This window comes from Achromobacter agilis (assembly GCF_900496965.1).
GTDB classification, from domain to species: Bacteria; Pseudomonadota; Gammaproteobacteria; order Burkholderiales; family Burkholderiaceae_B; genus Achromobacter; species Achromobacter agilis.
The window spans coordinates 111,035-152,600 of record NZ_UFQB01000016.1; the positions used below are offsets into that span (position 1 = coordinate 111,035).

Below are 41,566 nucleotides of genomic sequence, written 5' to 3' on the forward strand. Positions count from 1 at the left end.
GTGTCCGGCACGATCGCGCTTGCCAATACCGTCCTGGGACGCCAGCGCTGGCTGAATATCGCCGCCTTCGTGCTGGTGTGCGGAGCGGTGGCCGCGGGCGGCAGCGACGTTGTGGTGACCACGTCCAATAAGGGCAACCACCCTTACCTGGGCCTGGACTGGTTCATCCTGGACCTGCTGGCTTCCAGCACCGTATTCATCATTTTCGAGAAGCTGTTTCCGCTGTACCCCGGCCAGCCGGTGTTCCGCGCGGGTTGGCAGGTGGATATGAAGCACTTCCTCTTCAACCACCTGTCGGTGGGGGCGGTGCTGCTGTGCATCAATTTCTTCGTGCACCGGCTGTTTTCCTGGGCCGCCTACGAGCCGCTGCAGCAGGCGATCGTGTCGCTGCCCTACCTGGTGGAATTGTTCCTGGCGGTGCTGGTGGCGGACCTGGTGCAATATGCTGCGCACCGCGCCTATCACGAGGTGCCGTTCCTGTGGCGGATACACGCCGTGCACCACAGCACGCGCACGCTGGACTGGCTGGCCGGCTCGCGCCTGCACATCGTGGAATTGCTGATCACCCGGGTGGCGGTGCTGGGCGTGCTGTTCGCGCTGGGCTTCTCGAAAGCGGTGCTCGACGCCTACATCATCATCGTCGGCTTCCAGGCGGTGCTGATCCATTCCAACGTGAAGCTGCCCTGGGGCTGGCTGCGCTACGTGATCGTGACCCCGGATTTCCACCACTGGCACCATTCGTCGGATACCGAGGCGATCGACAGGAACTACGCTGCCCACCTGTCGTTCATCGACTACCTGTTCGGCACCGCGGTGCGCGGCGTGGGCAACCGCCTGCCCGAGAACTACGGCATCCTGGACAACGACATGCCGGGCACCTTCCTCGCGCAGCAGGCCTATCCGTTCGCCCGCAAGAAATAGCGGGCTGGGGGCGGCGCATGCCGCCCCCGGTTTCGAGGCCTACCGGTTCGACGTCAGGGTCGAATAGGCCGCCATCAGGTTGCGGTAGTCGGGGATGTGGTTGGAGAACAGCGTCCCCAGGCCTTCGATGTCATTGCGCCAGTCGCGGTGCAGTTCGCAGGCGACTCCGAACCAGCTCATCATCTGCGCGCCGGCCTGCTCCATGCGGCGCCATGCCGCATCGCGGGTCACCTCGTTGAAGGTGCCCGAAGCGTCGGTGACGACGAACACGTCGAAGCCTTCCTCAAGCGCCGATAGCGCAGGGAAGGCCACGCACACTTCCGTGACGACCCCAGCGATGATCAGTTGCTTCTTGCCCGTGGCCTTGACGGCCTTGACGAAGTCCTCGTTGTCCCAGGCGTTGATGTTGCCCGGGCGGGCGATATAGGGCGCTTTCGGGAATTTGTCTTTCAGTTCCTGCACCAGCGGGCCGTTGGGACCGTCTTCGAAACTGGTGGTCAGGATGGTGGGCAGCTTGAAATAGTCGGCCAGGTCGGCCAGGGCCAGGACATTGTTCTTGAACTGGTCGGGCTGGAAGTCCCGGACCAGCGACAGCAGACCTACCTGGTGGTCGACCAGCAGCACCGCAGCCTGGGTCTTGTCGAGTTTCACATACGGCTTGGTCATAGCGTTCTCCAGAGGAGGGGGGGCGCGCCTGGAGGCGCGCTGGGGAGGATGGCCAAGCCTCAACGTTGGGAGTCGAGCACCTCGCCATTCTTGATGACGTCCTGGGCCTTGCCGTAGCTTTCGATCAGCAGTTGGTAGGCCGGGAATATCTTCGTGTAGACCTCGGCCCATTTGGCGGCGTCTTCACGGTGCCAGGTCCGTTGCAGTTCGGATGCGACGGCGCCGGTGTCCATCGGTACGACGCCGGCCTGGACGACGCGCGCCAGGGTGATCTCCTGGGCCATCTTGCTATAGGTGCCCGAGGCGTCGACCACGGCAAAAACCTTGTAGCCGTCCGCGACCGCGCTGATGGCGGGAAACGCCATGCACACACTGGTGATGGTACCCGCAATGATCAGGGTTTTGCGGCCGGTTGCCTTCACCGCCGCCACGAATTCGGGGTTGTCCCAGGCATTGATTTCTCCCTTGCGGGCGACGTATTTCGCGTGCGGGGCATTCTCGTGGATTTCGGGAATCAGCGGCCCGTTCGGGCCCTGAGGCACCGATGCCGTGGTGATGACGGGCAGCTTCGAAAGCGTGGCCATGGCGGCCAGCGCGGCGGCGCGTGAGCGCAGCTCGGTCATCGGCATGTCGCCGATGGTCTGGAACAGTCCGCTCTGGTGGTCGATCAGCACCATGGCGGCGTCGTCCGGATCGATGACGGGACGCTGGCCATTGAAGTTGGCAGGGACGCTCATTAGGGGCTCCTAGTGTGGGATGGTGTGCCCGCGCTTCTGCGGATGAGGAGGGTGGGCCCACCATCCTAGGGTCAACGCATCCTGCTGAATAGGCGCGAAAAATAGGTTTCTGCGTCCCGCTCGTCGGACGATGCGTGAGGCGCTACGGGACCAGGCGCCCGTGGCTTTTTTGCGCGTCGTGTTCGCGCCTGGCGACCTCCTGGTATTCCGTCCTCATGAAGTCCAGCAGGTCCCGCACCCCGGGCAGCAGGCCCCGGCGGGAGGGAAAGACCGCATGGACGCTGCCGGGCTCGGGCTGCCAGGGGGCGCCCACGTCCACCAGCGTGCCGGCCTCCAGTTCGTCGCGGATCATCAGGAGTGGCAGGGCGACCACGCCCACGCCCCGCAGCGCCGCCTGCTTCAAGGCAAGCATGTCGTCCGTCACCAGGCGCGGGGTGAACGGCACAATCTGGCGCGAGCCGTCGGGCCCTTCCAGGTGCCAGTGCGATTCGCGTTGTTCGGTGCCCAGCGCCAGCGTCGGCTCCTGGCTCAGCGTGTGCGGGTCGGCCGGCAGGGCAATGCTGCGCGCCAGCGCCGGGCTGGCCACGAGGCTCTGGCAGCTCATGCCCAGGGGCTTCATGACGAGGTCGCTGCTTTCGATGGGCCGAACCTCACCCGCACGGCGATGTCGAACCCTTCGCGCAGCACATCCACCGGGCGGCTGAAGCTCTTCAGGTATACGTGGACCTTGGGACACTGGACCATGAACCGGGCGACCAGGTCGCCCAGGAAGTAATAGATCAGCGCGGGCGGCGCGCTCATGCGGATCGTGCCTTGCGGTTCGGCGCGGGTGCGGTCGATGACTTCCTGGGCGGCCTCCGCGCCCGCCAGCATCGACAGGCATTGCTCGAAGTACTCCTGGAGTAGTAGAGGTCATTCAAGTCATGCATGCGAGGCTCCGGTCGTTCCGAAAATAGGGCGTCAGAAGGAGCACATAACGGCCGGGGCCCGACAGGGCGGCTCCTGTCCCAGCGTGCCGGGCGGGCATTTTTCCCTTTACATTTGAGTACCTTCCCAGGAGCCGCCATGCCCGCTTCCGCCCCCGCAGCGCTCGCCCGCGATATCAAGGCGGCGCAGGATCACGCCGCTTCCATTGCCCCGATCTCCGCGAGATACCCGCGTTTCGGCCTGGACGCGGCCTATGAGGTGGCCGCGCGCGTCCACCAGGCGCGGCTGGCGGAAGGCGCGCGGGCGGTCGGCCGCAAGATCGGGTTCACCAATCCCGCGATGTGGGCGGCGCTGGGTGTGGACTTCCCGGTCTGGGGCCGGGTCTATGCGCATACGGTCGTCCTGGAAGACGGCGGCGAGGTCCGCTGCCGGCTGGACCGCTACGTCGAGCCGCGCATCGAGCCGGAAATCGTGCTGCATTTCGGCGCCGAGCCGCCGCAGACGAGCGATCCGGCCCGCATCCTGGACTGCGTGGATTGGATTGCACATGGCTTCGAACTGGTGCAATCGCACTACCCGGCCTGGCAGTTCCAGGCGGCAGATACCGTGGCGGACAACGCCTTGCATGGGGCGCTGTTCGTCGGCCCCCGGAAAGAACCCACCAGCTTGGGCCCCGGGCTGGCCGATAGGCTGGCGCGTTTCCAGATCGACCTGTCATGTAACGGCACGCTCCGCGAAACCGGCTGCGGCGCCAACGTGCTGGGCAGTCCGTTGGCGGCCCTGGCCCATTTGCTGACGGCGTTGGCCGAGCGTCCGGCGGACGAGGCGATCCAGGCGGGTGAACTGGTTACCACCGGCACGCTGACCCGGGCCTACCCCGTGCACGCGGGCGAGACGTGGAGTACCACGCTGGACGGCATCGACCTGCCGGGAATGCGGATCGTGTTCGAGGCGTAAGGGACGGGGGCGCCTCAGGCGGCCGCCAGCGCCGTTTCGTCTTTCCAGCGCTGCTTGTCGCGCAGGGGCGGGGCGCCGAACAGGCGGCTGTATTCCCGGCTGAACTGGGACGAGCTTTCGTAGCCGACGGCATGCGCGGCCAGGGCCACCCCGGCATCGTCGGTCAGCATGAGCCGCCGCGCTTCCTGCAGGCGCAGATGCTTTTGGTATTGCAGCGGGCTCATGGCGGTGGCCTGTTTGAAGTGATGGTGCAACGACGACACGCTCATATGCACGTCGCGGGCGATCTCCTCGACCCGCAACGGCTGGGCGTAATTGTCCCGCAGGATACGGATGGCCTTGGCCACCCGGTTGAGCTGGCTGTCCTGCAGCACGGACTGGCGCAGCACCACCCCCTGGCCGTTCATCAGCAGGCGGTACAGGAGCTCGCGCTTGACCATGGGCGCAAGAATGGGGATGTCTCGAGGCGTGTCCAGCAGGCGCAGCAGGCGCAACACCGCGTCCAGCAGGGCGCCGCCCAGCGGGTTCACGCTGAGGGCGCGCGAGGCTTCGGTATCGGCCAGCGCAGGCAGGTTCTCGTCGCTGATCAGTTCCGTGATTTCCTCGGGGTTCAGGTCCAGCCGCAGCCCCAGGTAAGGCAGTTCCGGACTGGCGACCGATACCTTGGCCACCACCGGCAGGTCGACCGATGAAATCAGGTAGTGGAAGGGGTCGTACTCGAATGCCTCGTCCCCGATGAGCAAGCGCTTGGATCCCTGTGCAATGACCGCCAGCGCCGCCCGCTGCAGCCCGGGTTTTGCGCCGGTGGGCTGGGAGAGGCGGTGCAGGTACAGCCCTTCGATGGGCGTATCCAGCGATCCCTCCAGGCTGCCGGTCATGCGCTCCAGCGTGCAGAGCAGTTCGCGCCGCGCCGGCTCGTATTCGGCTGCGGCCGGCGGGCCGGCGCGATCGACGGCAAGGGCGGTGGTCAGTGGCATGGGGGGCTCCGGGAGGTGAGCCGCCAGGCGCGCGGGCGCCGGCTGGGCAACAGAGGATCAGGCGAATGCCAGTGTAGGCCCAACCTTGGCGTCAAAGCAGGGGTTGGCCTCGGGCGTAGAGAAATGGGCAAAAAAACCGGAGGAATGGGCTTTCTCCCGGGGCTGGCGGGGTATCGCCGGAGAATCAGGCAAAAAGCGGGCAGTATCGAGCAGCGCACAGGCCCGCGCCGGGAAGCATACTGTTCCGATCCCGGCTGGCAGACCGCCCGCCGCGTCCCTGAAAGGAGCCCATTATGCGGTACAAGAAATTCGGAAGCACAGGCCTGTTCGTGTCGGAACTGTGCCTGGGAACCATGACCTTCGGCGGCGAAGGCGAGTTGTGGAGCAAGATCGGCAGCCTGCAGCAGGAAGACGCCAACCGGCTGGTCGGCCGGGCGCTGGACGCGGGCGTCAATTTCATCGATACGGCCGACGTCTATTCCGAAGGCCGCTCCGAACGCATCACCGGTCAGGCGCTGCGCGACCTGAAAGTGGCGCGCGACGACGTCGTCGTCGCGACCAAGGTCTTCGGCCAGACCGGCGCCGGCGTCAATGCCCGCGGCAATTCGCGCGCGCATATCATGGACGGCATCAAGAAAAGCCTGTCGCGCCTGCAGCTGGACCACATCGATCTCTACCAGATCCACGGCTTCGATCCCGCCACGCCGGTCGAGGAAACGGTCAGGGCGCTGGACAATCTGGTGCAGCAGGGCCACGTCCGCTACGTCGGCGTATCCAACTGGGCGGCGTGGCAGATCATGAAGGCGCTGGGCATCGCCGAGCGCCTGGGGCTGGCGCGCTTCGAGTCGCTGCAGGCGTACTACACCATCGCGGGCCGCGACCTCGAGCGCGAGATCGCGCCGATGCTGCAAAGCGAGGGCGTCGGCCTGATGGTGTGGAGCCCGCTCGCCGGCGGCTTGCTCAGCGGCAAATACGGGCGCGATGGAACGGCCGAGGCCGGCAGCCGCCGGGCCCAGTTCGACTTCCCGCCGGTGGACCAGGACCGCGCCTACGACAGCATCGATGTCCTGCGGCGCATCGCGGACGCGCGCGGCGTGTCGGTGGCGCAGGTGGCGCTCGCCTGGCTGCTGCACCAGCGGGTCGTGACCAGCGTCATCATCGGCGCCAAGCGGGTAGAGCAGCTGGACGACAACCTGGCTGCCACCGGCATCCGGCTGACGGAAGAGGAGCTGGCCGCGCTGGATACGGTCAGCGCCTTGCCGCCAGAGTATCCGGGCTGGATGCATGTGCGCCAGGGCGAATTTCGGCGCCAGCAGTTGCGCGAATCGGACGCCGCGTAGCCGCTTTCCGGGGAACAAGCCCTAGAATGTCACGCTCGCTCTGAGTGTGTTCTTATATTCAAGGGACCCGCGTGGCTATCCTCTATCTGCGCAGGCTGACGGCAGTCAGCCGCAGCCCACAGGCCAACCGGCACTTGGCCTACTTCCTGACCTTCACCGCCGGCGCGGTCAACGCCGGCGGCTTCCTGGCCGTACAGCAATACACGTCGCACATGTCCGGCATCGTCTCGATGATGGCCGACAACATGGTGCTGGGCGGGGTGGTGGTGGTTTTGCAGGGGCTGGCGGCGCTGCTGTCCTTCCTGGCGGGCGCGGCAAGCTCGGCGTTCCTGATCAACTTCGGCCGCCGCTCGCGCCTGGCCAGCGAGTACGCGCTGCCCTTGTTGTATGAAGCGGTACTGCTGCTGGGGTTCGGCCTGCTGGGCGCGAACCTGGAAACGCTGCGCTGGTTCTACGTGCCGGGCACCGTCATGCTGCTTTGCTACATCATGGGCCTGCAGAACGCGATGATCACCAAAGTCTCGCGCTCCGAGATCCGCACCACGCACATCACGGGCATGGTGACGGACATCGGGATCGAGCTGGGCAAGCTGTTCTACTGGAATGCGGCCCGCGCCGATGCGCAAGCCACGCCGGCCGTGCGGGCCGACCGCGGCAAGCTCATCGTGCTCAGCCTGCTGGTCTCGCTGTTTTTCGTAGGGGGCGTGGCGGGCGCCTATTCCTTCTTCCATTTCGGCTTCGGCTCGACCCTGCCGCTGGCGTTGATGCTGATGCTGCTGGCGGTGGTGCCCATCGTGGACGATATCGGCAGCTTCCTGCAGCGCATCTAGGCGCCTCGATGGCCCCCGCGAACTACAATGCCCAACACCCATAGGAGGAGCTGACTAGGTATGGACGCGGAATTCTGGTTGGAACGGTGGCGCGAAGGCCGCACGCACTTTCATCAATCGCGGGTAACGCCGCTGCTTCAGAAGTACTGGCCGACGCTGGGCGTGCCCAAAGAGGGCCGGGTGCTGGTGCCGCTTTGCGGCAAGTCGCTCGACATGATCTGGCTCGCCGCGCAGGGCAACCCCGTGCTGGGCGTCGAACTCTCGCAGCTCGCCGTGGAGCAGTTCTTCGAGGAAAACGAGCTCAAGCCGCTCACGCACCAATCCATCTACGGCCAGCATTACGTGGCCGGCAACATCGAGATCATCTGCGGCGACATCTTCAAGCTGGATGCGCAGATCCTGTCGCATTGCGTCGGCGCCTACGACCGCGCGGCGCTCGTGGCCCTGCCGGAGGCGATGCGCGCCGACTACGTACGCCATGTCTATGGCCAGTTGTCGCCCGCCCACCAGGGGCTGCTGATCACGCTGGACTACCCGCAGGAAGAGATGTCCGGGCCGCCGTTTTCGGTCGTCGATGCCGAGGTGCAGGCGATTTTCGCGGGCGCGTCGCCCGCGAAAATCATCGATCGCCGCGACATCCTGGAAAAGGAACCCAAATTCCTGGCCGCGGGCGTCAGCCGGCTGGACACGGTCGTGTACCACCTGGGCACACAACCCTGATCCCCCTTAGGTCATCAGCCAGCCGCCGGCCACGTCCAGCACCTGGCCGGTGACGAAGCGGGCCTGATCCGAGGCGAAAAACAGGCAGGCGTCCGCCACTTCTTCCGGCGTACCCAGGCGCCGCAGGGCGGTCACCTGCGCCACGGCGTCGTTGATTTCCTTGGGCACGGTCTTCAGCAGGGGCGTGCTGATGCGGCCCGGCGCCAGGGCGTTCACCGTCACCTGGTGTTCGCCCAGCTCGGCGGCCCAATGGCGCGTGAGGCCGATCAGCCCGGCCTTCGTCGCCGCGTAATGCGCGGCCACGATATCGCAATACGCCCGTCCGGCCACCGAAGACATATTGATCACCCGGCCCTGGCGCTGCTTGACCATGTGCGGCGTGGCCAGATGCGTCATGTAGAACACGCTGTTCAGGTTTACCGAGACGACGTTTTCCCATTCCTTCGGCGGCATCTCCCACACTTTCAGCGCGCGGCCGTCCGTCTTCGGAGAAATGCCGACGTTGTTTACCAGGATGGTGGCCGCGCCGAGGTCGCGGGTGATGCGGTCGTAGGCGGCCTGGCATTCCTCGAAGCGCGCGACGTCCGCATGCACGAAGCAGACCTCATGGCCGCGCTTGCGCAGTTCCTGTTCGTAGGCTTGCCCGCCTTGGGAATTGAAGTCGACGAGCCCGACGCGGCCGCCTTCGGCCAGGAATCCCTCGACGATAGCCGAGCCGATGCCGCCAACCGCGCCGGTCACGATGGCGACCTGATCCTTGAAGCGCGCGCTGGCGGGATTCTCTCCCTGCTGCGCATTCCGGTATTCGCCCTTGGGATGGCCCGGCGCGCTCATGCGGCCACCTTCAGCATGATCTTGCCGATGTGCTTGCTGCTTTCCATCAGCGCGTGCGCCCGCGCCGCCTCGGCCAGCGGGAACACCTCGTGTATCAGCGGCAGGCATTGCCCCTTTTCCATCAGCGGCAGCACCTTGTCGGCCAGCGACCGAGCGATCGCGCCCTTGTCTTCGTCAGATCTCGGCCGCAGCGTCGATCCCGTGAATTGCAGACGCTTGGTCATGATGGGCATGGCGTCGATCTCGGCCTTGCTGCCCTCCAGGAAGGCGATCTGCACCAGCCGCCCATTGACCGCGAGCAGCCGCAGGTTCTTGTTGATGTAGGACCCGCCCACCATGTCCAGGATGACATCCACGCCGTGGCCGCCGCTGCCCTGGCGCACCTCGGCCTCGAAATCGGCGTCGCGGTACAGCACGGCGTGGTGCGCGCCGGCGGCCGCGCAGGCTTTCGCCTTGTCCTGGTTGCCGACGGTGGTCCAGACCTCGGCGCCGAAGGCGCGCGCCAGCTGGATCGCGGTCAGGCCGATGCCGCTGGAACCGCCGTGCACGAGAAACCGTTCGCCGGCCGCGAGGCGGGCGCGGTCGAACACATTGGTCCAGACAGTGAAATAGTTCTCGGGGATGGCGGCGGCGGACAGCAGGTCCAGGCCGCGCGGCACCGGCAGGCAATGGCGTTCATCGGCCAGGCAGTACTGGGCATAGCCGCCGCCCGGCGTCAGCGCGCAAACCTGGTCGCCTACTTTCCAGGCGCTGGCCTCGGGGCCCGTGGCGATAACGGTGCCGGACACCTCCAGCCCCAGGTAGGGCGAGGCGCCGGGAGGAGGGGGGTAGGCGCCCGAGCGTTGCAGCACGTCGGGGCGGTTGACCCCGGCGTAGGCAACCTCGATCAGCACCTGGCGGCCGACAGGCGACTCCATGTCGCGTTCGGCGACGCGCATGCAGTCGGGCGCGCCGCCCTTGCCATGATCGATGAATGTGCAGCGTAAAGACATAACAGGTCGTTCCTTGGAATCAATGGCCCAGATAGGCCTTCTTCACGTGAGGGTCGCTGAGCAGTTCCGCGCCGGTGCCCGTGCGCACGATGGCGCCGTTCTCCAGCACGTAGCCGCGGTCGGCCAGCCGCAGCGTGCGGAACACGTTCTGCTCCACCAGCAGCACGGTCACGCCGTGCGAGGTGACATTGCGGATGACGTCGAACATCTGCTGCACCAGCAGCGGCGATAGGCCGAGCGAGGGTTCGTCGAACACCAGCAGCTTGGGATCGGCCATCATGCCGCGCGCGATCGCCACCATCTGCTGTTCGCCGCCGGAGAGCGATCCGGCGTATTGATTCAACCGTTCCTTGACGCGCGGGAAAATGTCCAGCACCTCGTCCAGCTTGCGCTGCACGATAGGGCGGGCGGCACGCTTGTACGACCCCATCAGCAGGTTGTCGCGAACGGTGAAGTGCGGAAACAGCTGGCGCCCTTCCGGAATCATGGTGATGCCGGCGTCCACGATGTCGTAGGGCTTGCGGTTGGTGAGGTCCTGGCCTTCGAATTCGACCTTGCCCCCCATGGCGCCGATGACGCCGCAAAGGGCCTTGAGCGTGGTGGTCTTGCCGGCGCCGTTGGCGCCGATCAACGTGACGATTTCGCCGGCATTGACCTCGAAGTTCAGGCCGTTCAACACCTGGCTCTTGCCATAGCCGGCGGACAGGTTCGAAACCTTAAGCATCCTGGAACTCCTTGCCCAAATAGGCTTCGATGACGGCGGGGTTCTCCACCACGTCCTTGGGCGCGCCGCTGACCAGCACCGCGCCTTCGTTCAGCACGATGATGCGGTCGGACAGCGCCATGGTGGCCTGCATCATGTGTTCGATGAGCAGCACCGACACGCCCGAGTCGCGGATACGCCGGATCATCTGGATGGATTTCTCGATGTCGGTCGGGTTCAGGCCCGCCATCACCTCGTCCAGCAGCAGGATGCGTGGTTTGATCGCCAGCGCGCGGGCGACCTCCAGGCGTTTCATCCCACCCACCGTCAGGCTGCGCGCTTCGGTGTTCAGGTACTTCACCAGGTCGGTCTGCTCGGCGACCTTGAGCGCGATCTGCTCGGCCTCGTCGCGGTCCGAGGTGCGGATGAAGGCGCCCAGCATGATGTTTTCGAGCACCGTCAGGCCGGTGAACGGCTTGGCGATCTGGAACGTGCGGCCCAGGCCCTGGTGCGCAAATTCGTCCGGCGTTTTGCAGGTGACCCAGTTGCCCTGGGCGTCCAGCATCGAAATGCCGCCCTTGTCCGGCGAAAGGAAGCCCGACAGCAGGTTGAACACCGTGGTCTTGCCCGCGCCGTTCGGCCCGATCATGCCCAGGATTTCATTCTGGTTCAGCGTCAGCGACACGTCGTTGGTTGCGCGCAGGCCGCCGAAACTCTTGAACAGCTTGTCGGCTTTCAGCACTGGCTTTTCGGCGCGGACGGCGTTGTGCAGGCGCACTTCGTCGGCCAGCTTGCGCTTGGCGCGGGGCGTGCCCAGGTAGGGCAGCTTGGACAGCCAGCGCTCGATGACGGGGCCGAAAGCGCCGGCCAGGCCGCGCGGGATGGTCAGCACCACGCCCACCAGGATCAGACCGTAGATCAGACCATGCATGCCGTTGCCCACGCTGCTGAGCCAGCCCCGCGCCAGTTCGGCGATGGGCAGGACCAGGAAGGTGCCGGCGATGGGGCCGCTTACGGTGCCCAGGCCGCCGATCAGCGCGAACATGGCGACCTGGATCGACAGTTCCAGCGAAAACGCCGAGCTGGGATCCACGAAGGTCAGGTAGGTGATATGGAAGGTGCCGATGATGCTGGTCAGCATGGCCGACACGACGGCGGCGATGATCTTCATGCGCACGGTATGGATGCCGACGGCCAGCGCGGCGTCTTCCCGTTCCCGGATGGCGATCAGGTAATGGCCGATGCGCGACTTGCGGATGTACCAGGACGCCCAGGTCACCAGCAGGAACAGGCCGAACGCGATGATCACGTAGTTGATCTTTTCGCGGAACACGATCCAGGTCCAGCCGATGTTCAGCGGCAGACTGATGCCGCTGGAGCCGCCCGTCCAGCTTTCTTCGTGGATGACCAGCAGGCGCACCACTTCAAGGATGGCGATGGTGGCCAGCGCGAAGAAGGGGCCGCGCAGGCGCATGGTCGGGTAGCTGATCAGGATGGCGACCGCCGCCGAGATCGCCGCGCCCACCAGCATGCCGAACCACGGGGAAATGCCGAAATTCTGCGTCATTAAGGTGGCCGTATAGCCGCCGATGCCATAGAAAACCGCATGGCCCAGGGACAGCTGGCCGGCGTAGCCGCCGACGATGTTCCATGCCACCGACAGGGCAGAGAACACGAACAGCAGGACGAAAAGGTTGGTCCAGAAAGGCGTGCCCATGACGACGGGCACGAGGAACATCACGATCAGCAAAATGACGCTGACGTAGGATTTGGGATGTCGAAAATCGGGAAACACGGCTCGCTCCTTGTTGCTCTGATCACTCGGTGCCGACGCCGAACAGTCCGTTCGGACGCATGACAAGGATCAAGAGGAAGATCCCGAAATACACGACCTCTTTCAGGTCGGGGGCGATATAGAAGCCGGCCAGCGTGTCGACGATGCCGATGATCATCGATCCGGCCACGGCACCGTACAGGCTGCCGAGGCCGCCCAGCACAACGATGACGAACGCCGTCAGCACGAAGTACGTGCCCACCGTGGGGAACACCGGATACTGCGGCGCCAGCAGGCCCGCGGCGATGCCGACGAAGGCCGTGCCCAGGCCGAAGGCGATGGCGTAGACGTTGTTGACGTTCACGCCCATCAGCGTGGCGGCGTAGCGGTGCTGCGCCACGGCCCGCAGCGCGCGGCCCAGGTAGGTGCGGTGCATGAAAATGTGCAGCAGCACCGCCAGGCTCAGGCCGACCACGAAAGTGATGAGCTGCCCAGTGACCATGGAGAACGGGCCGACGTCGATGGCGGTGGTTCCCAGTTCCACCGGCGCGCGGTAGACGTTGGCGCCGAATATGACCAGGGCGAGATTCAGGAGAATGGTGGAGACGCCCACCGTGGCGAAAATCTGGATGTGCTGATCGGCGTTGAGCAGCGGCTGGATGATGCCCTTCTGCGTCAGCGCGCCCAGCGCGAACAGGATGATGGCGACCGGCACGAGCCCCGCATACGGATGGACGCCGAGTTGCGCCGCGATCAGATAGACCAGGTACATGCCTATCATCAGGAATTCGCCGTGGGCGAAGTTCACGACGCGCACCACGCCGAAGATCAGCGTCAGCCCCAGGCTGATGATCGTGTACGCGCCGCCCAGCAACAGGCCGTTGATGACCAGTTGAATGAATAGTTCCATGTTGCAACCTCTTAGAGCGGCCCCGGCCCCGCCATGCCGCTGGCGAGGCCGGGGCGCGCGGACCCCGGGATACGTCGGGCGCCCCCGGAGCGCCCGAGCACTGGCTTACTTCTTGAAGACGGGTTTGCCGAGTGCGAGGTTGCTGGGCGCGATGGTGACGAGCTTGCCGTCCTGCCATTGCATGACGTAGAACGTGGAGGCGTTGTTCTGGCCGTCTTCGCCGAAGTCGAAGGCCCAACCGTTGGCCGTCTGGCCGGCCGGCTTCTTATAGGCCAGGACCGCTTCCCGGATCTTGTCCTTGTCCGTGGACTTGGCGTTGCCGATGGCTTCGAAGAAGGCCTTGGCGCCGACGTAGTTGGTCAGGCTGTGGCCCGATTGCGGGTCGCTCTTGTAGGCGGCCTTGTAGGCATCCAGGAATTTGTCCAGACCGGGCGCGCCCGCCGGGTTGATGGAGGCCTGGGGGAAGTCCAGGTCGAACACGCCGTTCATGTCGGCGCCGACGGCCTTGGCCGTGTCGGCCAGCGAATAGCCACCGCCCGCGCCGATGATGACTTTGGGCTTGAAGCCCGCGGCGCGCGCCTGGCTGAAGAACAGGATGGCGTCGTTCTGGTAGGCCGTCTGCAGCACCACGTCGACCTTCGCGCCCTTCAGGCGCAGGATCAGCGAGGACAGGTCGACCGCCTTGGCCGAGTAGGGCAGTACTTCCGCCACTGTGTAGCCCAGTTCCTGCGCGCGCTTTTTCTCGGTCGCCGCCACGTCGGTGCCGTAGGGGCCGTCTTCGTGGATGATGCCGATCTTGATGTCCTTGGGGTTCAGCCCCATGCCCGGCGCGATGCTGTCGTGCAGCGCGTTGACCACCGAGACGCCGTACAGCGCCGTATTCGGGTTGCTGCGGAACAGGTACTTGTAGCCGCGCGTGGTGATCTTGTGCGCGGTGGCGCCCAGCTCGAAGTACGGCACGCCGGCCAGTTCGGTGACGGGCGAGGCCGCATACGAGATGCCGGACGCATAACTGCCGAAGACACCGACCACGTTGGAGGAGATCAGGCGCTTGGTTTCCGACACGGCCTGCGTCGGGTCGACAGCGTCGGCCTTGATGATTTCGATCTTCTCGCCGTTGACGCCGCCCGCGGCGTTGATCTCATTGACGGCCAGTTCCAGGCCGCGATAGCTCTCCTGCCCCAGAAGCGCGAGCGCGCCGCTGAACGGGAAGAGGGCGCCCACTTTCATGTCTGCCGCCGCGTTGCCGGCCGCCAGCGCGCTGCACACGCCCAGCGCCAAAACAATTTTGTTGAACTTGAACACTATCTACGCTCCTTTGTCGGTATGGGATGCGGGCTTTTGTCTTGTCCGTCTTTTTTTGAATATATGATATATCTGCCGGCCGGGTAAGAAACCCCGCCTTGGATTCTAGTTGGGGTCGTAACCAGCCGAATCGGGGAATTCCCTAAAGCCGCATGAATAAAGACTTAGCGGGCAATAATTAGGGTTAACTATTAGCCCTGCGCCTGCATCGGAAGGCACCATCGGGTGATCGGAATCATTGTCGAAAGTACTGGAAAGTGCTTGGTTTTTTCATATATCGTATATCGTCAAACGCACGCTTTTCATAAGAATCTAGGAGACAGACGCATGTTCGAGGAAGTGGATTTCGCCGGGAAGAAGGTGCTGATCACCGCCGGCGCGGATGGGCTGGGCCTGGAAATGGCCAAGGTGTTCCGTCACGCGGGCGCCACGGTGTTCGTGTGCGACGTGAACGAAGCCCGTCTGGCCGCCTTGCCGTCGGAACTGCCCGGCGTGCATACCGCCGTGGCCGACGTGTCGGACGAGGGCAGTGTCGCTGCGCTGTTCGCCGCGGTGCGGCAGAAGCTGGGCGGGCTGGACATCCTTATCAACAATGCGGGCGTGGCCGGTCCCACCGGATATGTGGAAACCCTGTCCAAGGCCGATTGGGACCGCACGCTGGCCGTCAACATCACGGGGCAGTTCCTGTGCGCGCGGCAGGCGATCGGCCTGCTCAAAGAATCCAAGGCGGGCGTGATGATCAACCTGTCCTCGGCCGCGGGCCATCTGGGCTTCGCCGGGCGTTCGGTCTATTCGGCGTCGAAGTGGGCGGTGATCGGGTTCACCAAGTCGTTGGCGATTGAACTGGGTGCCCATGGCATCCGCGTCAACGCGATTCTTCCGGGCGCCGTGGAAGGCCCGCGCATCCGCGCCGTCATTGCCGCCAAGGCGGAAACGCTGGGCCGCCCGGTGGAAGAGATCGCCGGGCAGTACGAGAACCAGGCCGTGCTCGGCCGCATGGTCACTGCGCGCGATATCGCCAATATGGTGCTGTTCAACGCCAGCGAGGCCGCCCGCAGCGTGACGGGGCAGGCCATCGTGGTGGACGGCTTCACGCAGAAGCTCTACTGATGGGCGCCGGCGAACCGGCGCGCTGCGCCGCCATAGTTGGAACGGGCCTGATCGGCCAGGGCTGGGCCATTGTGTTCGCGCGCATGGGCTGGGACGTGCGGCTGTACGACGTCAACGCCGCCATGCTGGCCGAGGCCCGGGGCTTGATACAGCAGCAGCTGAACGAACTCGAACGCCACGGGCTGCTGACGGGCGCGGACGCCATCGCTGGTCGCGTCCACGTCGCAAGCAGCTTACCGGACGCGCTCAAGGGCGCCAGCTATATCCAGGAAAATTCGCCCGAGAACCTGGAGATCAAGCGCGCGCTGTTCTCGGCGCTGGACGCGGCGGCGGAACCCCTGGCCGTCATCGGCAGTTCCACCTCCAGCATTCCGGCCAGCCTGTTCACCGAGCACTTGTCCGGCCGGCACCGTTGCCTGGTCGCGCACCCGGTCAATCCGCCTTATCTCATCCCGGTCGTGGAATTGTGTCCGGCGCCCTGGACCAGCCAGGAAGCGCTGGACGGCGCCCATGCCGTCATGGCGGCCATCGGCCAGAAGCCGGTGCTCGTCAAGCGCGAAATCGAAGGGTTCGTCCTCAACCGCCTGCAGGGCGCCCTGCTGCACGAAGCCTTCCGGCTCGTCAGCGAGGGCGTCGCCAGCGCCGAAGACATCGACGTAACCGTGAAGGACGGACTGGGCCTGCGCTGGTCGTTCATGGGGCCGTTCGAAACCATCGACCTGAACGCCCCCGGCGGCATTGCCGACTATTGCGCGCGCTACGGCGGCCTGTACCGGTCCATCGGCGCCACCCAGGGCGAGTGCGTCGCCTGGGAGGGGGCGCTGGTCGACGCGCTGTCGGACGAACGGCGCACGCTGCTGCCCACCGAAGATCTTGCCAAGCGCCGCTTCTGGCGCGATGAAAAGCTGATGCGCCTGATGCGCCACAAGCAAAACAACGGAGACGACAATGGCTAAGCCCAAACAGAAAGTCATCATTACCTGCGCCGTGACGGGCGCCATCCACACGCCCAGCATGTCGCCGCATCTGCCGGTCACGGCCGACGAGATCGCGGAAGCCGCCATCGGGGCGGCCAAGGCCGGGGCGGCGGTGCTGCACCTGCACGCGCGGGATCCGCAGACCGGCAAGCCGTCGCAGGATCCCGCCCTGTTCAAGCCCTTCCTGGAGCGGATCAAGAACGAAACGGACGCCATCATCAATATCACCACAGGCGGAAGCCCGCATATGACGGTGGAAGAGCGTATGCGTCCGGCCACCACCTTCAAGCCGGAGGTGGCGTCGCTGAACATGGGGTCGATGAACTTCGGCCTCTTTCCCATGCTGGGCCGCTTCAAAGAGTTCAAGCACGACTGGGAACGCGAGCATCTCGAGAACAGCCGTTCGTTGATCTTCCGCAATACCTACCAGGACATCGAGTCCATCCTGACGCTGGGCAACGCCAACGGCACGCGCTTCGAGTTCGAGTGCTACGACATCAGCCACCTCTATAACCTGGCCCACTTCGTGGACCGCGGCCTGGTGAAGTCGCCGCCTTTCATCCAGTCGGTTTTCGGCATCCTGGGCGGTATCGGCCCGCACCCGGAAGACCTGATGCACATGAAGCGCACGGCGGACCGCCTTTTCGGCGACGAGTACGAGTGGTCGATCCTGGGCGCCGGCCGCGCGCAGATGCAGTTGGCAACCATTGGCGCGGCCATGGGATCGAACGTGCGCGTGGGGCTGGAGGATTCCCTGTGGATCGGCCCCGGCCAGATGGCCGAGTCCAACCGGGTCCAGGTGGAACGCATCCGCACGATCCTGGAGGCATTGAACCTGGAAATCGCGACGCCGGACGAAGCGCGGCAGAAGCTGGGCCTCAAGGGCCGGGACAACGTCGCTTTCTGACGCTGCCGCGGCCGGCCGGGGCGGCAACGCCCCCGCTGGCCGTTGCTTGGTTCAGGCGTGGCGGCGCAAGGCGGCGGCCAGAGCGCCGGTATCCAGCGCGCGGTCGAAGTTGGCGGCGTGGCGGGCCTTCAGGCTCAGGTCCGCGGCCAGCGCCAGTTCAGCGTCGGAAGGCGTGCCGGTGGCGCCGAGCTCGCGCAGGGTGGTGGGCAACCCCACCTGGGCGTACCACTGTTTGAGGTCGGCCAGCATGCCATCGGCGCGTTGCTCCAGGTCCAGCTGCACCAGCAGCCCGAGCGCCACTTGCAGGCCATGCGCCGAGGCGGCCACACCGTTGATTTTCGGCAGCCCGCGCGTCAGCGCATGGGCGATGGACAGGCCGCCGCTTTCGAAACCGAGACCGCTCATGAGGATCATCGCTTCCACCACGCGCTCGAATGCCGGCGTAGGCTGGCCGCTGCCGGCCGCCGCCACGGCGTCCGCGCCGTCGGCCAGCAGCGTGCGCAGGCAGCCGTCGGCGATGAACTGCGCGGTAAGCGGCGGCGCGCCGTCATACATGTTCTTGCCGCCGTTGCGCTGGCATTGCTCGGCCTCGAATTTCTTCGAGACCGCGTCGCCCAGGCCCGCGCGGAAGAAATGCGCGGGCGCGGTGGCGATGACGGCGGTGTCCACGAGCACGATCGTGGGGTTGAACAGCATGTGCTCCACCGCCAGGAGATTGTGATGGGCGTCGTACAGGACGTAGTTCTTGCTGGTCGGCGCGTCGTTGGACGCGACAGTGGGCACGGTGATCAGATGGCAATGCGAGGACTTCGCCACCGCCTTGCCCGCGTCCAGCGATTTGCCGCCGCCCACCGCGATCACCATGTCCACGCCGGCCGGCGCGCCCTGCGCGCGCAATTGCGCGATGACATCGGGCGTCAGGTCGCCCTCGACCACCAGCGGAACGAGCGTCACCTGGTGCCCGGTGCAGATTGCTTCGATTCTTGGCCCCAGCACGCCGTAGACATAGCTGTCGATGACGAGGGCGGCGCGGCGGCCGAACAGGGCCGCGTACTGGCCCAGGGTGTCCAGGGCGCCGGCCCCTTGGATGTAGCGGCTGGGGGCGCCAAAAATCTTCAGCATCGGGTTTTCCTATTTGCGGGACGAGGGGGGGCGGTAGTCGAGTTCCTTTTCGCGTTCGACCAGCCAATCGATCATGATCTTGCCGCCCCAGACCAGGTCGGCCTGGATGGCTTTCCTGGCCGCTTCGGAATCGCGCGCTTCCAGGGCTTCGAGCACCGCCTCGTGGCGGTGTTCGTCTTGCGAGTAGTCCAGTCCGGACGTCTTGACGTGGAACACCTTGAGGATCGGGCCGGTAATCACCCAGAACGATTCCACAGTGTTGCGCAGGATGGGCTTGTTGCTGGCTTCCAGGATCGCGAAGTGGAACTTCCGGTTCAGGTAGCTGGCGCGCTTGGGATCGGTTGCCGTGCAGGAGATGAAATCCCGTTGCAGCGCGATCAGGTTGTCCAGCTGCTTGCGCGTGATGTTCCGGGCGGCCTCGGCCGCGCCCATGCCTTCCAGGTGGAAGCGGATCTCCTGGATTTCGCGCAGCTTTTCCGAATTGACATAGGGCACATAGACCGCGGTGGCCGCCTGCATTTCCAGGCCCTGCTCGCTGATGAGCCGGAAAATGGCCTCGCGCACGGGCGTGATGGACACGCCCATTTCCTGGGCCAGTTCGCCAATGATGAGGCGCTCTCCGGGTTCGTACTGCCCGTTGATCAGGGCGTTGCGGATTTCGTTGTAGACCCTGACGGAGAGGTTCTCTTTCTTTACCGGTTTAAGGCTCGACATAACGGTTGCGGGCTTGCTGTATTGATGGAACGGGTGGATTCGGGGTGAATTCTAGCCCGCCATGGCCAATTCAAGCTCAATGGGTATATTATATATCATATATCCTAACGGCAACAGGAGACGCCATGCGCCAGGAAAGGGAGGCTCCTTCGGAAGAGGAGATCCGGCTACTGCGGGAAAAGGCCCGCTTTATCCGGCTGGAGACAATCAGATTGATCGAGATCGCCAAGGTCGGGCACTACAGTTCGGTGTTCTCGTGCGCGGAAATATTCGCCGCGCTGTACTACGACGTCATGCGCCTGCGCCCGGGCGAACCGCAGTGGCCCGACCGGGACCGCTTCCTCATGGGCAAGGGTCACGCGGCCGTCGGTTTGTTCCCGGTCCTGGCCGACCACGGCTTCATCGGCCGGGAATTGCTGGACGGCTACACCCGCCTGGGTAGCCCGCTGGGCGACCACCCGGACATGAGCAAGGTGCCGGGCGTCGACTTCAGCTCCGGCTCCATCGGCCATGCCCTGTCCAATGGGGTGGGCATGGCGGTCGGCGGCCGCATGAGCCAGCGCGATTTCAATGTGTTCGTCATGCTGGGCGACGGCGAGATGCAGGAAGGGCAGGTCTGGGAGGCGGCGCTGTTCGCGGCGCACAACCGCCTGTCGCGCCTGATCGCGATCATCGACCGCAATGGCTATCAGCTGGATGGCAAGGTGGACGACGTGATGGGCGTCGAGTCCCTGCGGGAAAAATGGCAGGCCTTCGGCTGGGACGTGCACGAGGTCGACGGCCACAACCTGCAGGAACTGACTGCGCTGCTGCGCCGCCTGCGCGCCGACGAACGGCGCGAGAAGCCGGCCTGCGTGATCGCCCGGACGGTCAAGGGCAAGGGCGTTTCCTTCATGGAGACGGAACCCGGCTGGCACCTGGGCTACCTGGCGCCGCAGGACGCGCAAGGCGCCATCGACGAAATCATGTCCCGCGAGATCTGAATGGCACACTCACAGACGCTTTCCCCCGATTCCTGGCAGTACCGCGCGCTGAATGCGGTGAACCCCGGGCTTTCCTATCTTTCGGACGCGCTGATCGAACTGGCGGCGCAGGGGCATCCCGTGGTGGCCGGGTCGGCCGACCTGCAGTACTCCAACGGGCTGAACCGTTTCGCGCAGGCTTACCCCGACCGCTACATCCAGTTCGGCATTTCCGAGCAAAACATGGTGTCGGCGGCGGCCGGGCTGGCGACCACCGGCATGATGCCGTTCGTCGCGACCTTCGCTTCCTTCCTGGGCCTGCTGTGCTGCGAGCAGATCCGCATGGACGTGGCCTACACCAAGCTGCCCGTGCGGCTGATCGGCCATCACACCGGCATCAGCCTGGGCTTTTATGGCACCTCGCACCACGCCACGGAAGACATCTCCACGATGCGCGCCCTGGCCGGGCTGACGGTCGTGTCGCCTGCCGACGGGCCGCAGCTGGCTTCCGCGATCAAGGCCTCGGTGGATTGGCCGGAACCCATTTACTTTCGCATCGGGCGCGGCCGGGACCCACAGGTCTATGAAGACGGCGCGCCCTTCGAATTCGGCCGCGCGATCGTCCATTCCACCGGCAGCGACCTGAACATCATCGCCTGCGGCATCACTCTGCACGCCGCCCTGGCCGCCGCCGAGCAACTGCGCGGGGAAGGCCTGTCCGTGGGCGTGATCGACATGCCCACCATCAAGCCCCTGGATCGTGATGCCGTGCTGGCCGCCGCGACCCGGTCGGGGGCCCTGATGACGGTGGAAGAGCACAACGTGCTGGGCGGGCTGGGGTCGGCCGTGGCCGAAGTGCTGGCCGACGCGGGCTCGGGCACCCGCCTGCGCCGCCACGGCATCTATGACGAATACAGCCTGATCGCGCCGCCCACCACCCTGTATGCGCATTACAAGCTGGATGCCGCCGGCATCGGCGAGGTCGCGCGCGAACTGCTCAAGGCCTGAAAACGGAGAACGAAATGAAGGAAATCAGCGGAAGCACCCGCCTGTTCGGCATCCTGGCCGATCCGATCCATCATGTGAAGACGCCGCAGCGGATGAACGAGCATTTCGCCCGGATCGGTTTCGACGGCGTGTGCGTACCGTTCCACGCCCGCCCGGACGACCTGGCGGCGGTGGTCGAGGGGCTGCGCCGCCTGGAGAACCTGGGCGGTGTCATCGTCACCATTCCGCACAAGACCGCCATTCTGGATCTGGTCGATGACGCGACCCCCGTGGCGCGCAAGATCGGCGCCGCCAACGTGGTGCGCCGCGAGGCCGGCGGACGGCTGGTGGCGCACATGCTGGACGGCGAGGGGTTCGTGCGCGGGCTGCAGACGGCCGGCGTGTCGCTGGAGGGCAAGAGCGCCTATCTGGCGGGCGCGGGCGGCGCGGCCAATGCGATCGGTTTCGCGCTGGTCCAGGCCGGCGTCTCGAGGTTGACCATCGCCAACCGCACCGTGGCCAAGGCCGAAGACCTGAAGGCGCGCATCCTGTCCCTGCATCCCGGCGCCGACATCGCCATCGGCACGCCCGACCCGTCGGGGCATGACCTGGTCGTCAATGGCACGTCGCTGGGCATGAAGCCGGACGACGCGTTGCCGCTGGACGCCAGCCGGCTGGCGCCGGACCAACTGGTGTGCGAAGTGATCATGCAGCCGCGCGACACCGCGCTGCTGGTCGCGGCGCAGGCCCGAGGCTGCAAGGTGCATTACGGCGCGCCCATGCTGGCCTGCCAGATCGAACTGATGGCGCAGATGCTGGGCGTGGCGGATGCCAAGTAAGGCCGCGCGGCTTTTATCCGGACGTTGAAAAAATGGGCGATTACGATTTCATCATCGCGGGCGGCGGAACGGCCGGCTGCATCCTGGCCAACCGGCTGAGCGCTGACGGCAAACATCGCGTGCTGATGCTGGAAGCCGGCCACGAGGCGCGCAGCATGTGGATCTCGATCCCGGCCGGCTTTTCCAAGCTTCTCGTGAACCCGGACTACAACTGGCGCTTCGCCACCGAGCCGGAGGACAACGTGCATGGGCGGACCATCGCCGTGCCTCGCGGCAAGGGCGTGGGCGGGTCGACGCTGATCAACGGCATGATCTACGTGCGCGGCCAGCCGCAGGACTACGACGGCTGGGAGGCCGCCGGCGCCACCGGCTGGGGCGCCAGCCAGGCCGAGCGCGTGTTCCGCAAGATCGAACGCTACGAGCGCGGCGGCGAAGGCCGGGGCAAGACCGGCCCCATGCACCTGGAAGAGGTGGCGGAGCGGTTTCCGGTATCGGATGCGTTCCTGCGCGCCGCGCAGGAAGACGGCCAGCCCCTGAACGCGGATTACAACAGCGGCGATCAGGAAGGCGTGGGCTACTACCAGGTGCTGCAGCACCGTGGCCGGCGCTGGAGCGTGGTGGACGGCTATATGAAGCCCGCCGCCGGCCGCAAGAACCTGCGTGTCGAATGCGGGGCGCACGTGACGCGGTTGGTCTTCGAGGGCAGGCGCTGCGTGGGCGTCGTGTACCGGCAGAACGGGCAGGAGCATACGGTGCGGGCGACGCGCGAGACCTTGGTGTGCCTGGGGGCGGTGCAGTCGCCGCAACTGCTGGAACTGTCCGGCGTGGGTAATCCCGCGCTGCTGCAGTCCTTCGGAATTCCCATGGTGCATGCGCAGGCGCAGGTGGGCGAGAACTACATTGACCACTTCGCCACGCGCATGAACTGGCGCGTGAAAGGGACCGTGACACTGAACGAGATGTCGCGCGGATGGCGGCTGGCTCAACAGGTGGCGCGCTACTACACGCAGGACAAGGGCATCCTGACCCTGGGCACGGGGCTGGTGCACGGTTTCGTGAAAAGCGCGCCCGACCTGCCCGCGCCGGACGTGCAGTACTTCTTCGTACACGCCAGCTACGCGAACGCGGCCGAACGTATCCTGGACCGGCATCCGGGCATGACGATCGGCGTGGCGCAGCTGCGGCCCGAATCGGTCGGATCCATCCACATCAAGTCCGCCGATCCGCTGGCAGGGCCGGCGATCAGGCCGAACTTCCTGTCCGCCCAGGTGGACCGGGACAGCCTGGTGGGCGGCATGCAGGTGGCGCGGCGCATCGTCGGCCAGCCGGCCTTGCGGCCTTATGTGGACGCGGAGGTCAGCCCCGGGGCCGGCGTGGAAAGCTACGACGAATGGCTGGATTTCGCGCGGCGCAACGGCCAGACCATCTACCATCCCATCGGCACCTGCCGCATGGGCTCGGACCCGGCGGCGGTCACCGACGCGCGCTTGCGCGTGAACGGTGTGTCGGGCCTGCGCGTGGTGGATGCGTCGGTCATGCCGAAGATGGTGTCCGGCAATACGCAGGCGGCCGTCATGATGGTGGCCGAACGCGGCGCGGAAATGATCCTGGAAGACGCGGCGCGGTAGTGCTTATTCCGGTGTCTGACACCCGTGCGAGATGATGCCAGTGTCTGACACCCGAGGAGATGGCCCGCACTCTGCTCCGGTGCCGCGTGGGTGTCAGACACCCGGGAACGCCGCTTCAGCTTGACGAGCATCTCGTACGGGTGTCAGACACTGGCATGTCGGCATCGCCATCTTGCCCGACACCCGGACCGAGCCGAACGCTCAGCGGATCAGGAAGCCCGCGCCCACGGGGTCGTTCTTGTCGATGACCCAGCGCGCCGTGCCCAGGATGCTGGCCGTTCCCTTGACCGTGGGGCGCACGGCCCGCGTGCCGTTCAGGTCTACCTCGCCGAGCAGGCAGCCTTCGAACACGCCGCTGCCCAGCAGGCCTTCCGACTTGATCGGCTGGTTCAGGCCCATCTTTCCTCGTGCCTCGAACATGGCCATCATCGCACTGGTGCCGGTGCCGCCGGGAGAACGGTCCAACTGGCCGGCGCTGAAGACGTGTACGTTCTTGTAGAACGCGCCTTCGATCGTCGGCTGGTGCCAGAAAGTGATGAAGTTCAGGTTGTTGATGTGCGCCTCGGTGGGATGCTGGATGCGCTGGCGGGCATTGAGCTGGTCGCGCACGATCAGGCCCATGCGGGACAGCTCGGTGCCGTTGTCGGGAGAGATGCGCAGGTCGCAGCCCGAAAGGTCCACGATGCCGAAGTAGTTGCCGCCCCAGACGATGTCGGCCGACAGTTTGCCGTAGCCGGGCAGTTCCACCGGGATATCCTGCGCGGCCACGTATGCCGGCACGTTCTCGAAGCGCGTCCACAGCACGTTTTCGCCTTCGGACGCCACTTCCGACACGACCAGGCCGGCCGTGGTTTCGAAGCGGATCTTGGTGATGCCGTCCTTGCCGCGCGGCACCAGGCCGTGCGCGACCATCGCCATGCTGACGGCGATGGTGCCATGGCCGCACATGTGCGAATACTCGGTGCCGTCGATGTAGATCAGGCCGGCGTCATATTCCGGGCTGGACGGCGGGGTGAGGAACACGCCGAACATGTCCTTGTGCCCGCGGGGCTCGCGCATCAGGGCCTTGCGCAGCCAGTCGTAGTTCTGCTCCAGGAACGCCCGCTTCTCCAGGATGGTGGATCCGGCGGGGTAAGGGATGCCGCTATGCACGATGCACAGGGGCTCGCCTTCGGTATGGGTATAGATGACATCGAACGCGTCTTGCTTGCGCATGACTGTGGCTCCAGACAAGTAGGAAAGAGAAGAAGGGTTATTTGCCGCGTTCGGACAGCATGTCCAGTCCGACGGTCAAATCCAGGATGACGATGGCGATCACCGCGGCCACGATCGTGGCGCCCGATACGGCCGCGATGGTCGGATCTATCGTGTATTGCACATAGTTGAAGAGCTTCACGGGGATCGTGTTCAGGTCCGCCGTCGTGTTGAAGATGGACAACTCCACGTTGATCCAGGAAGAGATGAACGCGAAGATCGAGCCGGTGACGATGCCAGGCCGGATCTGGGGCAGCACCACCAGGAAGAAGGTGGTCCATGGGTTGGCACCGAGGTCCGCGGAGGCCTCCTCCAGGGCGCGCTGTTCCGGCGTCAGCAACGTCAGCGTCGACCGCAGCACGAAGGGCGCAATAATGACGATGTGCCCGATCAGGAGGGACAGGAAGCTGCGTGTCAGGCCGAAGTAGGCGCCGTATTGCAGCAGGGCCGCGCCCAGCACGATGTGCGGCAGCACCAGCGGCGACATCAGCACGGAAGTCAGCGCCGCCTTGCCCGGGAACGCGTACCGCGCCAGCGCCAGGGCGGCCGGTACCGTCAGCACCACCGCCGCAGCCGTGGCCGCCAGCGCCAGCACGGTGCTGGTCGTGAACGCGGCGACGTAACCGGCCTCGATCAGCAGGGTGCGGTACCACTCCAGCGTCCAGCCCTGGGGCGGGAACGCCAGATAGGGCGTGGCGGTGAACGAAGCGCCCAGGATGACCACGAGCGGCAGGGCCAGGTAGGCCAGCACGCCCAGGGCGAACAGGCGTATCAGGTGGCGGAACATCATCGCGCGGCTCCAGGCAGGACGGCGGCGCGGTTCGCCAGCGCGACCAGGATCAGGGTGAACACCAGCAGCACCATGCTCAGGGCGCCGCCGTAGTGGAAGTCGAACACCGTGCTGTATTGCTGGAAGATCAGCATGGACAGCACCGATACGCGGCCGCCGGACAGCAGCGCCGGCGTCACGTATGCGCTGACGGCCAGGGTGAATACGATGATGGCGCCCGACACCACGCCCGGCAGCGTCAGCGGCCAGGTGATGTGGAAGAACGTCGCCGCCGGGCTGCCGCCCAGGTCGGCGGAAGCCTGTTCGCAGGCGGGGTCGACCCGCGCCAGCGCGTTGCCCACCGCCAGCACCACGAAGGGCAGCAGCACGTAGACCATGCCGATCAGGATGCCGGTTTCCGTGCCGATGAAGCGTACGGGACGGTCGGCGGCACCCATGCCGACCAGGGCCTGGTTGACCAGGCCGTTGCGGCCCAGCAGCACCATCCAGCCGAAGGCCCGCACGATATTGCTGGTGAACAGCGGCACCACCAGCAGGATCACGCAGAAGCGGCGCCAGGCTTTCCAGCGCACCACGCGCACCAGGTACCAGGCCAGGGGATAGCCCAGGATCACGCAGGCGACCGTGGTGAAGAATGCCAGCCGGAAGGTCACCAGTATCACGTCCCAGTGGTACTGGTCGGCCAGCACGCGCATATATTGCTGCGCGGTCAGGGGCAGTCCGTCGGGGCCGCCCGTGATGCTGGCCAGGGCCACCACCGCGAGCGGCGCCAGGAAGAAGGCCGCGAAGAACAGGACTGGTGCCGCCAGCAGCAGGCAGGGCGAATGCCAGGCGCGGGAGTTCATGGCCGCTCGCCGATCAGGTGCAGGCTTTCCGGCTCGAACGCCAGGCCGGTCACCGCGCCGGGGCCCAGGCCGGACGGCGCGATGCCGCCGTGGCGGGCCACCACGGTCTGCTCGCCGATATCCACGTGGATCATGCTGTGGCTACCCACGTTGATCACGTCGGTCACCGTGCCGGTCAGTCTTGCCGCGGCCGCGTCGTCGCTCAGGCGCAGGTCTTCCGGACGCAAGACGGCGACGCCGCGCGCGGGCGCGGCAAGGTTGCCGAACGGCACGCGCAGCCCCTGGGCGTCCAGCAGCAAGGTGCCGTCGCCGGACGCGGAGTAGGCCATGAAGTTGGCGTCGCCGATGAACTCGGCCACGAAGCGGGTGGCGGGCTGGCGGTAGATATCGGTGCCCGTTCCCACCTGCTCGATCTTGCCGGCGTGCATGACCACCACCTTGTCGGCCATGGTCATGGCTTCTTCCTGGTCGTGCGTGACGAAGATGAAGGCGATGCCCAGCTTGGCTTGCAGGTGCTTGAGCTCCAGCTGCATCCGCTTGCGCAGCTTCAGGTCCAGCGCGGAAAGCGGCTCGTCCAGCAACAGCAGCTTGGGCTGGTTCACGATGGCGCGGGCCAGCGCCACACGCTGCTGCTGGCCGCCGGACATTTCGCGGGGATAGCGCGGGCCGAAGTCGGCCAGGCCCACCATGTCCAGCGCCGCGCGGGCGCGCGCCGCCGCCTCGGAGCGCGAGGCGCCCTGGCGGCGCGGGCCGTAGGCTACGTTCTCCAGCACGCTCATGTGCGGGAACAGCGCGTAGTTCTGGAAGACTGTATTCAGCGGCCGGTGGTGGGCGGCCAGCCGGCTGATGTCCTGGCCTTCGATCAAAATGCGGCCGGATTCGGGTTTCAGGAATCCGGCGATCGAGCGCAGCAGAGTGGTCTTGCCGCAGCCGCTGGGGCCCAGCAGCGCCACGAATTCCCCCTGTTGGACTTCCAGGCCGATGCGGTCGAGCGCCTGGTAGGCGCCAAATCGCATCGACACGCCGTCGATGGTAAGCAAAGCGGACATGTTCGGCCTCGGACTAGCGCTTGCGGGCAACCTGGCGGTTCCAGGCGTCCGTGACCTCGGCGCGACGGCTGTTGATGATGTTCCAGTCGAACAGGCTGAGGTTCTTCACCGAGCCGTCCGCGCCCCACGGCAGCTTGCGGGCGACGTCCTTGGGCACCTGGACATCCTTGATCGCGGGCCCCAGATAGAGGCGCGCGGCCAGGCAGGCGGCCGCGTCCTGCGTCAGGGCGGTGTCGATGAACTTCTGCGCTGCGGCCTTGTTCGGCGCGCCCTTGACCAGGTGCAGGCGCGCGTCCGTGGCCCAGGCGCCTTCCTTGGGCACGGCGAAGCCGATGGGCAGGCCCTTGTCGATCAGGTCCCAGGCGCCCACGTTGAAGTGCGCGCCGATGATGGCTTCGCCGCTCTGGTAGGCGTTGGTGGCCGCGCCGGAGCTGTCGAAGAACAGCGCGGTGTCGAGGCTGGCGAGCTTGGCATACAGCGGCGCCAGGTTGGACGGATCGACGGAGAAGACCCGGGCCAGGAAGAAAACGAACGTCACGCCGGACGAATTCGCGGGCGAGGGAATGGCGACGGCGCCGGCGTACTCGGGCTTCCAGAGGTCCTTCCAGCTGGCTGGCGGCTGCGGCACGTCCTTGGTGTTGTAGGCGATGCCCAGCGAGTAGTAGCCGGAGCTGACGGCGTAGGCGGCATCGCCGTTGCGATACACACCCTGGTCGATGACGTTCTTCAGGTTGGGAATGGCGGCGGGGTCCAGCGCATCCAGCACGCCGGCCTCGGCCGCCAGTTCGCTGATGCCGCCGTCCATCCAGGCCACGTCGATCGTGGGCGCGCCCTTCTGCTGCTGCAGCTTCGCCAGCGTCGTGGTCGAGGTGCCGACTTCGGGCACCACGGCGACGCCCGTCGCCTTGGTATAGGGGTCGGCGACGCAGGTGCGGAAGGCGTCGCCCCAGTTGCCGCCGTACCAGGCGACGATGATTTTCTGCTGCTGCGCCAGCGCCTGGCTGGCCGCGAGCAATCCGGCGCCCAGCAGGGCGGCGCGGACGGCGCTGCGGGTAAGTGTTGCCATGTTGGAATCCCCTTGTGAATGTGCCGGCCCGTTCCGTTGCTTGCCAGCGGCCGCGGATACGGAGCCATAGGCGCATCTTGGGCGATCCCAGGGAAAACCAGCTTGAAGGCGCGGGACATAAACTTGAATAATTGCGACATGGATACCGCAACATCCGCCGCGTCCGCGCCTTTTCCCTATGGCGACGGCCCGCAAGCGCCCACTCAGGGGAAACCCGCACTTACCATCGGCATCGTGCTGCTGGACCAGTTCACGCTTGCCGCGTTCGCGGGCCTGGTGGACGTGCTGCGGCTGGCGGGTGACCACGGCGGGCGCAGCCGCCAGATCCACACGGCGTGGCGCGTCATGAGCTGGGACGGCAAACCGCGCCGATCCAGCGCGGGCCTGACGATCGACGTGGCCGACAGCCTGCCGGCCGACCTGTCCCAGTTCGACTACGTGGCCGTTTGCGGCGGCAACGACTATTTCAACGAACACATGCCCGAGCGCCTGCGCGACTGGCTGCGTCAGGCGGCCATGCAGCGCGTCCGGTTGCTGGGAATCTGCACGGGCACGTTCGCGCTGGCGCAGGCGGATGTGATCGGGCCGCGCACGGTTTGCGTCCATTGGAATGTGCTGGACACTTTTCGCGAACGGTTTCCGCAGACCCGCGCGGTGGTGGACCGGCTGTTTGTAGACGAGGGCGACCTGATTTCCTGCGCGGGATCCACCGCCGCCATCGACCTGGCCCTCTACCTGGTGGCCCGGCATTGCGGGCGCGACAAGGCCCAGCAGGCCGTGCGGCACATGATGCTCCAAGGCGTGCGGCCGGGGCGCGTGCCGCAGGCCCATTTCCATACGGACCTGTCGGGCATCCAGGACCTGCGTGTCCGCCAGGCCGCGCACTTCATGGAGCAGCGTATCGACAGCCCGCCGCCGCTGGACGCGATCGCGCGGTACGTCGGCGTGGGGCGCAGGCAGCTCGAACGCGCATTCCGCGTGGCCACCGGGATGTCGCCCATGGCGTTCCAGCGGCAACTGCGGCTGGAATATGGCAGCTGGCTGCTGCTGAATAATCCGTGCAGCATCACCCAGATCGCCCTGGATTGCGGCTTTGCGGACGGCGCGCACTTTTCGCGCGACTTCCGCGCGCACTTCGGCCTGTCCCCCAGGCAGTACCAACAGGCCCGCGGCATGCAGGCAGCCGCCGAGGAAGGCGAGATCAGCGTATTTCCCGCATAGCGTGAACAGGCCCCGGACGGCACCGGCCCCGGCCTTCATCCACAGAAGGAGACAGCATGACTTACGACCTCTGGTATTGGGATGGCATTCCCGGGCGCGGGGAATTCGTGCGCCTGGCGCTGGAAGCGGGGGACATCCCCTACCGCGAATGCGCGCGCGAGCCAGGCGCCGACGAAAACACGCTGGCCGAGGATCTGAGTTCCCCCCGCAAGCATCCACCGTTCGCGCCGCCTTATCTCGTGGCGGGGACAATGACGCTGGCGCAGACCGCGAACATTCTGCTGTTTCTGGGAGAGAAGCACGGCCTGGCGCCGGCGTCCCTGGAAGGACGCCTGTGGGTGAACCAGCTGCAGCTCACCATCGCGGACATGGTGGCCGAAGCGCACGACACGCATCACCCCATCTCCGCCAGCGAATACTACGAAGACCAGAAGGAAGAGGCGGCGCGGCGCGCGCGCAGCTTCCGCGAAGAGCGGATGCCGAAGTTCCTGGCTTACTTCGAGGCGGTGCTGGACGGGCAGGGCGCCTGGCTGGCCGGCGGCAAGGGTTGGACCTATGTGGACCTGTCCTTGTTCCACCTGGTCGACGGCCTGCTTTATGCTTTCCCCAAGCGCATGTCGACCCTGGCCGCGCGCTATCCGAAGGTTATGGCGCTGCATGCGCGGGTGGCGGCGCTGGCGGAATTGCAGCCGTATTTCGAAAGCGGCAGGCGCCTGCCTTTCGGCGCAGGGATTTTCCGGCGCTATCGCGAATTGGATGCGCTATAAAGACGGTATTGTCTGAACCCGCAGGCCCGGGCAGGAACCTTCCCGCCCGGGCCGCGCCATTTGCGGCCACTGTCCATGACCGAATCCGAAGCCTTGGCTCTCGCCTCGCACCGCCATTACAAGGGCGGCCTCTACCTCTACCTGGGCACCGCCCGCCATTCCGAAACCGAGGAATCCATGGTGGTGTATGAACACCTGTGGCCGCACGAGCGCGGGCTGTGGGTGCGCCCCGCGGCGTTGTTCTTCGGCCAGCTGGCCGACGGTTCGCCCCGTTTCGCGCCCTTGCGGCCCGCGGAGTAAGGCCGTGACGTTCTTCTATCGGCGGCCGCGCGCAAGCGGCGCGGCGCCCCGCCGCGCGGCGGCGGGCGGCAAGGCCGGGGCCGCGGCCCTGGCCGATGCGCTGCAGGCCTTGCGCGGCCCATTCATCGTGGCCGACCTGGAAACCACCGGCCTGTCCACGGCCACCTGCGAGATCCTGGAGTTCGCCGCCGTGCGCGTGGATACGTCGGGTGCGCTGGAACGCGAATACACGCAGGTGGTGCGCACGCGCGGCCCGGTTCCGTCCTTCATCACGCGGCTGACCGGCATCACGCAGGCGGAAGTCGATCGCCATGGCGTGCCGGTTGTGCAGGCGTTTTCTTCGTTCCTGGATTTCGTCGAAGACCTGCCCGTGTTTTTCCACAATGCGTCTTTCGACCGGCGCTTTCTGGGCGCCGCGGCAGACCAGACCGGCCTGCCGTTTTCGAACGCTACCCATTGCACGCTGGCGCTGGCCCGCCGCGCCTGGCCCGAGCTGCCCTCGCACAAGCTGGAGATTCTGGCGCGCCACGTCGGCGCGTCGGATCCCACCCACCGGGCGCTGGCAGACGTGCGCACCACCGTCGCCGTGGCGCTGGCGGCCAGCGCGCAGCTCGGGGCGGCCTGACGCGGCCATTTCAACTCAGGAGCCGGGATGTCCGACCTGCAACAGATCAAACTTGCCGTCCGCCGGTTCACGGCGGAGCGGGACTGGCAGCCCTATCATTCGCCGAAGAACCTGGCCATGGCCCTGGCTGGCGAGGCGGGGGAGCTGGTGTCGCTGTTCCAGTGGCTGAGCGAAGCCGAGTCGCGCAGCATGCCGCCCGAGCGGCTGGCTGACGCCGCGGACGAGATCGCCGATGTGCAGATGTACCTGGTGGCGTTGGCGGATCAGCTGGGCATCGACATCGCCGATGCGGTGGCGGGCAAGATGGTGAAGAACGCCACAAAATATCCGGCGGATCGTTTTCGCGGCAGCGCGCGCAAGTACGACGATCCGCCCGGAACGCCCTAGGCCTTACAGCACCTTCTGTTCGTGATGCACTTGGGGCGGTTCGACAAAGAAGCCCGCCACCAGCTTGCGCCATTCCTGGAAATCCGTGGACTCGCGGAAATCGACCATGTGGTTTTCCACGGTTTCCCAGTCCACGACCAGCGTGTAGCGCTGCGGCTGCTCGATGCTGCGGTACAGCTCTACGCCGTGGCATCCGCGGGCCCGCAAGAATAGCGGCTTCGCCTGCGCGACGCCTGCCTCGAACAGCGCTTCCTGTCCTTCGCGGACGTGGATGCTGGCAATCTCCTGGATCATGATTCTGTCTCCGTGCGACGAGGGGGCCGGGTAGCGCCCGGCGGCCGGAATAGTATGGCCGAAAAATCCGGATTCAGCCTTTCGACAGGCTGGCTCGGAACCGGCCCGGCCCCATCGCCCGGGCGCGCTAGGGAAGTTGCCCGAACCGCGGGCCGGCGATCTCCTCCATTGAGCGGAGCGCTTCCGCGCGCGGGATTCCTCCCGCACATTCCGCGTCGTCCATATGCACGGTCCGGCGAGCGGTATTCGCAAATTTCGCCGCATGTGTTACCGCCAATGCTCGTCCGCGCGGAGGCGGTCGCCTGTTTAGCCGATATCGATGTGTCTACGACGGCGCAATCATTCCGTACCAATACGAAAGTCCCACGCCTTTCGTCATTGTCCGGAGGGCTGGGAGGTAACGGTCCGCGCCGGTCGGCCACCGGCAACCATGTATCCGTGCATGCACGGATCAGGAGGAGCTCAAATGAAAAAGCTCGCAGCAGTCGCCGCGTTGTCCTTGTTTGCCGCATCGGCCTATGCCACGGGACCGGTCGGCGGGTCCGTGACGGGGCACGCCGGCGCCATCAACGGCACCGCATCGTCCGTTTCCACCGGCAGTTCCGTGGTGGCTACCCAGATCAATGGTTACGGCTCTTCCAGCCAGACCTCGTTCGGCAGCACGGGCGGCATTGCGGAGGTCGGCGGGACCTTCAGCCGCGACGGCACGCAAGTCGTCACCAGCACGCGCCAATACGCCAATAGCGAGTCGTACGGCAGCGTGTCGGGCAACGCGCCCATCATGGTGGGCGACAGCATCGCCAACGGCGGCGCGACGTTCGGAAAGACGGAAACCAGCGCTTCGGCGACGGGTTCGTTCCATGCGGTGAATGTGGGTGCGTTCGGGTCGATACACGGCATTGGCGCGGTGGGCCATGTCGGCGGGTTCAATCACTGACCCAATTATCCGGACGGCTCCGGCCGTCCGGGCGAGGGGACATCATGAAGACTATTGTGTTTGCCATTTCCTTGTCGTTGGCGGCGTTTTCCGCCAGCGCCCAGACCAGCAGTTCCAGTGCCACGACTTCAGCGTCATCGGGCTCGACCAATGCCGGCAACAACCAGGGCATCACGTTCAATTCCAGCAGCAACGGATCCAGCACCCTGCGCACGGCGCCGCCCGTGGGCGGCCAGAGTTTCTATGGTTCTTTTTCGTCCGACAGCTGCATGGTGTCCGCGGGAGGAGGCGGTTCCGTGGTGGGCTTCGGCATGAACCTCGCGATCCCGATCGAGGATCAGAAGTGCAGCTTGCGACGCAATTTCGAACGCACCATGCAGGCCGCCGCCTCCACCAAGGACGCCGATCGCGCGCGCCGGCTGGAAACGGCCGCCATCGACATCCTGTGCCAGACGGACGACCGTACCAAGGCGGCGCTGGTGGCGCAGGGGCTGTGCACCAATCCCGCGTTGACGACGGCCGATCACCGTTTCGACAGCGGCGCGGTTGCGCAGGTCGCGCCGTCGGGGCCGGTCCTGGCCGATCGGCCTATCCCTGCACAGCACGCGGCGCAGGCCTATCCCGTGCGGTCGGTGCAGAGCGCCGCGCTGGCGTCGCCGCCGCTGCGCAATCCCCGGCTCGAGAGGCAGACGTTTGCCGACCTGTACTCCCCCGGCTGAGGGCGAACGCCTTGTCCCGCCGGATCTGTACCGCGCGGCTAGGATCCGGCCGGCGGCGGGACTGCGGTGGGCGCCGCCTCGGGCACCGAGGGCAGTTGCGGGACCGAGGCGAGCAGCATGGTGGGCGGCGACGACACTTCCAGCCCGGCGTCGTGCAGCCGCTTGAGCACGGTGAACAGCAGGGCGCTGCGCACGCCATAGGCCGCCCGGGGCGAAGACACGTAGCCCTTCGCATTGAAGATCAGATTGCCGCCCTCGATGCCGTCCAGGAATACGTTGGGCACGGGCGTTTCCAGCACATCCTCGTGATCTGCGAAGGCCTGCAGAATCAGCTCGCGCACTTGTTCCGCGTCGGTGGACAGCGGCAGCGGCATTTTGATCTGCACCAGCCCCAGCGGGTTCGAGCGGGTAACGTTGCGCACCGTCTTGGTGACGAATTCCGAGTTTGGAACGATTACCGTCGACCGGTCTCCCATCTGGATTTCCGTGGCGCGCACGTTGATGCGCAGGATGTCGCCTTCCACGCCGCCCAGCGATACCCAGTCCCCCACCTTGACCGGACGTTCGGCCAGCAGGATCAGGCCCGACACGAAGTTCTGGACGACCGCCTGAAGGCCGAAACCGATACCGACCGACAGCGCGCTGGCGATCCACGCCACGCGTTCCAGGCCGATGCCCGCCGCCGATAACGACAGCGCCACGGCGAGCACGACACCCGCATAGCCGAACAGCGTGGCGGCCGACAGCTGCATGCCCGGGTCCAGTTCGGTCGTGGGCAGGTAGCGGTTGGACAGCCAGCGTTTCAGCACCTTCACGCTGAGCAGGGACAGCCCCAGCACCAGCAGCGCCTGCAGGACGGCTCCCGGGCGGATCTGCGCTTCGCCGATGGCCAGGCCCTTGCGCAACTGGTCGAAGCGTTGCAGCAGGTCCATCGGGGCTTCGCCGAAGGGCGCCAGCAGCAGGGTGATGGCAAGCAGCCCGACCGCGACCCGGCCGACGCCCGACAGCAGCACCGCCGCCTGATCGCGCATGCTTGGCGCCTCGTGCTCGCTCCCATCGCGATGAGACGTCCCCAGCAGCGTGCCGAACCCGTCCTCGATCAGTGTCGAGGCCAGGTAGGCGGAGGCCAGCACGATCAGCGTCCACAGCACCTGCTTGACCAGGAAGCTGCCGAACGCGACATAGCCGGCCAGGAGGCTGGCGAGACTCAGGATCAGCACGGTCCAGATGGCGCTCAGCAACAACGACAGCCAGAACGGGATGGGGGTGTCGGTCTCCTGCATGGCCTGCCGGCGCAGCCGGCGGCTGATCGCCAGCACGGCGCCGATCATCGCCATGGTCATGACCGCGACGATGCCGGTCAGCGTGATCGTCGTGGTCAGGCTGGCGTTGAGCAACACCGGCAGGCGCTCGGCCAGCCAGATCATCACCACGAGCACGCCCAGCACGCCGGGCAGCCAACGCAGCCGCGTCGCCACGATGTCGCTGATCGGGGGAAGGCGCCACGATGGCCGGTTCGAGGACAGAAGGGCGTAGCCCAGCCCGGACACGTAGCCGCCGAAACAGACCGTCGCTACCAGGTTCGCCAGCAGGGACGCGGTGTTGTCGGTCAATTGCGAGTTCCAGTCCAGTCCGATATGGATAAGCAGCGCGATGACGCCGGGCGTGGCCACGGCCAGCGCCACGTGCGTGACCGCCAGGAAGGAGCGCCGCAGGCGGCCGGGAGGCACCCGCGTGGCGGTTACGCGCAGCAGGAGGCGGCCGATCCAGATGCGCAGGGCGATGGCCAGCACGGCCGCGGCGGACAGCAGCAGCCAACCCCATTTCGGCGTCTGTTTCACCGCGGCCGACAGATTGTCGCCCAGGGCTTCCAGGCGCTCGAGATCGCGCGGGAACTCTTCCCGGAATTCGGTCCAGAACGGATCCGACAGGAAGGAATCCCGCCGTTCGCCCAGCCGCGCCTGGAACTGTGTGCGGCGTTGGGCCGAGATCTGTTCCGCGGCCTGGCCGGCGTCCACGGACAGCAGCCTGGCCAGCTTGATCTGCGCGTCCAGCGCGCGGTTGCTCTTTTCGAGCTGCGTGCGTTGCGCAGCCACGTCGGGCGCTTCCTTGGCGCCTTCCGGCGGCGTGCCCAGTTCGCTCAGCTTGGCCGCCACGCTGGCCAGCTGCGGCGCCAGCGCTTCGGCCGCCGCGTCGGCCTTGGACTGAATGTCGAGCGCGTCGGCGCGCTGCTGCAGCAGCGCGGCGTCATCGGTTTCGTCGGCGACGCGCTTGCGGATGTCGTCGATCTGCTTGCGCGCCGCGGTCAGCATCGTTTCCGTATCGGCCGGCGTGGGCGGCGGCGCAGCGAAAGCGGGAATCAGGAACAGCGTCAGCAGCAGGGCGGCGATCAGCGCGGCGAACGAGGAATACTTGCGGCGGGCCCGCAAGGGTAGGGGGTGGGGTATCGGTGTCATGTTCTTGGGCGAGTGACTCGCATCGAGGCGGCAGCATAACAAGCCGCCGTCTCGCCCGTTGCAACAAAAACTGGTGCTATGACCCCATTAGAATCGGCGCACGATTTCCGTCAAAACGCCGCGTGCGCAGGCGTATGAAACAGGGTCGGATCGGAGCGGGGGGCCGCGGACAGGCAGGATGGCGCCGCCGCCCGCAATCCAAGTTTACGAGGCCAACGTTTGGATTCAACTCAGGCTAGCGTGAGGCGCCGCGGGCAGGTGTTTTTTTGGGTTTTCCAAGCATCTCGTCGCATACTTCCAGCCAGGCGCGGGCGGCGAAGGACAGGTATCCGGCGTGCTGCCAGATATGGCCCACGTCCCATTGCATGCCCGATTTGGCCAGTTTCGCGGTGCTGAGTCCGCGCGTCTTCATGCGCTGCATCAGCGGCTCGGGCAGCAACGCCACGCCCAGGCCGGCGGAGGCCATGGCCACCAGGAAATCCCAATGGGCGCTCTGGGCCGCGACGCCGGGCTGGAAGCCGGCATCGGCGAAGGCTTGCCGCAGGCGGCGCGTGATGGCGAAGTCGTCCGTGGGGATCAAGAGCCGCGCATCGCGCAGCGCGCTCAGCGGCAGCGAGGTCTTGCCTGCCCAGGGCGCATCGGGCGGGCCGATTACCCAGATGGGGTAGCTGCCGAAGGGCTGGGCGGCCAGCCCGCCGTCGGGCGCGATCGGCAGGATGGTGGCGCCCACTTCCAGTTCTCCGCTCGCGACCAGGCCTTCGACAGCCTGCCCCGTGCCTTCGCGCAAGGTCAGGTGTATGCCGGGATGCCGTTCGCGGAAGCGCTTCACCACCGGGGTGAACAGCAGGTTGATCATCGGCGGAATGCCGACCTCCAGCGCGCCGCGCCGCAGGTCGGTGGTCTGGCGCAACTCTTCGGACAGCTGGCGCATGGTTTCCAGCACCTGCAAACCGCGCTGGTACATGACCCGGCCGGTGTCGGTGGGGCGGGCGGTGTGGCCGTCCCGGATCAGCAGCGGGGTGCCCGCTTCCTCTTCCAGTTGCCGGATCATTTTGCTGACGGTCGATTGCGTCACGAACAGCGCCTTGGCCGCCTGCGTGAAGCTGGCATGCCTGACGGTTTCGACGAAATACCGCAATGCGCGCACGTCCATGGCCCCGCATCTCCTTCGCGCGGCGCGCGAAAACAAGCAAACGATGAAAAAAACGACTGGTTTGGATGATTTTAAGTCATTACGAGATTTTCCCGGGCCTTCCTATACTGCCGAAAATTCGTCCCGGCGCCGGCATGATCCGGCCACGGGACCTCGGGAAACGCCGCGTCAGACGGTGCCTGGGCGCAGAGGCGGCATCGCCGCGCCCCGCCGCCAGCCGTTGGCCCTTGAAATCTGGAGACACCATGCATCTCGACCGTATCCGCCACCCTGGGCTGCGCGCCAAGATCACGTCCGCCGAACAGGCGGCTTTGCTGGTTCAGGACGGCATGACCGTCGGAATGAGCGGTTTTACCCGCGCTGGCGACTGTAAATCGGTGCCGGCGGCGCTGGCGGCCCGCGCCGAGCGCGACCCGCTCTCCATTACGCTGATCACCGGCGCCTCGCTGGGCCACGACACGGACAAGATGCTGGCGCAGGCCAATGCCCTGGCGCGGCGCATGCCGTTCCAGGTCGATACGACGCTGCGCCGCAAGATCAACCAGGGCGAAATCGCCTTCATCGACCAGCACCTGTCGGAAACGGTCGAACAACTGCGCGCGGGCCACATCGGCCCGATCGATGTGGCCATCATCGAGGCCGCGGCGATTACCGAGAGCGGCGCCATCGTACCGACGATGTCGGTGGGCAATTCCGCTTCGTTCGCGCAACAGGCGGACAAGATCATCATCGAACTGAACCTGGGCGTGCCCGCCGCCATCGAAGGCTTACACGACATCTACGTGCCCACCGACCGGCCGGCACGCCAGCCGATCGGGCTGGTGTCCGCGGACCAGCGCATCGGCCAGCCTTTCATCGAGGTGGATCCCGCCAGGATCGCCGCCATCGTCGTTACGCACGAGCCGGACAGCCCGTCCAACGCCTTGCCGCCCGATGAAGAAACCAACGCCATCGCCGGCCACATCAATGCCTTCCTGCGGCGCGAGGTCGATGCGGGCCGCCTGACCAATTCCCTGCTGCCGCTGCAGGCCGGTATCGGCACCATTGCCAACGCCGTGCTGCATGGATTCGAATCGTCCAGCTTCGAGAAGCTGAGAATGTATTCGGAAGTGCTGCAGGACAGCGCCATCGAACTGCTGGACCAGGGCAAGCTGGCGTTCGCGTCGGCATCGTCCATCACGGTGTCCAAGCCCGTCTACGAGAAGATCCTGGCCAACATGGAGCACTACCGCGAACGCATCGTGCTGCGTCCGCAAGAGATCAGCAATGCGCCGGAGATCGTCCGTCGCTTGGGGCTAATCGCGATCAACACCGCGCTGGAATTCGATATCTATGGCAACGTGAACTCCACGCACGTGGGCGGCACGCACATGATGAACGGGATCGGCGGGTCAGGCGATTTCGCGCGCAATGCGCATCTGGCGATCTTCGTATCGAAGTCCATGGCCAAGAACGGCGACATCTCCAGCGTTGTGCCCATGGTTTCGCACGTCGACCACACCGAGCACGACGTGGACGTGCTGGTCACCGAATGCGGGCTGGCGGACTTGCGCGGCCTGGCGCCCCGCGAGCGGGCGCGCGCCATCATCCGGAATTGCGTGCATCCGTCGTACCGCGACGCCCTGCAGGACTACTTCGACCGCGCCTGCGAACGCGGCGGCCAGACGCCGCACCTGCTCGAGGAAGCGTTTTCGTGGCACCAGCGCTTCAACGAGACGGATTCGATGCGGCCTTCGGCACCGGTCGAGCGCAAGGTCGCCTGAAGCCAATGCCGGCGGCCGAGGCCGCCGTTATTTCGCCTGCGGCGGGTCTTCCGTTCTGGGGTCGGAGGTGACCAGGCTGCGGCGGGACATTTCCAGTTCGTCGCGCAGCCATTGTTTCAGCGCGACGAGCGGCCCCCAGTCGCGCAGACTGGGACGATAGACCAGGTGATAGGTCTGCGCCTGCTCGTAATGGACGCTCACGGGAGAGACCTGCACCAGTCGGCCGGCGCACAACGCGTCCGCGGCGAGCAGTTCACGTCCTAGCGTGATGCCCAGCCCCTGCTCGGCGGCTTGTAGCATCATGCCGGCATCATTGAACGAAGCGACCGGCGTGACGGGGGTGCGCAACCCGGCGGCATTGAACCAGTGCTGCCATATTTCGCGTTCGCCCAGCAGGGGCTGGCGTGCAAGGGTCTCCGGCGAGCAGTCGGGAAGCGCGGCGGCGGTGTCCGGCGACGCCAGGACGATCAGCGGCAGCGGCGTGTCGAACAGGGGCTCGGATTCGACGCCGGCCCAGGGCCCCCGGCCAAAGCGCAGCGCCGCATGAAAGCCATCGCGCAGCAGGTCGGCAACCTGTTGGGAGGAATCGATCTCCAGCGCCAGGCCGGGATGGCGGGCCCGCCAGCGAGCCATGCGGGGCAGCAGCCAACGCTGCGCGAATGAAGGAAGCACCGACACCCGCAAGCGCTGTTCATCGCCCGCCGCCGCGGCCGATGCCGCAAGCACTCCCTCATCCAATTGCGTCAAGGCGCCCTGGACGGCGCACAGCAGGGCGGCGCCGGCCGTGTTCAGGACGATGCCCCGTCCGCTGCGTTCGAAGAGCGGAAAACCCAGCTGTTCTTCCAGCCCCTTGATCTGCTGGCTGACCGCGCTGTGGGTCAGGTGCAGCCGTTCGGCCGCCGCGCGCAGGTTCTGCAATTCGGCGACCGCGCGGAAAGCGGGAAGGGTATTCAGGGGCAAACGCATGGCGAACAACCCGAAAAAGCTAGATTGGTCATCATAGCTTACCGATAATCCTAGAACAATTCGATTTTCACCGGCAGGTTGGGCTATTACGCTTACCAAACACGTATCCCATACGGAGTCGACCATGTCTGCACAAGCCTGCCCCTCATCTCCCGTCTCGTTTGCGCCGCCGTCCGCGGAGCGTAAACAGGCCGCGTTGCCGGCCAACAGCGTCTTCAGCCCGGCGCAAGCGGTCCGCCAGGATAGGGCGGCTCCCTTGGGGAGCAGCTTCTTTGGATGGCTATGGTCTTCCTACCGCAAGCATCGCAACGTGGCGCGGTTGCGTAACCTGGCGGTAGAGATGGACGAACATATGCTGCAGGACGTCGGGGCGCCCAACTGGCTGATCAACGAAGCTGCCGTGAACCGCGACCTGACGCGGCGTCGTGACGTGAACTACCTGCGCTGGTAGTTGCGGCCTCTAGGGTCTAGGGATGCCGCAATGCGGCCCCGCCCGCTCTTTTTGCTTCTCTATATATAGAGGGTGGAAAACGAGCCGGCGGGGCCGCTTGTCTTGCCGAAAGTTGTGCTATAGTCTCGCTCCTTCGCGGTTCGGACAGTTTGAACCCCGAAGCCAAGCAAGCAATCATTGCATGGATCGCGCGAATCAGGCAGAAGCCAGTTGCGCAGTTCGAAACAGTGTGCTATAGTCTTGGACTTGGTTGGTGATGACGATTAAGGGTTTACCCTGGATTCACTGGCCACCCGAATTAACCGGGTTGCGAGATACGGTGCAAGTCAGGCGGAAGCCGGTTGCATAATCTGCAAAAATCGTGTTATAGTTTCGGGCTTGGCAGTTGCTGAAAATTCAGGGTTTATCCTGATGTTTCGATAGCTGCTAAAGAGGAAAGGGTCTTGAAGAAGGGTCGTAAAGCGGCCGCGGCAGGAAAGCAAGGCGCGAGTTTGAGAGAAATTTTGAAACAAGCGATGCTGACTTGACAAGCGATAAAAACTTCTTCATAATCTCATTTCTCTGCTGCTGACACAGCAAGCGACGCGAAAGCGTAGCGGCTGGGAAGGCAGGCAGTACAGAATTTAGCAGTACCGCTCTTTAACAATTAAACAACCGATAAGTGTGGGCGCTTGATGCGGGTGC

At 65.7% G+C, this 41,566-nt stretch carries 42 protein-coding genes and 1 pseudogene (1 of these 43 only partly in view); 21 read left to right on the forward strand and 22 right to left on the reverse strand.

Annotation, left to right across the window (positions count from 1 at the left end):
• A protein-coding gene (locus AGI3411_RS18860; protein WP_129528866.1) for a sterol desaturase family protein crosses the window boundary here: on the forward strand, positions 1 to 921 show its 3' portion. Its footprint begins 228 nt before the window's first position; 921 of the gene's 1,149 nt are visible here — the last part of the coding sequence; its start codon lies off the left edge, out of view; its stop codon occupies positions 919 to 921.
• 39 nt (positions 922 to 960) lie between these two features.
• Here the strand turns inward: AGI3411_RS18860 and ycaC are convergent, their stop codons facing one another.
• From ycaC to AGI3411_RS30415, 4 genes are all read right to left on the reverse strand, one after another.
• Positions 961 to 1,587, reverse strand: coding sequence for an isochorismate family cysteine hydrolase YcaC (ycaC, locus tag AGI3411_RS18865; RefSeq protein WP_129528867.1), 627 nt, complete (start codon positions 1,585 to 1,587; stop codon positions 961 to 963).
• Positions 1,588 to 1,646: 59 nt separating this feature from the next.
• On the reverse strand, positions 1,647 to 2,324 hold the full coding sequence (locus AGI3411_RS18870; protein ID WP_129528868.1) for an isochorismatase family protein: 678 nt from the start codon (positions 2,322 to 2,324) through the stop codon (positions 1,647 to 1,649).
• 142 nt (positions 2,325 to 2,466) lie between these two features.
• Complete coding sequence (locus AGI3411_RS30410) at positions 2,467 to 2,943, reverse strand: LysR substrate-binding domain-containing protein (protein WP_244240388.1); 477 nt, start codon at positions 2,941 to 2,943, stop codon at positions 2,467 to 2,469.
• Positions 2,940 to 3,197 (reverse strand): LysR substrate-binding domain-containing protein, encoded by a 258-nt coding sequence (locus AGI3411_RS30415; RefSeq protein WP_244240389.1) that lies wholly within the window; start codon positions 3,195 to 3,197, stop codon positions 2,940 to 2,942. Before AGI3411_RS30415 ends, AGI3411_RS30410 begins: the two co-directional genes overlap by 4 nt.
• 192 nt (positions 3,198 to 3,389) lie before the next feature.
• Between AGI3411_RS30415 and AGI3411_RS18880 the strand changes: the two genes are divergently transcribed.
• The gene (locus AGI3411_RS18880) at positions 3,390 to 4,208 is read left to right on the forward strand and encodes a 2-keto-4-pentenoate hydratase (protein WP_129528869.1); all 819 of its coding nucleotides are present in this window, start codon (positions 3,390 to 3,392) and stop codon (positions 4,206 to 4,208) included.
• A 14-nt stretch (positions 4,209 to 4,222) separates the two neighbouring features.
• Here the strand turns inward: AGI3411_RS18880 and AGI3411_RS18885 are convergent, their stop codons facing one another.
• The gene (locus AGI3411_RS18885; RefSeq protein ID WP_129528870.1) at positions 4,223 to 5,185 is read right to left on the reverse strand and encodes an AraC family transcriptional regulator; all 963 of its coding nucleotides are present in this window, start codon (positions 5,183 to 5,185) and stop codon (positions 4,223 to 4,225) included.
• A 293-nt stretch (positions 5,186 to 5,478) separates the two neighbouring features.
• On the opposite strand from AGI3411_RS18885, the gene AGI3411_RS18890 reads away from it, so the two are divergent.
• The 3 genes and pseudogenes from AGI3411_RS18890 to AGI3411_RS18900 all read left to right on the forward strand — a co-directional run bounded on the left by AGI3411_RS18890 (position 5,479) and on the right by AGI3411_RS18900 (position 8,075).
• Positions 5,479 to 6,525 (forward strand): aldo/keto reductase, encoded by a 1,047-nt coding sequence (locus tag AGI3411_RS18890; protein ID WP_129528871.1) that lies wholly within the window; start codon positions 5,479 to 5,481, stop codon positions 6,523 to 6,525.
• Positions 6,526 to 6,596: 71 nt separating this feature from the next.
• Positions 6,597 to 7,331 (forward strand): annotated as a pseudogene (locus AGI3411_RS18895) (YoaK family protein); the annotation flags it as partial.
• A gap of 84 nt (positions 7,332 to 7,415) precedes the next feature.
• Entirely contained in the window at positions 7,416 to 8,075 is a 660-nt protein-coding gene (locus tag AGI3411_RS18900) for a thiopurine S-methyltransferase (protein ID WP_129528873.1), read from the forward strand.
• A 6-nt stretch (positions 8,076 to 8,081) separates the two neighbouring features.
• On the opposite strand, the gene AGI3411_RS18905 is transcribed toward AGI3411_RS18900, so the two are convergent.
• From AGI3411_RS18905 to AGI3411_RS18930, 6 genes are all read right to left on the reverse strand, one after another.
• On the reverse strand, positions 8,082 to 8,909 hold the full coding sequence (locus AGI3411_RS18905; RefSeq protein WP_244240390.1) for an SDR family oxidoreductase: 828 nt from the start codon (positions 8,907 to 8,909) through the stop codon (positions 8,082 to 8,084).
• Positions 8,906 to 9,901 carry an NAD(P)H-quinone oxidoreductase gene (locus tag AGI3411_RS18910; RefSeq protein ID WP_129528874.1) on the reverse strand — a complete coding sequence of 332 codons (996 nt, stop codon included), beginning with the start codon at positions 9,899 to 9,901 and terminating at the stop codon, positions 8,906 to 8,908. Before AGI3411_RS18910 ends, AGI3411_RS18905 begins: the two co-directional genes overlap by 4 nt.
• A 19-nt stretch (positions 9,902 to 9,920) precedes the next feature.
• Complete coding sequence (locus AGI3411_RS18915) at positions 9,921 to 10,625, reverse strand: ABC transporter ATP-binding protein (RefSeq protein ID WP_043543970.1); 705 nt, start codon at positions 10,623 to 10,625, stop codon at positions 9,921 to 9,923.
• Complete coding sequence (locus tag AGI3411_RS18920) at positions 10,618 to 12,399, reverse strand: branched-chain amino acid ABC transporter ATP-binding protein/permease (protein ID WP_129528875.1); 1,782 nt, start codon at positions 12,397 to 12,399, stop codon at positions 10,618 to 10,620. The genes AGI3411_RS18915 and AGI3411_RS18920 overlap by 8 nt, the downstream gene beginning before the upstream one ends.
• A 22-nt stretch (positions 12,400 to 12,421) precedes the next feature.
• Positions 12,422 to 13,288 carry a branched-chain amino acid ABC transporter permease gene (locus tag AGI3411_RS18925; RefSeq protein ID WP_129528876.1) on the reverse strand — a complete coding sequence of 289 codons (867 nt, stop codon included), beginning with the start codon at positions 13,286 to 13,288 and terminating at the stop codon, positions 12,422 to 12,424.
• A gap of 105 nt (positions 13,289 to 13,393) precedes the next feature.
• On the reverse strand, positions 13,394 to 14,593 hold the full coding sequence (locus AGI3411_RS18930) for an ABC transporter substrate-binding protein (protein WP_129528877.1): 1,200 nt from the start codon (positions 14,591 to 14,593) through the stop codon (positions 13,394 to 13,396).
• 327 nt (positions 14,594 to 14,920) lie between these two features.
• Here AGI3411_RS18930 and AGI3411_RS18935 point away from each other — a divergent pair, with 327 nt between their 5' ends.
• From AGI3411_RS18935 to kce, 3 genes are read left to right on the forward strand one after another with little or no spacing between them, the layout of a single operon-like run.
• Positions 14,921 to 15,703, forward strand: coding sequence for an SDR family oxidoreductase (locus AGI3411_RS18935; protein ID WP_129528878.1), 783 nt, complete (start codon positions 14,921 to 14,923; stop codon positions 15,701 to 15,703).
• Entirely contained in the window at positions 15,703 to 16,659 is a 957-nt protein-coding gene (locus AGI3411_RS18940) for a 3-hydroxyacyl-CoA dehydrogenase (protein WP_129528879.1), read from the forward strand. The genes AGI3411_RS18935 and AGI3411_RS18940 overlap by 1 nt, the downstream gene beginning before the upstream one ends.
• On the forward strand, positions 16,652 to 17,587 hold the full coding sequence (gene kce, locus AGI3411_RS18945) for a 3,5-dioxohexanoate:acetyl-CoA acetone transferase (RefSeq protein ID WP_129528880.1): 936 nt from the start codon (positions 16,652 to 16,654) through the stop codon (positions 17,585 to 17,587). Before AGI3411_RS18940 ends, kce begins: the two co-directional genes overlap by 8 nt.
• Positions 17,588 to 17,638: 51 nt before the next feature.
• Here the strand turns inward: kce and AGI3411_RS18950 are convergent, their stop codons facing one another.
• Positions 17,639 to 18,709, reverse strand: a complete 1,071-nt coding sequence (locus tag AGI3411_RS18950; RefSeq protein ID WP_129528881.1) for a glycerol dehydrogenase — start codon at positions 18,707 to 18,709, stop codon at positions 17,639 to 17,641.
• A gap of 9 nt (positions 18,710 to 18,718) precedes the next feature.
• Positions 18,719 to 19,423: a GntR family transcriptional regulator gene (locus AGI3411_RS18955; protein ID WP_129528882.1), complete on the reverse strand. Its 705-nt coding sequence runs from the start codon at positions 19,421 to 19,423 to the stop codon at positions 18,719 to 18,721.
• 125 nt (positions 19,424 to 19,548) lie between these two features.
• On the opposite strand from AGI3411_RS18955, the gene AGI3411_RS18960 reads away from it, so the two are divergent.
• The 4 genes from AGI3411_RS18960 to AGI3411_RS18975 are packed head-to-tail and all read left to right on the forward strand — an operon-like array spanning position 19,549 to position 23,839.
• Positions 19,549 to 20,406 (forward strand): transketolase, encoded by an 858-nt coding sequence (locus AGI3411_RS18960; protein ID WP_129528883.1) that lies wholly within the window; start codon positions 19,549 to 19,551, stop codon positions 20,404 to 20,406.
• Positions 20,407 to 21,393, forward strand: coding sequence for a transketolase family protein (locus AGI3411_RS18965; protein ID WP_129528884.1), 987 nt, complete (start codon positions 20,407 to 20,409; stop codon positions 21,391 to 21,393).
• Positions 21,394 to 21,407: 14 nt separating this feature from the next.
• Positions 21,408 to 22,211: a shikimate dehydrogenase family protein gene (locus tag AGI3411_RS18970; protein WP_129528885.1), complete on the forward strand. Its 804-nt coding sequence runs from the start codon at positions 21,408 to 21,410 to the stop codon at positions 22,209 to 22,211.
• Between the two features lie 32 nt (positions 22,212 to 22,243).
• Complete coding sequence (locus AGI3411_RS18975) at positions 22,244 to 23,839, forward strand: GMC family oxidoreductase (protein ID WP_129528886.1); 1,596 nt, start codon at positions 22,244 to 22,246, stop codon at positions 23,837 to 23,839.
• 201 nt (positions 23,840 to 24,040) lie between these two features.
• On the opposite strand, the gene AGI3411_RS18980 is transcribed toward AGI3411_RS18975, so the two are convergent.
• The 5 genes from AGI3411_RS18980 to AGI3411_RS19000 are packed head-to-tail and all read right to left on the reverse strand — an operon-like array spanning position 24,041 to position 28,843.
• Positions 24,041 to 25,054, reverse strand: a complete 1,014-nt coding sequence (locus tag AGI3411_RS18980; protein WP_129528887.1) for a proline racemase family protein — start codon at positions 25,052 to 25,054, stop codon at positions 24,041 to 24,043.
• Between the two features lie 37 nt (positions 25,055 to 25,091).
• A complete protein-coding gene (locus tag AGI3411_RS18985; RefSeq protein ID WP_129528888.1) occupies positions 25,092 to 25,883 on the reverse strand; it encodes an ABC transporter permease in 792 nt (263 codons plus the stop codon).
• Positions 25,880 to 26,728, reverse strand: a complete 849-nt coding sequence (locus AGI3411_RS18990) for an ABC transporter permease (RefSeq protein WP_129528889.1) — start codon at positions 26,726 to 26,728, stop codon at positions 25,880 to 25,882. The genes AGI3411_RS18985 and AGI3411_RS18990 overlap by 4 nt, the downstream gene beginning before the upstream one ends.
• Positions 26,725 to 27,777 (reverse strand): ABC transporter ATP-binding protein, encoded by a 1,053-nt coding sequence (locus AGI3411_RS18995; protein ID WP_129528890.1) that lies wholly within the window; start codon positions 27,775 to 27,777, stop codon positions 26,725 to 26,727. The genes AGI3411_RS18990 and AGI3411_RS18995 overlap by 4 nt, the downstream gene beginning before the upstream one ends.
• Before the next feature lie 13 nt (positions 27,778 to 27,790).
• Complete coding sequence (locus AGI3411_RS19000; RefSeq protein ID WP_129528891.1) at positions 27,791 to 28,843, reverse strand: ABC transporter substrate-binding protein; 1,053 nt, start codon at positions 28,841 to 28,843, stop codon at positions 27,791 to 27,793.
• A gap of 138 nt (positions 28,844 to 28,981) precedes the next feature.
• On the opposite strand from AGI3411_RS19000, the gene AGI3411_RS19005 reads away from it, so the two are divergent.
• The 5 genes from AGI3411_RS19005 (at position 28,982) to AGI3411_RS19025 (ending at position 32,143) form a co-directional block, all read left to right on the forward strand.
• Positions 28,982 to 30,064, forward strand: coding sequence for a GlxA family transcriptional regulator (locus AGI3411_RS19005; protein ID WP_129528892.1), 1,083 nt, complete (start codon positions 28,982 to 28,984; stop codon positions 30,062 to 30,064).
• Between the two features lie 56 nt (positions 30,065 to 30,120).
• Positions 30,121 to 30,831: a glutathione S-transferase gene (locus tag AGI3411_RS19010; RefSeq protein WP_129528893.1), complete on the forward strand. Its 711-nt coding sequence runs from the start codon at positions 30,121 to 30,123 to the stop codon at positions 30,829 to 30,831.
• A 75-nt stretch (positions 30,832 to 30,906) separates the two neighbouring features.
• Positions 30,907 to 31,131, forward strand: coding sequence for a DUF1653 domain-containing protein (locus AGI3411_RS19015; RefSeq protein WP_129528894.1), 225 nt, complete (start codon positions 30,907 to 30,909; stop codon positions 31,129 to 31,131).
• A gap of 4 nt (positions 31,132 to 31,135) precedes the next feature.
• Positions 31,136 to 31,756, forward strand: a complete 621-nt coding sequence (locus AGI3411_RS19020) for a 3'-5' exonuclease (RefSeq protein ID WP_129528895.1) — start codon at positions 31,136 to 31,138, stop codon at positions 31,754 to 31,756.
• 27 nt (positions 31,757 to 31,783) lie between these two features.
• Positions 31,784 to 32,143 carry a nucleotide pyrophosphohydrolase gene (locus tag AGI3411_RS19025; protein ID WP_129528896.1) on the forward strand — a complete coding sequence of 120 codons (360 nt, stop codon included), beginning with the start codon at positions 31,784 to 31,786 and terminating at the stop codon, positions 32,141 to 32,143.
• Between the two features lie 3 nt (positions 32,144 to 32,146).
• On the opposite strand, the gene AGI3411_RS19030 is transcribed toward AGI3411_RS19025, so the two are convergent.
• Positions 32,147 to 32,437 (reverse strand): antibiotic biosynthesis monooxygenase family protein, encoded by a 291-nt coding sequence (locus AGI3411_RS19030; RefSeq protein ID WP_129528897.1) that lies wholly within the window; start codon positions 32,435 to 32,437, stop codon positions 32,147 to 32,149.
• Between the two features lie 466 nt (positions 32,438 to 32,903).
• Here AGI3411_RS19030 and AGI3411_RS19035 point away from each other — a divergent pair, with 466 nt between their 5' ends.
• Together AGI3411_RS19035 and AGI3411_RS19040 are read left to right on the forward strand one after the other, a co-directional pair.
• Entirely contained in the window at positions 32,904 to 33,374 is a 471-nt protein-coding gene (locus tag AGI3411_RS19035; RefSeq protein WP_129528898.1) for a hypothetical protein, read from the forward strand.
• Positions 33,375 to 33,418: 44 nt separating this feature from the next.
• Positions 33,419 to 34,093 carry a hypothetical protein gene (locus tag AGI3411_RS19040; RefSeq protein WP_129528899.1) on the forward strand — a complete coding sequence of 225 codons (675 nt, stop codon included), beginning with the start codon at positions 33,419 to 33,421 and terminating at the stop codon, positions 34,091 to 34,093.
• A gap of 38 nt (positions 34,094 to 34,131) precedes the next feature.
• Here the strand turns inward: AGI3411_RS19040 and AGI3411_RS19045 are convergent, their stop codons facing one another.
• Together AGI3411_RS19045 and AGI3411_RS19050 are read right to left on the reverse strand one after the other, a co-directional pair.
• The gene (locus AGI3411_RS19045; RefSeq protein ID WP_129528900.1) at positions 34,132 to 36,549 is read right to left on the reverse strand and encodes a DUF3772 domain-containing protein; all 2,418 of its coding nucleotides are present in this window, start codon (positions 36,547 to 36,549) and stop codon (positions 34,132 to 34,134) included.
• Positions 36,550 to 36,784: 235 nt separating this feature from the next.
• The gene (locus AGI3411_RS19050) at positions 36,785 to 37,702 is read right to left on the reverse strand and encodes a LysR family transcriptional regulator (RefSeq protein WP_129528901.1); all 918 of its coding nucleotides are present in this window, start codon (positions 37,700 to 37,702) and stop codon (positions 36,785 to 36,787) included.
• A gap of 245 nt (positions 37,703 to 37,947) precedes the next feature.
• On the opposite strand from AGI3411_RS19050, the gene AGI3411_RS19055 reads away from it, so the two are divergent.
• The gene (locus tag AGI3411_RS19055; protein ID WP_129528902.1) at positions 37,948 to 39,465 is read left to right on the forward strand and encodes an acetyl-CoA hydrolase/transferase family protein; all 1,518 of its coding nucleotides are present in this window, start codon (positions 37,948 to 37,950) and stop codon (positions 39,463 to 39,465) included.
• A gap of 27 nt (positions 39,466 to 39,492) precedes the next feature.
• Here AGI3411_RS19055 and AGI3411_RS19060 read toward each other — a convergent pair whose 3' ends face one another.
• Positions 39,493 to 40,431, reverse strand: a complete 939-nt coding sequence (locus AGI3411_RS19060) for a LysR substrate-binding domain-containing protein (RefSeq protein WP_129528903.1) — start codon at positions 40,429 to 40,431, stop codon at positions 39,493 to 39,495.
• Between the two features lie 124 nt (positions 40,432 to 40,555).
• On the opposite strand from AGI3411_RS19060, the gene AGI3411_RS30420 reads away from it, so the two are divergent.
• The gene (locus AGI3411_RS30420) at positions 40,556 to 40,882 is read left to right on the forward strand and encodes a hypothetical protein (RefSeq protein WP_244240391.1); all 327 of its coding nucleotides are present in this window, start codon (positions 40,556 to 40,558) and stop codon (positions 40,880 to 40,882) included.
• Positions 40,883 to 41,566 lie beyond the last annotated feature (684 nt).

Excerpts from the sequence above, each read along its gene's own strand:
- ycaC (WP_129528867.1), bottom strand. The coding sequence starts at position 1,587 with ATGACCAAGCCGTATGTGAAACTCGACAAGACCCAGGCTGCGGTGCTG.
- AGI3411_RS18870 (WP_129528868.1), bottom strand. The coding sequence starts at position 2,324 with ATGAGCGTCCCTGCCAACTTCAATGGCCAGCGTCCCGTCATCGATCCG.
- AGI3411_RS30410 (WP_244240388.1), bottom strand. The coding sequence starts at position 2,943 with ATGAAGCCCCTGGGCATGAGCTGCCAGAGCCTCGTGGCCAGCCCGGCG.
- AGI3411_RS30415 (WP_244240389.1), bottom strand. The coding sequence starts at position 3,197 with ATGCTGGCGGGCGCGGAGGCCGCCCAGGAAGTCATCGACCGCACCCGC.
- AGI3411_RS18880 (WP_129528869.1), top strand. The coding sequence starts at position 3,390 with ATGCCCGCTTCCGCCCCCGCAGCGCTCGCCCGCGATATCAAGGCGGCG.
- AGI3411_RS18885 (WP_129528870.1), bottom strand. The coding sequence starts at position 5,185 with ATGCCACTGACCACCGCCCTTGCCGTCGATCGCGCCGGCCCGCCGGCC.
- AGI3411_RS18890 (WP_129528871.1), top strand. The coding sequence starts at position 5,479 with ATGCGGTACAAGAAATTCGGAAGCACAGGCCTGTTCGTGTCGGAACTG.
- AGI3411_RS18900 (WP_129528873.1), top strand. The coding sequence starts at position 7,416 with ATGGACGCGGAATTCTGGTTGGAACGGTGGCGCGAAGGCCGCACGCAC.
- AGI3411_RS18905 (WP_244240390.1), bottom strand. The coding sequence starts at position 8,909 with ATGAGCGCGCCGGGCCATCCCAAGGGCGAATACCGGAATGCGCAGCAG.
- AGI3411_RS18910 (WP_129528874.1), bottom strand. The coding sequence starts at position 9,901 with ATGTCTTTACGCTGCACATTCATCGATCATGGCAAGGGCGGCGCGCCC.
- AGI3411_RS18915 (WP_043543970.1), bottom strand. The coding sequence starts at position 10,625 with ATGCTTAAGGTTTCGAACCTGTCCGCCGGCTATGGCAAGAGCCAGGTG.
- AGI3411_RS18925 (WP_129528876.1), bottom strand. The coding sequence starts at position 13,288 with ATGGAACTATTCATTCAACTGGTCATCAACGGCCTGTTGCTGGGCGGC.
- AGI3411_RS18935 (WP_129528878.1), top strand. The coding sequence starts at position 14,921 with ATGTTCGAGGAAGTGGATTTCGCCGGGAAGAAGGTGCTGATCACCGCC.
- AGI3411_RS18940 (WP_129528879.1), top strand. The coding sequence starts at position 15,703 with ATGGGCGCCGGCGAACCGGCGCGCTGCGCCGCCATAGTTGGAACGGGC.
- kce (WP_129528880.1), top strand. The coding sequence starts at position 16,652 with ATGGCTAAGCCCAAACAGAAAGTCATCATTACCTGCGCCGTGACGGGC.
- AGI3411_RS18950 (WP_129528881.1), bottom strand. The coding sequence starts at position 18,709 with ATGCTGAAGATTTTTGGCGCCCCCAGCCGCTACATCCAAGGGGCCGGC.
- AGI3411_RS18955 (WP_129528882.1), bottom strand. The coding sequence starts at position 19,423 with ATGTCGAGCCTTAAACCGGTAAAGAAAGAGAACCTCTCCGTCAGGGTC.
- AGI3411_RS18960 (WP_129528883.1), top strand. The coding sequence starts at position 19,549 with ATGCGCCAGGAAAGGGAGGCTCCTTCGGAAGAGGAGATCCGGCTACTG.
- AGI3411_RS18965 (WP_129528884.1), top strand. The coding sequence starts at position 20,407 with ATGGCACACTCACAGACGCTTTCCCCCGATTCCTGGCAGTACCGCGCG.
- AGI3411_RS18970 (WP_129528885.1), top strand. The coding sequence starts at position 21,408 with ATGAAGGAAATCAGCGGAAGCACCCGCCTGTTCGGCATCCTGGCCGAT.
- AGI3411_RS18975 (WP_129528886.1), top strand. The coding sequence starts at position 22,244 with ATGGGCGATTACGATTTCATCATCGCGGGCGGCGGAACGGCCGGCTGC.
- AGI3411_RS18980 (WP_129528887.1), bottom strand. The coding sequence starts at position 25,054 with ATGCGCAAGCAAGACGCGTTCGATGTCATCTATACCCATACCGAAGGC.
- AGI3411_RS18985 (WP_129528888.1), bottom strand. The coding sequence starts at position 25,883 with ATGATGTTCCGCCACCTGATACGCCTGTTCGCCCTGGGCGTGCTGGCC.
- AGI3411_RS18990 (WP_129528889.1), bottom strand. The coding sequence starts at position 26,728 with ATGAACTCCCGCGCCTGGCATTCGCCCTGCCTGCTGCTGGCGGCACCA.
- AGI3411_RS18995 (WP_129528890.1), bottom strand. The coding sequence starts at position 27,777 with ATGTCCGCTTTGCTTACCATCGACGGCGTGTCGATGCGATTTGGCGCC.
- AGI3411_RS19000 (WP_129528891.1), bottom strand. The coding sequence starts at position 28,843 with ATGGCAACACTTACCCGCAGCGCCGTCCGCGCCGCCCTGCTGGGCGCC.
- AGI3411_RS19005 (WP_129528892.1), top strand. The coding sequence starts at position 28,982 with ATGGATACCGCAACATCCGCCGCGTCCGCGCCTTTTCCCTATGGCGAC.
- AGI3411_RS19010 (WP_129528893.1), top strand. The coding sequence starts at position 30,121 with ATGACTTACGACCTCTGGTATTGGGATGGCATTCCCGGGCGCGGGGAA.
- AGI3411_RS19015 (WP_129528894.1), top strand. The coding sequence starts at position 30,907 with ATGACCGAATCCGAAGCCTTGGCTCTCGCCTCGCACCGCCATTACAAG.
- AGI3411_RS19025 (WP_129528896.1), top strand. The coding sequence starts at position 31,784 with ATGTCCGACCTGCAACAGATCAAACTTGCCGTCCGCCGGTTCACGGCG.
- AGI3411_RS19030 (WP_129528897.1), bottom strand. The coding sequence starts at position 32,437 with ATGATCCAGGAGATTGCCAGCATCCACGTCCGCGAAGGACAGGAAGCG.
- AGI3411_RS19035 (WP_129528898.1), top strand. The coding sequence starts at position 32,904 with ATGAAAAAGCTCGCAGCAGTCGCCGCGTTGTCCTTGTTTGCCGCATCG.
- AGI3411_RS19040 (WP_129528899.1), top strand. The coding sequence starts at position 33,419 with ATGAAGACTATTGTGTTTGCCATTTCCTTGTCGTTGGCGGCGTTTTCC.
- AGI3411_RS19045 (WP_129528900.1), bottom strand. The coding sequence starts at position 36,549 with ATGACACCGATACCCCACCCCCTACCCTTGCGGGCCCGCCGCAAGTAT.
- AGI3411_RS19050 (WP_129528901.1), bottom strand. The coding sequence starts at position 37,702 with ATGGACGTGCGCGCATTGCGGTATTTCGTCGAAACCGTCAGGCATGCC.
- AGI3411_RS19055 (WP_129528902.1), top strand. The coding sequence starts at position 37,948 with ATGCATCTCGACCGTATCCGCCACCCTGGGCTGCGCGCCAAGATCACG.
- AGI3411_RS19060 (WP_129528903.1), bottom strand. The coding sequence starts at position 40,431 with ATGCGTTTGCCCCTGAATACCCTTCCCGCTTTCCGCGCGGTCGCCGAA.
- AGI3411_RS30420 (WP_244240391.1), top strand. The coding sequence starts at position 40,556 with ATGTCTGCACAAGCCTGCCCCTCATCTCCCGTCTCGTTTGCGCCGCCG.